Annotated in this window: 40 protein-coding genes and 1 tRNA gene; 20 read left to right on the top strand and 21 right to left on the bottom strand. The window is 42.1% G+C overall.

The features are described 5' to 3' along the window. Positions 1-280: 280 nt before the first annotated feature. Positions 281-556 carry a 30S ribosomal protein S15 gene (rpsO, locus tag QVD32_RS06410; RefSeq protein WP_008861122.1) on the bottom strand — a complete coding sequence of 92 codons (276 nt, stop codon included), beginning with the start codon at positions 554-556 and terminating at the stop codon, positions 281-283. Between the two features lie 324 nt (positions 557-880). Between rpsO and QVD32_RS06405 the strand changes: the two genes are divergently transcribed. The 5 genes from QVD32_RS06405 (at position 881) to QVD32_RS06385 (ending at position 7351) form a co-directional block, all read left to right on the top strand. Then, positions 881-2011 carry an acyltransferase family protein gene (locus tag QVD32_RS06405; protein ID WP_287710165.1) on the top strand — a complete coding sequence of 377 codons (1131 nt, stop codon included), beginning with the start codon at positions 881-883 and terminating at the stop codon, positions 2009-2011. A 569-nt stretch (positions 2012-2580) separates the two neighbouring features. Next, a complete protein-coding gene (locus QVD32_RS06400) occupies positions 2581-2814 on the top strand; it encodes a hypothetical protein (RefSeq protein ID WP_287710164.1) in 234 nt (77 codons plus the stop codon). A 75-nt stretch (positions 2815-2889) separates the two neighbouring features. Then, a complete protein-coding gene (locus QVD32_RS06395) occupies positions 2890-3891 on the top strand; it encodes a glycosyltransferase family 2 protein (RefSeq protein ID WP_287710163.1) in 1002 nt (333 codons plus the stop codon). 101 nt (positions 3892-3992) lie between these two features. Next, complete coding sequence (gene typA, locus QVD32_RS06390; RefSeq protein WP_021891899.1) at positions 3993-5789, top strand: translational GTPase TypA; 1797 nt, start codon at positions 3993-3995, stop codon at positions 5787-5789. Between the two features lie 629 nt (positions 5790-6418). Next, positions 6419-7351 (top strand): leucine-rich repeat domain-containing protein, encoded by a 933-nt coding sequence (locus tag QVD32_RS06385; protein WP_147401612.1) that lies wholly within the window; start codon positions 6419-6421, stop codon positions 7349-7351. A 1-nt stretch (position 7352) separates the two neighbouring features. Here QVD32_RS06385 and cdaA read toward each other — a convergent pair whose 3' ends face one another. The 4 genes from cdaA to QVD32_RS06365 all read right to left on the bottom strand — a co-directional run bounded on the left by cdaA (position 7353) and on the right by QVD32_RS06365 (position 10750). Then, positions 7353-8117, bottom strand: coding sequence for a diadenylate cyclase CdaA (gene cdaA, locus QVD32_RS06380; RefSeq protein ID WP_008861117.1), 765 nt, complete (start codon positions 8115-8117; stop codon positions 7353-7355). A gap of 1 nt (position 8118) precedes the next feature. Then, entirely contained in the window at positions 8119-8982 is an 864-nt protein-coding gene (folP, locus tag QVD32_RS06375; RefSeq protein ID WP_195242198.1) for a dihydropteroate synthase, read from the bottom strand. A gap of 134 nt (positions 8983-9116) precedes the next feature. After that, on the bottom strand, positions 9117-9407 hold the full coding sequence (locus QVD32_RS06370) for a hypothetical protein (RefSeq protein WP_008861115.1): 291 nt from the start codon (positions 9405-9407) through the stop codon (positions 9117-9119). Then, on the bottom strand, positions 9407-10750 hold the full coding sequence (locus QVD32_RS06365) for a sodium-dependent transporter (protein ID WP_021891895.1): 1344 nt from the start codon (positions 10748-10750) through the stop codon (positions 9407-9409). Before QVD32_RS06365 ends, QVD32_RS06370 begins: the two co-directional genes overlap by 1 nt. Positions 10751-11097: 347 nt before the next feature. Between QVD32_RS06365 and QVD32_RS06360 the strand changes: the two genes are divergently transcribed. After that, complete coding sequence (locus tag QVD32_RS06360) at positions 11098-11496, top strand: VanZ family protein (protein ID WP_021891894.1); 399 nt, start codon at positions 11098-11100, stop codon at positions 11494-11496. Between the two features lie 32 nt (positions 11497-11528). Here QVD32_RS06360 and QVD32_RS06355 read toward each other — a convergent pair whose 3' ends face one another. Both QVD32_RS06355 and QVD32_RS06350 read right to left on the bottom strand, forming a co-directional pair. Then, positions 11529-11867, bottom strand: coding sequence for a MerR family transcriptional regulator (locus tag QVD32_RS06355; RefSeq protein WP_008861112.1), 339 nt, complete (start codon positions 11865-11867; stop codon positions 11529-11531). An 11-nt stretch (positions 11868-11878) separates the two neighbouring features. Continuing rightward, positions 11879-12850, bottom strand: coding sequence for a M23 family metallopeptidase (locus QVD32_RS06350; RefSeq protein WP_021891893.1), 972 nt, complete (start codon positions 12848-12850; stop codon positions 11879-11881). 212 nt (positions 12851-13062) lie between these two features. Here QVD32_RS06350 and alaS point away from each other — a divergent pair, with 212 nt between their 5' ends. After that, positions 13063-15681 (top strand): alanine--tRNA ligase, encoded by a 2619-nt coding sequence (alaS, locus tag QVD32_RS06345; RefSeq protein ID WP_021891892.1) that lies wholly within the window; start codon positions 13063-13065, stop codon positions 15679-15681. Positions 15682-15761: 80 nt separating this feature from the next. Here alaS and QVD32_RS06340 read toward each other — a convergent pair whose 3' ends face one another. Continuing rightward, on the bottom strand, positions 15762-16307 hold the full coding sequence (locus QVD32_RS06340) for a DJ-1 family glyoxalase III (RefSeq protein ID WP_008861108.1): 546 nt from the start codon (positions 16305-16307) through the stop codon (positions 15762-15764). Positions 16308-16465: 158 nt separating this feature from the next. After that, positions 16466-17179, bottom strand: a complete 714-nt coding sequence (locus QVD32_RS06335; protein WP_008861107.1) for a YiaD family glycine zipper/OmpA-like lipoprotein — start codon at positions 17177-17179, stop codon at positions 16466-16468. A 341-nt stretch (positions 17180-17520) separates the two neighbouring features. Here QVD32_RS06335 and aroC point away from each other — a divergent pair, with 341 nt between their 5' ends. Genes aroC through mnmL form a run of 3 tightly spaced genes read left to right on the top strand, consistent with a single transcriptional unit; the run spans position 17521 to position 20895 of the window. Beyond that, entirely contained in the window at positions 17521-18594 is a 1074-nt protein-coding gene (aroC, locus tag QVD32_RS06330; protein ID WP_008861106.1) for a chorismate synthase, read from the top strand. 10 nt (positions 18595-18604) lie between these two features. Next, on the top strand, positions 18605-19963 hold the full coding sequence (locus QVD32_RS06325) for a dipeptidase (protein ID WP_021891890.1): 1359 nt from the start codon (positions 18605-18607) through the stop codon (positions 19961-19963). After that, on the top strand, positions 19963-20895 hold the full coding sequence (mnmL, locus tag QVD32_RS06320; protein WP_021891889.1) for a tRNA modification radical SAM protein MnmL/YtqA: 933 nt from the start codon (positions 19963-19965) through the stop codon (positions 20893-20895). The genes QVD32_RS06325 and mnmL overlap by 1 nt, the downstream gene beginning before the upstream one ends. Before the next feature lie 6 nt (positions 20896-20901). Here the strand turns inward: mnmL and queF are convergent, their stop codons facing one another. The 4 genes from queF to QVD32_RS06300 all read right to left on the bottom strand — a co-directional run bounded on the left by queF (position 20902) and on the right by QVD32_RS06300 (position 24192). Further along, positions 20902-21357 (bottom strand): preQ(1) synthase, encoded by a 456-nt coding sequence (gene queF / locus QVD32_RS06315; protein WP_008861103.1) that lies wholly within the window; start codon positions 21355-21357, stop codon positions 20902-20904. 15 nt (positions 21358-21372) lie between these two features. After that, a complete protein-coding gene (locus tag QVD32_RS06310; RefSeq protein ID WP_008861102.1) occupies positions 21373-22056 on the bottom strand; it encodes a queuosine precursor transporter in 684 nt (227 codons plus the stop codon). Between the two features lie 217 nt (positions 22057-22273). After that, complete coding sequence (locus tag QVD32_RS06305; RefSeq protein ID WP_118687466.1) at positions 22274-22900, bottom strand: chloramphenicol acetyltransferase; 627 nt, start codon at positions 22898-22900, stop codon at positions 22274-22276. A gap of 11 nt (positions 22901-22911) precedes the next feature. Beyond that, complete coding sequence (locus tag QVD32_RS06300; protein WP_021891887.1) at positions 22912-24192, bottom strand: hemolysin family protein; 1281 nt, start codon at positions 24190-24192, stop codon at positions 22912-22914. 341 nt (positions 24193-24533) lie between these two features. Between QVD32_RS06300 and QVD32_RS06295 the strand changes: the two genes are divergently transcribed. Both QVD32_RS06295 and QVD32_RS06290 read left to right on the top strand, forming a co-directional pair. Continuing rightward, positions 24534-24839 (top strand): HU family DNA-binding protein, encoded by a 306-nt coding sequence (locus tag QVD32_RS06295; protein WP_270552212.1) that lies wholly within the window; start codon positions 24534-24536, stop codon positions 24837-24839. A gap of 330 nt (positions 24840-25169) precedes the next feature. Then, positions 25170-26744 carry an Rne/Rng family ribonuclease gene (locus tag QVD32_RS06290; RefSeq protein WP_008861097.1) on the top strand — a complete coding sequence of 525 codons (1575 nt, stop codon included), beginning with the start codon at positions 25170-25172 and terminating at the stop codon, positions 26742-26744. Between the two features lie 134 nt (positions 26745-26878). Here the strand turns inward: QVD32_RS06290 and QVD32_RS06285 are convergent, their stop codons facing one another. Both QVD32_RS06285 and QVD32_RS06280 read right to left on the bottom strand, forming a co-directional pair. Next, positions 26879-29347, bottom strand: a complete 2469-nt coding sequence (locus tag QVD32_RS06285) for a bifunctional UDP-N-acetylmuramoyl-tripeptide:D-alanyl-D-alanine ligase/alanine racemase (RefSeq protein ID WP_021891886.1) — start codon at positions 29345-29347, stop codon at positions 26879-26881. Further along, the gene (locus tag QVD32_RS06280) at positions 29344-30333 is read right to left on the bottom strand and encodes a GSCFA domain-containing protein (RefSeq protein WP_021891885.1); all 990 of its coding nucleotides are present in this window, start codon (positions 30331-30333) and stop codon (positions 29344-29346) included. Before QVD32_RS06280 ends, QVD32_RS06285 begins: the two co-directional genes overlap by 4 nt. A 213-nt stretch (positions 30334-30546) precedes the next feature. Here QVD32_RS06280 and QVD32_RS06275 point away from each other — a divergent pair, with 213 nt between their 5' ends. From QVD32_RS06275 to QVD32_RS06260, 4 genes are all read left to right on the top strand, one after another. Further along, positions 30547-30951, top strand: a complete 405-nt coding sequence (locus QVD32_RS06275; RefSeq protein ID WP_021891884.1) for a hypothetical protein — start codon at positions 30547-30549, stop codon at positions 30949-30951. Then, positions 30948-31397, top strand: a complete 450-nt coding sequence (locus QVD32_RS06270) for a hypothetical protein (protein ID WP_021891883.1) — start codon at positions 30948-30950, stop codon at positions 31395-31397. The genes QVD32_RS06275 and QVD32_RS06270 overlap by 4 nt, the downstream gene beginning before the upstream one ends. Beyond that, positions 31394-31906: a hypothetical protein gene (locus tag QVD32_RS06265; protein ID WP_021891882.1), complete on the top strand. Its 513-nt coding sequence runs from the start codon at positions 31394-31396 to the stop codon at positions 31904-31906. Before QVD32_RS06270 ends, QVD32_RS06265 begins: the two co-directional genes overlap by 4 nt. A 78-nt stretch (positions 31907-31984) precedes the next feature. Further along, positions 31985-32695 (top strand): DUF3667 domain-containing protein, encoded by a 711-nt coding sequence (locus QVD32_RS06260; protein ID WP_021891881.1) that lies wholly within the window; start codon positions 31985-31987, stop codon positions 32693-32695. A gap of 76 nt (positions 32696-32771) precedes the next feature. On the opposite strand, the gene QVD32_RS06255 is transcribed toward QVD32_RS06260, so the two are convergent. The 6 genes from QVD32_RS06255 to QVD32_RS06230 all read right to left on the bottom strand — a co-directional run bounded on the left by QVD32_RS06255 (position 32772) and on the right by QVD32_RS06230 (position 38188). Continuing rightward, on the bottom strand, positions 32772-33335 hold the full coding sequence (locus QVD32_RS06255; protein WP_021891880.1) for an FKBP-type peptidyl-prolyl cis-trans isomerase: 564 nt from the start codon (positions 33333-33335) through the stop codon (positions 32772-32774). 48 nt (positions 33336-33383) lie between these two features. Then, a complete protein-coding gene (locus QVD32_RS06250; protein ID WP_021891879.1) occupies positions 33384-34082 on the bottom strand; it encodes a DUF4919 domain-containing protein in 699 nt (232 codons plus the stop codon). A gap of 203 nt (positions 34083-34285) precedes the next feature. After that, positions 34286-34954 carry a phosphate signaling complex protein PhoU gene (gene phoU / locus QVD32_RS06245; protein WP_021891878.1) on the bottom strand — a complete coding sequence of 223 codons (669 nt, stop codon included), beginning with the start codon at positions 34952-34954 and terminating at the stop codon, positions 34286-34288. 525 nt (positions 34955-35479) lie between these two features. After that, a complete protein-coding gene (bamJ, locus tag QVD32_RS06240; RefSeq protein ID WP_008861087.1) occupies positions 35480-36031 on the bottom strand; it encodes a BamJ family beta-barrel-assembly machinery protein in 552 nt (183 codons plus the stop codon). 16 nt (positions 36032-36047) lie between these two features. Continuing rightward, a complete protein-coding gene (locus QVD32_RS06235; RefSeq protein WP_008861086.1) occupies positions 36048-36626 on the bottom strand; it encodes a LemA family protein in 579 nt (192 codons plus the stop codon). Between the two features lie 17 nt (positions 36627-36643). Next, positions 36644-38188: a glycine--tRNA ligase gene (locus QVD32_RS06230; RefSeq protein WP_008861085.1), complete on the bottom strand. Its 1545-nt coding sequence runs from the start codon at positions 38186-38188 to the stop codon at positions 36644-36646. Between the two features lie 248 nt (positions 38189-38436). Here QVD32_RS06230 and QVD32_RS06225 point away from each other — a divergent pair, with 248 nt between their 5' ends. The 4 genes from QVD32_RS06225 to QVD32_RS06210 all read left to right on the top strand — a co-directional run bounded on the left by QVD32_RS06225 (position 38437) and on the right by QVD32_RS06210 (position 43148). Continuing rightward, a complete protein-coding gene (locus QVD32_RS06225) occupies positions 38437-41079 on the top strand; it encodes a DNA gyrase/topoisomerase IV subunit A (protein ID WP_373134745.1) in 2643 nt (880 codons plus the stop codon). A 2-nt stretch (positions 41080-41081) separates the two neighbouring features. After that, the gene (locus tag QVD32_RS06220) at positions 41082-41945 is read left to right on the top strand and encodes a DUF3316 domain-containing protein (protein ID WP_021891008.1); all 864 of its coding nucleotides are present in this window, start codon (positions 41082-41084) and stop codon (positions 41943-41945) included. 13 nt (positions 41946-41958) lie between these two features. After that, complete coding sequence (locus QVD32_RS06215; RefSeq protein ID WP_008861082.1) at positions 41959-42981, top strand: S41 family peptidase; 1023 nt, start codon at positions 41959-41961, stop codon at positions 42979-42981. A gap of 85 nt (positions 42982-43066) precedes the next feature. Then, positions 43067-43148: transfer RNA gene (locus tag QVD32_RS06210), tRNA-Leu, on the top strand. The last annotated feature ends 24 nt before the right edge of the window (positions 43149-43172 follow it).

Here is a 43172-nt window from a genome sequence, read left to right as displayed (position 1 = left end):
CCTACGGGCACTCCCCCTATATTTCCTTATGGAAACACAGGGGGGAGAGGATTGAAAGTGGCGTTTCAGTTTCGGTATAAGGATACATTGTGCACTTTTCCCCTGTGTTGCGTTAGCGGTATGGGAGAGGTAAAAAGATAATCCCCTCTGATTTTCTATTGAGCCGATATCCCCACGAATGATCGACTGAACTGCGAATAGGGTTTACCGTCGATGTGAGGTAACAAAAAAAGCGATTCGGAAAATACGAATCGCTTTTTTGTTGCTGTGTAGCGAAAAATTACTTTCTGATACCCAACTCTTTTTGTGCAATGATGGCACGGTAGCGGTTGATGTCGACTTTGATGAGGTAGTCGAGCAAACGACGACGTTTACCAACCAACATTTTAAGAGCTCGTTCAGTGCTATGATCTTTATGATTTGACTTCAAATGTTCAGTCAAATGAGCAATACGGTAGGAAAATAATGCAATCTGAGCTTCGGGTGAGCCAGTATCAGTATTGGACTTTCCGTATTTCTCAAAGATCTCTTTCTTTTTCTCAGAATCTAAATACATTTCTTTGAGTTTTGTTGTTAATAAATTATTGAGCGCACAAAGGTAAGCATTTGTTTCGGATTTTCAAAAATAGTTTCATTCTCTTTTTCCTTTTTTGTGGTGTTTGTAGGCCATGTTTATAAACAGGTTGTCTCTTATGTGGCAATTCGCTATCTTTGTAGGGGATAAGGCAGGGGCATAGTCGGGTCGGAAATGAGACTTCCGTTTGCTTCTGCACATACTTTCCCCTATATTTGTAAATATCGTTTTTTTTGTATCCGATCGAAGCATGCGGAGGAAACAGAAATATCGGTATTATTGTTTTATAATAATCTTAATTCTTGTATGTTGGGAAATGCGACACAACCAGTCGGCCAGCGTTTGGCATCATTGGATATTCTGCGGGGATTCGACTTGTTTTTACTGGTGTTTTTACAGCCTGTATTGGTCTCGTTGGGAGCATGTGTGGATAGCTCTGTGATGAATGCCGTTTTGTATCAATTCGACCATGAGGTGTGGGAGGGATTTCGTTTTTGGGATTTGGTGATGCCGCTGTTCCTTTTTATGACGGGTGTTTCGATGCCGTTTTCTTTTTCGAAGTATGAGAGGGTGGAAAGCCGGTGGTTCATTTATAAAAAGGTATTGAGACGTTTTGTCATACTTTTCTTGTTGGGCATGGTTGTTCAGGGTAATTTGCTGGGACTCGATTTTAAATACATTCGCTTGTATTCAAACACGTTGCAGGCTATCGCTGCCGGATATTTGATCGCTGCGCTCATTCAATTGAACTTTTCTTTAAAAGGGCAGATGGGTATGACGTTTCTGTTGTTGTTGGCCTATTGGTTCCCTATGACATTTTTTGGAGATTTCACACCGGAAGGGAATTTTGCCGAGAGGGTGGATCGTTTTGTCTTGGGCCGATTTCGTGATGGCGTTTATTGGAATGCAGACGGGACATGGAGCTTCTCATCGGACTATCATTACACTTGGATATTGAGCAGTCTCACTTTTGGGGTTACCGTTATGTTGGGCGTGTTTGCGGGTCGAATGATGAAAGAGGGTGCTTTTCATCGGCAGAAGGTGGCTCGCCGGTTGTTTTTGGTAGGGGTGACCCTTATCGTTGCGGCTTGGGCATGGAGTTTTCAAATGCCGGTTATCAAACGTATATGGACTTGTAGCATGACATTGCTGTCTGGCGGATATTGTTTTTTATTGATGGCTTTGTTTTATTATTGGATAGATTGTAAAGGCCATGATTGGGGATTGAACTGGCTGAAAATATATGGTATGAATTCTATAACGGCTTATCTGTTGGGGGAGGTTGTTAATTTCCGGTGCGTAGTGGCATCGGTCAGTTATGGCTTGGAGCGGTATTTGGGTGATTATTATTCGGTATGGCTGTGTTTCTCCAACTATCTCATAGTCTTTTTTATACTCCGACAGTTGTATAAGCGAAATGTCTTTCTTAGAATATAGACGGTTTCAACTACTCGTTTTGAGCGGAAGTATATGATTTGTCAGGTAAAGATGAAGTCTGCTTTTTTAGCAGATATTCGTCTTTTTATTTTCATTAAATAGTTGCGGGAAAACGATTGTTTTCTCATTTCTAACTTATGGAATACGCTTTGAAATGAAAAATGAATTTGTTCATTTTGTCTTTCTTTTACCTTTCGCTATATTTGCAAAACTTCACGCTGAATACCCCGGTTTCGGGATAGGTCTTGTTTGTTTTCAAACCAGATGGAGGGGTGGAGTTTTTTATTAGGAAAGGCGTTTACAAGCGTTTGTCTTTGGAGTGTCGAATCTCGCAAATTTGAACTTCTATACAAAGATGAAGGCAACCGAACGTCTACGGGATATGTTATATAGTAGGGCGTGCCGATTTATCGCATGCCGTATATGCATATCGGCGTGGGCTTTCAGCGTTGCTTATCTCTATAGAAGGGCGATGCGAGAGCCTGACACCGAGATAGGCAGGAGTGTGATTCTCACGCCTTTTTTGTGTTTGTTTAGCTCGTGTAGGGGAGTCGCACGATGTCGATACGATGATACACATCGGTTCTCTCATAGAAAAAAAGTTGCGCGAACAAGGTCGTACAGTTACTTGGTTTGCCGCCGCCTTACATTGCGATAGAACCAATGTGTATAAAATTTTTCAAAAATCGAGTATCGATTCATCGATGTTATATCGTATCTCTTGTATTTTAGGTTACGATTTTTTTTCGGAATATACCCAGTCTTTCGATAAGGGTGTAGCTAAAAAGTCTACAAATTCGTAGCGATCGCAGCGATATATTATTTAATAATATTTAATCCTGTTTTGTTTTCTTTGCCCATACTAAAAATGCTTTGTTATGGGTGTGTTTTTTTCTATTATTATTCCGGTCTATAATGGGGAACAGTATATAAAAAATTGTTTGGACAGCATTTATCGGCAGGGACTGGGGGACGATGTTTTTGAAGTGATTTGTGTCAATGACTGTTCAACGGATAATACGGCACAGGTTATTTTGGAATATGGGAAATTTCATCAAAATTTACGATTGATTAATCATGAGACAAACCGACGGCAGGGTGGCGCTCGCAATACAGCTGTAAAAGTTGCTAAGGGTGATTATATTTTGTATATTGATGCAGATGATACTTTTGAGTCGAACGCATTGCCTTTACTTAGGAATGTTATAGAAAAAAATAAAGATTTGGATATTTTGAAGTTTGATTATGCCCTTGTAGAACGTAATGGTTCTACAAAGAATATAATTGAGGAATTTGATAGTCAAGATGTAATGTCGGGACACGATTTTATCAAAAGGAATTCAATTCCATGGAGCTCATGGCTTTGTGCATATCGTCGGTTGTTTTTGTTAGAAAATAACATATTATTTCGAGAAAATGTTAGATTCGAAGATGCAGACTATATTATTAATTGTATAAGAATAGCGAATCGAATTCAATATGCTGCAATTGTTGTATATAATTATATTATGTATGATTCTCAGACAACAAAAATTAGATGTGAAAAGAATAAGATTGTAAACTTTTTCGAACAAAGTGATAGAATTAAGGAAATAGCTTATAAAGAACAAGATAAAGATGTTTCCAATTGTATTATGAGACATCACTTTTTTATGTATAAAATGAATATTCTTCGTTATTGGTGGCGTTTGTCATATAAAGATAGAAAAGAATTATTAGTAACTTATCAACCGATGTTACCTTGTAAAGACAAGTTGGTTTCATTTATCGGGAGATATCCCCGGCTGTTTTTTATGGTGAGTACTATTGTAAAGCCGTTGTTGCCGGGTTTGAGATATGTTTATTTAAAAATCAAAGATAGAAAGTCATCGTTGTTATAGCTTGTTCCGTGCGCTCGCAAAGTCTCCTAAGTACTAAATGAAGGAAAGTGATATACCATTTTAAAAAAATGTAGTAACTTTGCGCGGTTAAAATAGGTTATATGCAAAAAATCAGAAACATTGCGATTATCGCTCACGTCGACCACGGTAAAACTACGTTGGTGGATAAAATGTTATTGGCCGGGCATCTCTTTCGTGAGAACCAGAATTCCGGGGAGTTGATATTGGATAATAACGATTTGGAAAGGGAGCGAGGAATTACGATTCTTTCGAAGAATGTTTCTATCCGTTATAAGGATTACAAGATCAATGTTATCGATACTCCGGGGCACGCCGATTTCGGTGGGGAGGTAGAGCGTGTACTCAACATGGCCGATGGCTGTTTGCTGTTAGTCGATGCTTTCGAGGGCCCTATGCCTCAGACTCGTTTCGTTTTGCAGAAGGCTATTGAAATGGGATTGAAACCGGTTGTGGTCATTAATAAAGTGGATAAACCTAATTGCCGCCCGGACGAAGTCCAAGAGATGGTTCTCGACCTTATGTTTAGTCTCGATGCAACCGAAGAACAACTTGATTTCCCCACGATATACGGTTCGGCCAAACAGGGTTGGTTTTCGACAGATTGGAGGAAACCGACCGACAATATAACCGCTTTGCTCGATGCGATTATCGAGTATATACCCGAACCGCAGTATCTCGAAGGTACACCCCAGATGTTGATTACTTCGCTCGATTATTCTCCTTATGTGGGACGTATTGCTGTCGGCCGTGTTCATCGCGGTGAGCTGAAAGAGGGTATGGACGTGGCCTTGTGTAAGAAAGACGGATCGGTCGTTAAACAGCGGATTAAAGAGCTCGATGTTTTCGAGGGTATGGGACGTGCCAAAGTTCAGTCGGTAGGTTCGGGGGATATTTGTGCACTCATTGGTATCGAAAATTTCGAAATTGGCGATACCATAGCCGATGTCGTCAAACCGGAGGCCTTACCGAGAATCGCTATCGATGAGCCTACCATGTCTATGTTGTTTACAATTAATGATTCTCCTTTTTTCGGTAAAGATGGAAAATATGTGACTTCGAGGCACATAGCCGATCGTTTGACAAGAGAGTTGGATAAAAATCTGGCTTTGCGTGTGGAGCGGGGTGATACCGATGATGCGTGGACTGTTTATGGACGTGGAGTGTTACATTTGTCGGTCTTGATAGAAACTATGCGACGTGAAGGATATGAGTTGCAAGTAGGACAGCCCCAGGTAATTATTAAGGAAATTGACGGGCAGAAATGTGAGCCGGTGGAGTTGTTGACAATCAATCTTCCAGAGGAATATGCCAGCAAGATTATCGATATGGTTACACGCCGGAAAGGTGAGATGGTATCAATGACTACGCAGAACGATCGCATACACATCGAGTTCCATATTCCTTCGCGTGGTATTATCGGATTGCGAACCAACGTGCTGACCGCTTCGGCGGGAGAAGCTATTATGGCTCACCGCTTTTTGGAATATCAGCCCTGGAAAGGCGATATAGACCGCCGTACAAACGGCTCGTTAATTGCGATGGAAGCGGGTACGGCCTATGCCTATGCTATCGATAAGTTGCAAGATAGAGGTCGGTTCTTTATTTTCCCTCAGGAAGAAGTTTATGCCGGACAGGTTGTTGGGGAAAATGCTAAGGATAACGATATAGTGGTGAATGTTACCAAGTCGAAGAAACTGACGAATATGCGAGCTTCTGGTGCAGACGATAAGGCTCGTATCGTTCCACCGGTTATATTCAGTTTGGAAGAAGCTCTCGAATATATAAAAGAAGACGAATATGTGGAGGTGACTCCTCATCATTTGCGTTTACGTAAAATTATTTTAGATGAGACGGAGCGTAAACGGGCTAATCGATAAAATAGTTACAATATAAATAGGGTATTGAGGCGTAGAATATTTTCTACGCCTCAACTGTTTTAATAAGTTCAAGAAATGCGATATATAATGGGGCAGTAGAAAAGTGGGGATAGCTATCTTCTGCCACATTAATTTAGCGAATTGAATGGGATTGTATTTACCCCTTCTCCCCTGTGTTGCGTTAGCGATATAGGAGAGGGATTAGGATATACAAGGAAAATCACCATCAATTATCGACTGAATCTATATAATATATATAAAATTGTGTATTACAAATAGGATTCATATCTGTTATAACAGATTTTATTATATTTGCAGATACGAATATAGGATATGGTTCGGCATAGTCAAGTTGGAGATAAGATTTTCGTTTGTCTCTGCACTCACCATTCCCAATATTTGTGACGCTATACAAAAATTACTTAGAAGTATAGCGATCGTGTTGTGTTGAAGCATTTAGTTTTATTTATAAAGAGGGAATAAAGTTTTTTTTGACGGAGTCGAATTTACGTTTGGGGTGCGTATAATGTTGTTGTCATACTGAGTTTGTATTTCTATTGGGTGGGCAAACGATTTCTTATATTTTTAATTGTTGGGGGAATTGTTCTTTTATAGAGTTTATTGCATTTATGAAAAATTTGAACTGTGTTATGTGGTCGTTAAGGGCGTTGATCGGAAGATTAAGGCCCAGTAACAAGAGTATGGTTATTTGTGTGAATGAAGCTGGTACACTACCGTCGTTGATAGCGTCTCATTTGAAATACAGAATCGTAGAGCTTACACTGATAGGGGAATTAAATGGCACAGACCTAAGATACATTCGCGAGATGAGCGGGTGTGATGCAAACGGAAAGGAGACAGGCGGTTGTTTGTCCGTTTTGGATTTGTCGGGGGTAAATATCGTAGATGGGGGAAATACCTATTATGGGAATTATAGTGCCTCGGATAATAAGATAGGAGATTATACTTTTTATAAATGTGCTCGATTGACAAGGGTGATAATGCCCGATAATCTATTGTCTATCGGAGAAGGAGCATTCGGGTGTTGTTATAATTTGTCGTCGGTTGTTATACCGGATAAAGTTCGGGATATAGGTGAATTGGCTTTTTATAGATGTGAGTCTTTGGGGGTGGTGTCGATAGGGTGTGATGTGAACACGATAGGAGTGTACGCATTCAGGAGTTGTATTTCTTTGAAAGAGGCGATATTTGTCGATGGGAATAAACCTTTGCAGGTGGGAGATAATTTGTTTTATAATTGTCCTTTGGAAAAACTTTATGTGGGGAGGGATTTGAAATTTGAAAATTTTTCTTTCGGCAAAATCAAGACTCTTATGACTGTGGTTTTCGGTAAGGAGGTGACGTGTATCGGCGATCATCTTTTTACAGGCTGTCTCCGGTTGAAAGATATTTATATCGAGGCTCCGATACCTCCTGCGGTGGCCGATGGTTTTAATCCGTCCATTCTGTCGGAAGTGATTCTTCATGTCCCGAGCTGTTCTCGCGTGATTTATGCTGAACGATTTCCGTGGAGCGATTTTGTTTCGATTCAGATGTTTTGAGTCAATCAATAGATTCTTGTGCCAGCATACGTTCGAGGTCCTTCCCTGAGATTTTGGTCGTTATTTTTCCATTGTGAGCCAAAGAGATATTTCCCGTTTCTTCCGATACGACGACGGCAAGGGCATCGGTTACTTCGGTTATACCTAATGCCGACCGATGTCTTAGCCCCATCGATTTGGGTATTCTCGTATTGTGCGAGACCGGTAATATGCAAGCTGCCGAGGCTATTCGATCATCGGCGATAATCATGGCTCCGTCGTGTAAAGGACTATTTTTGAAAAATATATTCTCGATGAGCCTTGCATTTACATTTGCGTTGATCGTGTCGCCGGTATTTTTGTAATTATCGAGTGAAACTCCTTGCTCGATGACTATCAGGGCTCCGGTTTTTGTCTTGGACATATTCATACAGGCATGTACGATGGGCATGATATAGGGCTTTTCTCCGGTATCTTTGTGTTTAAGGAAGAAATTGAAAAAGAATCTCCATCGTTTGTGCGACCCGAGTTGTACGAGAAAGCGCTTGATTTCGTCTTGAAACAAAATAACGAGTATAAGGAGACCTACACTCATAAATTTGTCCATGATAGACCCGATGAGACGCATGTCGAGAATTTGCGTTACAACGATCCATACTCCCACGAATGCTAATACGCCGGTGAATATGCTTATTGTTCCCGACTCTTTCATCATTTTGTAAAGAGTGTACAGAAGCAGGGCTACGATGAGTATGTCGATAATATCTTTTATGCCGAATGAGAACATTTTATTTTACGGATTGTATGGTTTTTGAAACTATTTTTACCGCTTCCACAGCTTCTTTTACGTCATGCACTCTCAAAATGTCGGCTCCTCCTAATAAAGCCAGTGTGTTTAAGATTGTAGTTCCGTTTAGACTTTCTTCGGGAGTGTATCCAAAGTGTTTATATATCATTGATTTACGAGATATTCCCACCAATAAGGGATAGCCTATACGGGTAAATTCGTCGAGTCGGTTCATGAGCAAGTAGTTGTCGTCGACCGATTTGCTGAATCCGAATCCCGGATCGATGATGATATCGTTGATACCGAGGCTTTCGAGTCGGGCGATACGTGCTGAGAAATAGTAAAGCATTTCGGGAATGATATGCTTGTATCGGATTTGTTGCATCATGGTTTGGGGCGTCCCTTTCATGTGCATCAAAATATAGGCGACTTTCAACTCGGCTATGGTTTCGAACATTTGAGAATCGAGCTCTCCCCCCGATATGTCGTTGATCATCTGTACTCCGTATTCCCGGACACAGCGAGCGGCTATATCGGCACGAAATGTATCGACCGAAACTCGTGCATCGGGATATAGTTTGCGGATAATATCGAGTCCCTTCGAAAGTCGTTTCATCTCTTCGTCGGGTGAGATGTCATCGGCATTAGGTCGCGAGGAGTAGGCTCCTATGTCTATGATGTCGGCGCCTTCATTCACCATTTTATGCAGTCGCTCGGCGATTTGTTCTTCTTCCGTAGTACGGCTTCCGGGGTAAAAAGAGTCGGGGGTGATATTGAGTATTCCCATGATTAATGGTCTCGATAGGGAAACCAATTCTCCACCAAGATTCAAAGACAACGGTTCTTTTTGTATCCACTGGAACATAGTGCTGTACGTTTTGAAATCATATAACAAGACCTGCCGATACAGGCATTGCATACCGGCCTGCTGTTATGTTAAGCGAAGATAATTCTTTTTGTTGAATAGTAAGGTATGGATTTAAAAAAACTTCTTTGGCACTATTCTTCCCGGGGAACTGGTTTTAAACTTTTAGGAGGACGGGAACTTTTAGATGATTGCCGTTCGGCATTTTTTGCTTTTTCGTTTTGATGGTTCAAAGAACGATTGAATTCTTCCAGTTCGGATTGAAATGATTCGTATTCCATTGTAACTTCAACCTTTTCTCGTGAATGATAGTAGTATTGCGCAATGCGAGCTCCTGTGAGGATTAACAGAATGATAATCAATAACAGAGTCGCTCTGCGTTCGCTTTTCGATAATGAGAAAAAAGAATCGTTTTTAAGTGCCATCAGATAATACCAAATCCTGATAAAAAGATTAAAATGATGATGATTGGAGCTATGTATTTGATACAGAAAAAGATTGCGTTGAATAGTGGCTCGTGCAATTTATTTCGGTTAGTCAATTCCTCCCGGGAGATATTTCGTTTCAGTATCCACCCGATGAAAATACTTATCAACAGTCCGCCTACTGGCAACAAGATGATAGCTGAGAAGTAATCACAGGCATCGAATATGGTTTTCTCAAAAATGCGTATATGGCTCCATGAACCGATAGAAAGAGAGCAGATAGTGCTTAATATGGCAACAATGACCATCATTGTCCGGGTTGCCTTTTTCCTTGACAGATGCATGTGGTTGATAAAAAATGCAACTGCAACTTCGAAAAGAGAAACGGTGGAAGTAAGAGCTGCCACAGTGAGGAGTAAGAAAAACAATGCAGACCATAACGCAGATACCGGCATTTGATTGAATACATTGGGGAGGGTGACAAATACAAGGTCGGGACCGGCGACAGGATCCACACCATAAGAGAAAACAGCCGGGAATATAATTACTCCGGCCAAAATAGCAACGGTTGTGTCGAGTATCGCTACCGTGCTGGCTGTTTTTATCAGATGAGTTTTATTATTGAAGTAGGAGGAATAGGTGATGAGGATACCCATACCTAAACTTAAAGAGAAGAATGCTTGCCCCATTGCCCGTACGATGACTTGGGGTGTGATTTTCGAAAAATCGGGGTGTAGGAAAAATTTCAGTCCTTCGTTGGCTTCGGGTAGTGTTAACGACCGTATACAAAAAACGATGAGAATAATGAACAGTATAGGCATCAATATGTTGGACATTTTTTCGATTCCTTTCTGTACACCCTTAGATATGATGATATAGTTGATAAAGAGAAAAATGTATATCCATAGTAACGGCCGAAAATCGTTCTGGATAAATGCGTTTTGTTCAGCTTTGAATTCTGCTGCCGTTTTTCCGGTCAGATTGTTACAGGCTGCTTGAAAAAGATATTCGAGCGTCCAACCCGATATGACCATATAATATCCTAAAATAAGAATCGAGGCCAATATTCCGATATATCCGATGTAGTACCATCGACTGCCGGGGATTAATTTTTTGAATGCGTCTACCGTGTCGGATTTGGATTTTCTTCCAATAATGAATTCGGCACACATAACCGGCACACCTAATATAAGAACACATAGAATGTAAATCATTAAGAATGCTCCCCCTCCGTTCATTCCGGCTTCATAAGGGAATCTCCAAATATTTCCTAATCCTACCGCCGATCCTACCGTGGTGGCTATTACTCCTAACTTGGTCGCGAATTTTGCCCGTTCTCCCATTTTTAGTTCAAGATATAATTACAAAAGTATAAAATTTTAATTTATTTGTTCATATAGTAGCTTAATAAAAAGGGAATAGAGCCCTTTTTCTATAAAAATGTAATCCTTTTTGTAAAAAATGAATGATAGATTATATAACCAAATACAAATGGATTTGGTTTTGTCGTAAATGAAAATGCGGCCTTTGTGACAGGAGGTACAGGTAGATTGATTCTTGGCAGAAATCGGGTGATTTGTTTTTATTCTTGGCTTACTTTATCTTTGTCAAAGGATTGCAAAAGCAAGTATTTCTGTAAAAAGGAGATAATTGTACCTTTTTGTTTGTTGTAAAGATTACGTGAATAGATATGAGGCCTTTTAGATTTTTGGCGTTTGTCCCTACGATTATAGTATTGGTTGTAATTACATATTTGTCTCTGGCTAAGAATCCGGTACATAGTCAGGAGTTTTATTTATTCGAAGGAGCCGATAAGCTGGTGCACGGTTGTATGTATTTGGGGCTTGTTTGGATAGGCTGTTTCGATATATATCGGGTATCGAAGTTTACCGCTCCCAAGTTGATTTTGCTCGTGTGCGGGGCTATTGTGTGGGGTGGCTTGATGGAGTTGTTGCAGGGTGCTATGTCTATGGGGCGAAGCGCGGACTGGTATGATTTTCTCGCCAATGGTTGCGGGGCTATTCTGGGGCTTATCCTCGGTGTGAATAGTGTACCATATTTGTTTAAGAAGTGTAAGAAACTTTCTTGAAATTGTCAATATCTTCCTTCTTAATAGCCAAGCTATTCCAGTTCTTCCATAATGGCAATTAGTTCGGAACGCAGTGATTTCAGTCGTTCCACTACTTGTTGGGACCGAACGGTACTTTCTCTTTTGTGTTTCAACACTTGTTTCGCTCCTTCTATTTTCAGCTTTCTTTCTTTCAGCAAATAGTGAATGAGCTTTATTTCTTCGATATCTTTTTGGGAATAATAACGAGTCCCTTTGGGGGATCGTTTAGGATTGATTGTTTTAAACTCTGTTTCCCAATATCGGAGTAAGGATTGGTTTACATTGAACATGTCCGATACCTCACCGATCGTGTAATATAGTTTTTGTTTATTTGTTACAGGTTCTTTCATACGATTTGTTTTTAATCCATTACACGCCCTTGATTTTCGGCAAGTTGAGTCATGCGGTCGTAATCTTCGGGTGAAAGGTCGAAGAAATAGTAATTGATAGGATTCTGTGCTTTCCCTTTGTATAGAACTTCGTAATGTAAATGCGGCCCTGTGGATTTCCCCGTATTGCCTACTTCGGCTATTTCTTCTCCTCGTATGACTTCTTGTCCTTTACGGACTAATATTTTACTGAGGTGAGCATATCGGGTTTTATAATCATATCCGTGATCGATGACTACCGTGTTCCCAAATCCTTGTTGCCAGCCGGTTTCAATGACACGGCCGTTCCCGGTTACGTAAACAGGGGTTCCCACATTGGCAGAAAAGTCCATTCCCTGATGGAATTTTGTGGTCTTGTAGATCGGATCTATTCGATAACCATACCCCGATGCTGTTCGTTTCAAATCTTTGTTAGAAACGGGTTGTATGGCCGGAATGTGTTTTATGCGCTCCTCTTGGCCTTGTGCCAGTTTGACGAGTTCGTTCATGGAATTGCATTGTACATATACTTGCCTCGCAAGGTTGTCTACTTTTTGACTGGTGGAAACAACCAGCTCTGCATCGCTCATTTGCAACAGATTCTCGTACCGGCTGGGATTGTATATTCCGTTATTCCTGATTTCATCGTTTACAGGCTCGGCTTGCAGAATGACCCGATACATGTTGTCGTCTCGTTGTTGTAAATCATTCAGAACTTCCAGCGCTGCATCGACTCGTTTGGAAAGCACTTTATATTGTGTCTGCATTTGCTCGTTTTCCATTTTCAGAAGCTCTTCTTTGGGCGAACCGAACCAAAAATAAAATGCGACGATGACCCCTATACTTAGTATGCTACCGACGAACAAATGGCGTAAAACAACGATGATGCGCTGGCGAAGTGAAGGATATACCCGTTCGTATGTCAGTGTTTTAGGATTGTATATGTAGAATATTTTTTTACTCATTGATTATTTGTCGGCTCATTCTTATTGGCAAAAGCTTTTATAGACCGTAAAAAAATATGTTTCTAAGCATTTTTTTATCTGCACATGGGTACAAAAATAATAATTTGGGCTATTTTTGCAAATTGTTTTTGGTAATATTAATATACCGTATTGGCGATTTCTATTTCGATAACGAAAAAGAAAGCCGTGGAACTTAATATAATTAAATTGTTATGCTGACAGCAAAAGAGATTCGTGAATCTTTTAAGGATTTTTTCAGAGAACGAGGCCATCAGATCGTGCCTTCGGCTCCGATGGTGATTAAAGATGACCCTACGTTGATGTTTACCAATGCGGGAATGAACCAGTTTAAAGATATTATCTTGGGAAATGTTCCGGCAAAATATAAGCGGGTCGCGGATTCACAAAAATGTTTGAGAGTGAGCGGTAAGCACAACGATTTGGAAGAGGTGGGACTGGATACCTATCATCACACCATGTTCGAGATGCTCGGTAACTGGTCGTTCGGGGACTATTTTAAGAAAGAAGCGATCGATTGGTCTTGGGAATATTTGGTCGACGTATTGAAAATAGATCCGGCCCGATTATACGCTACCGTATTCGAAGGATATGCGTCCGAAGGTTTGGAGAGAGATAACGAGGCTGCCTCGTATTGGGAAGCGCATTTGCCCAAAGATCATATAATTAACGGAAATCGACATGATAATTTTTGGGAAATGGGAGATACGGGACCTTGTGGACCCTGTTCTGAGATTCACATCGATTTGCGGAGTGATGCCGAGAGAGCCGAAGTCGATGGATTGAAATTGGTTAACCAGAGTCACCCGCAAGTGATAGAGATATGGAACCTTGTGTTTATGCAATATAACCGTAAAGCCGATGGTTCGCTCGAACCTCTTCCTGCTCGGGTAATCGATACCGGTATGGGATTCGAACGGCTTTGTATGGCGTTGCAAGGAAAGACGTCTAATTATGACACCGATGTATTCCAACCGATTATCGGGGAAATCGGGCGTCTTTGCGGTAAGAAATATGGCGACGATCCTAAGGTCGATATTGCTATGCGTGTCATTGCAGACCACATACGTACGATTGCATTTTCTATTACCGACGGGCAGTTGCCATCGAATGCGAAAGCCGGTTATGTAATTCGTCGTATTTTACGTCGGGCTGTACGTTACGGGTATACATTCTTGGGTCAGAAGCAGGCTTTCCTTTATAAATTATTGGACATTCTTATTGAAACGATGGGAGATGCCTATCCTGAATTGAAGGCTCAAAAGGTCCTTATCGGAAAAGTAATTAAAGAGGAGGAAGATGCTTTCTTGCGTACTCTCGAAACCGGTATTAAGTTGCTCGATAAAGTAACTGCCGATACAAAGGCTGCTGGTAAGAGCGAGATTAGCGGGCGGGATGCTTTCGTGTTGTACGACACTTATGGTTTCCCTCTTGATTTGACCGAGTTGATATTGAAAGAAAAAGGGTTAGGAGTGGATATCGACGAGTTCAACGCCCAAATGCAACAACAAAAGGAACGGGCTCGTAATGCGGCTGCCGTAGAAACGGGCGACTGGGTTGTATTGAAAGAGGGTGAGCCCGAATTCGTGGGATACGATATGACCGAGTGCGACGCCGAGATATTGCGCTATCGTAAGGTAAAACAAAAAGCTCGCGAGTTTTATCAGATTGTTTTGGACAGAACCCCTTTCTATGCCGAAATGGGTGGTCAGGTAGGCGATACAGGAAAGTTGATTTCTGGAAATGATATCGTGGAGATATTACAGACCAAGCGGGAAAATAATTTGAGTATTCATATAGCCGAGCGATTACCCGAAGATGTGACCGCTACATTCCATGCCGTTATCGATAAAGAGGCACGTCGGGCGACTGCATGTAATCACACGGCGACTCATCTTTTGCACGAAGCTCTGCGTGAAGTTTTAGGAACTCATGTAGAACAAAAAGGTTCTTATGTCTCTCCGCAGTCGTTGCGTTTTGATTTTTCTCATTTTCAAAAAGTCACAGACGAAGAGTTGAGAAAAGTCGAGATGATAGCCAATCGAAAAGTGCGTGAAGCTATCCCGTTAGATGAACATCGTAATGTTCCTATCGCCGAGGCTAAGGCTATGGGAGCGATGGCTCTATTTGGTGAAAAGTATGGAGAAGAAGTCCGGGTGATTCGTTTTGGATCCTCTGTCGAGTTGTGCGGTGGTACTCATGTATCCAATACCGGAAATATCGGTATGATAAAAATTATAACCGAGAGTTCGATTGCTGCGGGAATCCGTCGTATCGAGGCTATAACAGGAGCTCGGGTAGAGGAAACGATGAACGCCTTGCAAGATTCGTTGAAAGAGATAGGAATCTTGTTTAATAATGCTCCCAATTTGTTACAAGCGATTCATAAAGCCATCGATGAAAATGCCGAATTGAGGAAACAGGCCGAGGAATATGTTAAGGAGAAAATGATTGTCTTGAAAGATCGTATGGTTAAATCGGCCGAGAGTATAGATGGCGTGAAACTTATCCGTTTCATCGGTCCGATGCCGTCCGATATGGTTAAGGGAATCGCCTTTTTACTTCGGGGTGAAGTCTCCAAAGGATTGGCTTTTGTCGCTGCGACCCGGGATAAAGATAAACCTCTATTGACGGTTATGCTGAGCGATGACTTGGTTGCCGATGGGAAGAATGCTTCTGCGATTGTTCGGGATGCTGCTAAGTTGATACAAGGTGGTGGAGGCGGGCAACCCTATTTCGCACAAGCCGGCGGAAAGAATGCCGACAAATTGACCGAAGCGTTGGATAAGATGGTTTCGTCTATTGTGGGATAATTCGATAGTTGAATTTGTAATATGACAAAAATAGCCCCGACAATGCCGGGGCTATTTTTTATCTGTATGGTTTTGAAGATTTACAATAACATGCCGCTCGTGACCTCACGGGCTTTTTCTTCCCCGGCAATTTGGGTGATGATGGCTGTGGCGAACGATATGGCAGCTCCCGGACCTTTTCCTGTGGTAATGTTTCGGTCGACAGTCACGTTGTCGCCTGTTACAGTTGCGCCAGTGAGGAATTGCTCAAATCCGGGATAACAGGTAGCTTTATATCCGTTAAGCAATCCTGCCTGACCCAGAACCGACGGAGCGGCACAAATGGCAGCGATGTTCTTGTTGGCAGCGGCTTGGCGTTGCAATAAAGAAACCAACGGTTTGCATTCTCCCAAGTGTTTTGTTCCCGGCATTCCTCCGGGTAAAATTAACCAGTCTGCATCTTCGGTCGATAGTTCCACCCATGTACAATCGGCTGTAACAGTTATTCCATGAGCTCCTTCAACTTGAAGATTTCGCGATATGGAAACGGTTGTAATATCGATTTCGGCTCGGCGTAACATATCTACGATCGTGAGAGCTTCTATTTCTTCAAATCCTGTTGCAAGAAATAAATAAACGGTTTTCATTATTCGGATCTTTTTTAGTGTCAAATTAATGTTTGGAGAAACTCATTCTGATTTTATATCGTATATACAATCGAATGACATAAATAGTTGTTGGACTCATATTTTATAAATCCACTGACAGAATATACCTGTCAGTGGATTTATGATGGTGTTATTCCTTAAAGGGTTCCGGCTTCGGCTTGTTGAATCATTTGTTGGCTTGCATACAAATAGATTTCTACACGACGATTTTCTTGTCGGCCTGCTGCCGTGGAGTTGTCTGCTATGGGATTGGCTTCGCCCATACCTTGCACAGATTTGATCTGGTTCGTGGAAACCCCGCATGCCAGCAGATAGCTTGCTACACTTTGAGCTCGCTCCTGAGATAAGTTCAGATTTTTCTGGTAACTTTGTTCTGCTGTCGAGTTTTTCCAGCCCTGATTATCTGTATATCCGTAGATAGTGACGTCCATATCACGATTTTGGTTCAGTACGTCGTTAGCGAATTTACTTAAAGACGATTTAGCCGATGAACTGAGGTTTGAACTGCTTGTCGAGAAAAGGATTCCCGAGTCGAATGTCACTTTTACAGCTTGTAATCCATTGTTGTCGGTAACTTGCTCGACTTGTGCACCTTCTACCTGTTTGGCTTGTTCGGCCGCTTTGTCCATTTTCTTTCCGATAAGGGCTCCTGCCGTTGTTCCTACGGCAGCACCCACGGCAGCACCGATAGCAGCTCCTTTGCCTTTTCCGAAAATCGCACCTAATCCGGCGCCGACAGCGGCCCCGCTACCTCCCCCGATAAGGGCTCCTTTTCCGGTATTTGACATGTTACAGCTTGTAAATAGCATGCCGGCAGCCAATATACAAGACATAATTTTAATGCTCTTCATTTTTTTAGTTTTAGAAATTGATTTACAAAAATAAAGAAAAAATCGATATGATATTTGTTTATATTATTTTTTTGAGGAAAGGAGTATATGGCTCCTTTGAAAATAAATAACAGTATTTGAGATTATTATGTTCGATGTTATGGAAAATGTACCATCGTCAAAAATGGAGCCGTTCGCTTTTTAGTTCTCTTACCTATATTTGTAACCATAGGATTAAGGTTCTATATGGAAGATAAATATTTGTATTATAAGTTATAGAATGACCGGTATAATTCATGCGAGTATTGTTTTTGCTTTTAGTTTGTACTATCTTTGTTTAATTAACTAATACAATAATCGAGATGAACACGTTCGGAAATCTCTTTACGCTTACTTCATTCGGAGAGTCTCATGGTAGGGCGATCGGTGGGGTGGTAGACGGTATGCCTGCCGGTATTCCTGTGGATATGGAGTATATACAGCGAGAGTTAAACAGGCGTCGTCCCGGGCAATCGTCGATTGTCACCTCTCGTAAAGAAAACGATCGGGTAGAATTCCTCTCCGGGATTTTCGAAGGGAAGACAACCGGTACGCCTATCGGTTTTCTTGTGTATAATGAGAATCAACACTCATCGGATTATGATAATTTGCGGGAGGTGTTCCGCCCTTCGCATGCCGATTATACATACACCCAGAAATACGGGGTACGGGATCATCGGGGAGGTGGTCGTTCTTCGGCTCGCGAGACGATAGCTCGCTGTGTCGCCGGAGCTCTTGCAAAACTTGTTTTAACTCGGCTGGGCATAGAAGTCTGGGCGTATACTTCGCAGGTGGGGGAATTGTCTTTGTCCGGCGATTATAATCGATATGACTTCGACGAGATAGAGAAAAATCCGGTACGTTGTCCCGATGCGGATATGGCAAAACGAATGGAGGAATATATCGGAAAAGTAAAGTCAGAAGGCGATACAGTGGGAGGTGTTGTTACCTGTGTCGTTCGACATGTTCCGGCAGGGTTGGGCGAGCCTGTGTTCGACAAGCTGCATGCCGCATTGGGTAGTGCGATGTTGAGCATAAACGCTGTAAAAGGCTTTGAATATGGTATGGGTTTTGGAGGGGTGAGATACAGAGGTTCTCAAATGAATGATGTATTCGAAACTCAACAGGGCAAAATCGTAGCGAGAACCAATCATTCGGGTGGGATTCAAGGTGGAATTTCCAATGGAGAAGATATTTATTTCAGAGTCGCGTTCAAGCCGGTCGCTACTTTATTGAAAGATATAGAGACAGTCGATTCGCAAGGAAACCCGACCGTGTTGAGGGCAAAAGGACGTCATGACCCTTGCGTATTGCCCCGTGCCGTACCTGTGGTGGAAGCTATGGCAGCAATGGTTATTCTCGATTATTATTTGTTGGCACAAAGTCATAAATTATAAATTAAAAAATATGGATACAAAAAAGTATATAGACAGTCATAGAGAGCGTTTTTTCAACGAGTTATTTTCGTTGCTTCGTATTCCTTCTATCAGTGCGTTGCCTGAACATAGAAAGGATATGCAGCTTTGTGCCGAACGATGGAGGGATTTGCTTTTGGAAGCCGGAGCCGATAGAGCCGAAGTGATGCCTACCTCGGCCTCGCCTGTGGTTTTCGCCGAAAAGATAGTTGATAGGAGTTTCCCTACGGTACTGGTATATGCTCATTATGATGTGATGCCTGTCGAACCGCTTGAACTGTGGCATACCGAGCCTTTCGAGCCGGTAGTAAAAGACGGGAAACTGTGGGCTCGGGGGGCCGACGATGACAAAGGGCAAGGGTTTATCCAGTTGAAAGCCTTTGAAATTGCGGTCAAAGAGGGTTTGTTACGCTGTAATGTGAAATTTTTGATAGAGGGTGGCGAGGAAATCGGTTCCCCCGGAGTAGAGGCTTTTTGTAAGGAACATCTCGATTTGTTGAAATGCGATGTGATACTGGTCTCAGACACGAGTATGGTCGGTTTGGATACTCCGTCTATCACGACCGGATTGCGAGGATTAGCCTATTGGGAGATAGAGGTCACGGGTCCTAATCGGGATTTGCATTCGGGAATTTTCGGGGGAACGGTAGCTAATCCCATTAACGAACTTTGCAAAATGCTGGCCGGTGTCGTAGATGAAAATGGTCGTATAACTTTACCGCATTTTTATGACAAAGTAGAAACTGTTTCGACGCAAGAACGAGCCATGTTGGGAGCTGTGCCTTATGATGAAGAAAAATATAAAGCGGCGATCGATGTGGAGGCTCTTTCGGGAGAGGTTGGTTATTCACCTTTGGAGCGTACCGCCATTCGTCCTACGTTCGATATTTGCGGTATTTGGGGCGGGTACACGGGCGAAGGTGCAAAAACTGTATTGCCGTCAAAAGCCTATGCCAAAGTTTCTTGTCGGTTGGTTCCCCATCAGAATCATGAGGAAATATCCAAGATGTTTATCGATTACATATACTCTGTCGCTCCTCGCAGCGTAAAGGTGAAAGTGAGCCCGATGCATGGGGGTGAAAGCTATGTATGTCCTATCAATTTGCCGGCTTATCGGGCTGCGGAAAAGGGGTATGAGCTGGCGTTCGGAAAACGTCCATTGGCGGTACGTCGTGGAGGAAGTATCCCTATTATAGCAACTTTTGAAAAAGTTTTGGGTGTGAAATCGGTCTTAATGGGATTCGGATTAGAATCGGATGCTACGCATTCGCCGAATGAAAATTTCCTGATCGAAATGTATGAAAAAGGAATTATCGCAGTAGTCGAATTTTATAATCAATTCGGGCATTGATGGCGACGGGAGAAAAACGGTATCGGGATTTTTCCGATTTTTTGAATCTCCATTTCGATTGTAAAGTCCAAAAAATATCGTTACATGCAGGGTTTACTTGCCCTAATCGGGACGGGAGTATTGGGGTCGGTGGTTGTACTTATTGCAACAATCAGACGTTCAGTCCTGATTATTGCCACACGGGGAAGAGTATCACCTCCCAGTTGGAAGAGGGGATAGCTTTTTTTGCCCGTAAATATCCTGAAATGCACTATTTGGCCTATTTTCAGGCTTATACGAACACGTATGGAGAGCTTGCCGTTTTGAAGCAGAAATATGAGGAGGCGTTGTTTCACCCCGGTGTCGTGGGGATTATTGTCGGTACTCGCCCCGATTGTATGCCCGACGGACTGTTGGAATATTTTGCGGATTTGTCCCGACATACATTCGTATTGGTGGAGTATGGCGTGGAGAGTACTTGCGACGAAACTTTGCGTAGGGTTAACCGGGGACATGATTTTGCCGCTTCGGTCGATGCTATTTGTCGTACGGCTGAAATGGGTATTGCAGTGGGGGCTCACATGATATTGGGATTGCCGGGAGAGAATCGGGAGATGATTTTATCTCATGCCGATAAGATGTCCCGGTTGCCGCTCGACACGATTAAGTTGCATCAGTTGCAGCTTATTCTCCATACCCGTATGGCTGCCGAATATAAAAGCAATCCGAATGATTTTCATTTGTACGATGTCGATGAGTATATCGATCTGGCAATCGATTTTGCCGAGCGATTGTCTCCGCACATCGCTATCGAACGTTTTGTCTCTCAGTCTCCGGCCGAACTGCTTATCGCTCCGAATTGGGGGATAAAGAACTATGAGTTTACGGCTCGTTTGTTGAAGCGAATGAAAGAACGCGATACTTGGCAAGGAAAGTTGTTCACCGAAGTCTGAGCCGGTTTAACGGTGGTTTTGTAATCTCTGTTTCGCCATTTGCTCGTATTCTGTACCCGGTTGTCCGTAATTACAATACGGATATATGCTGATACCGCCGCGGGGCGTGAAGAAACCTGTTACTTCGATGTATTTGGGATTCATGAGCTTAACGAGGTCTTTCATGATGATGTTCACGCAATCTTCATGAAAAGCTCCGTGGTTACGGAAACTGAATAAATAAAGTTTCAGACTCTTGCTTTCTACCATATGTTCTCCGGGAATATAGTCGATTTGTATGGTAGCGAAATCGGGTTGTCCGGTAATCGGGCACAGACTGGTAAACTCCGGGCAGTTGAATCGTACCCAGTAATCGTTTTCCGGGTGTTTGTTTATAAATGTTTCCAAGACCTCGGGTGCATAATCCTGTTTATACACGGTCTTATGTCCCAGCAGGGTCAGTTGTGATGTCTCTGATTTCATAATAAGTCGTGTTGATTATTGTAGTTCTTTTATCTTGAATATGTTGTATGAAACTTTCTGGTCGTAGACATCGCTGCCGTCTATCTTTTTTACGAATCGTACGACTCTTATCGTTACCGGCAATATGACGATTTCATAGGCCGTTTTAAGGCAGGCTTGTGTTACAATGAGAATCAATAGTTCGTTTACAGGGACTACTCCACCGAATGCGATAGGAAAAAACAAGAGCGAATCGGCACTTTCGCCCACTACGGTCGATGTAATGGCTCGTAATGAAAAGTGTTTACCCTTGCTCGATATTTTCATTTTACTCATGACATAGGCGTTCAAAAAGGAGCCTACGAGGAAAGCTATGAAACTTGCTAATAAGATGCGGGGTGTTGATGAAAATACGGTTTCGAACGATTTCTGTCCGTCCCAAAATAGAGCCGATGGTAATATAATCGCTATCTGTATAAAGATGATAGCCATTAAGTTCATCAGGAATCCGAGCCAAATAATGAGTCGGGCTTTTCGATACCCCCAAACCTCTGCGATACAATCGTTGATAATGTAAGAGATGGGGAAAACGATGAGACCTGCGGTCGCAGTAATACCTCCTAACGAAATCATCTTTACTTCGAGTAAATTCGAGCAGATGAGGCAGACACAAAAGACGACGCCCATGATTAAAAAGGGCAGGGAAAAAGAACGATTCATAATTCTTGTTTTTTACGTGGTGTTCAAGCACACGGAGGATATTTATCCTCTCCTGTTTTATACTAAATCTTTTAGGGGTGCAAAGATAATACAAACGAAGGTAAAAACAAATTCATCGGGGATATACCTCGTTTCGTTTGTCTCTGCCATCGGTACAAATAGTATATCTATATCATAACAAGACAGGATTGGAAGACTTATGGGGAGCAGAGATTCTTTATGGTTCGGATAATTTATTTAAGAATTGGGCAATATGTTTCCCGTCCATGAGTCCGTGATGGGCACAGATCGATATGGGAAGAAGCATTTTCCCATTTGTGTCGATGAGTTTTCCTGTCGATATGCGAGGGACCGAATCTCCGTTCTTGAAAGAAACAGCGTGTTTCATTTCGGAGAAGGATAACCACGGAATAGAAGAGTATCTGATAACGTCTTCTCTTCCTGTATTTTTCGAAAAGGATAACCCTGTACTGTTTTTTACTCTTGTTATCTCTTGAATTGCTTGTTGAATGAATTCGTTGCGATCGGGGATATATTCGAAAAAAGCAAAACCGAATGTTCCGTCTTCTCTTCCTATTGTCGGAGATACGTGTATGGTATCGTATTTAACGACAGAATTCCCTTCCTCGATTCTTAATTTGAATTCGTCTGTTTCATTGGCTTTTGTCAATATATGATGGAGCGAGTAAAGGAAAAAAGATTGAGAATTACGTTTGGCTTCGAGATATATAGTAGTAAAATCTATGTTTGTAGTTATTCCGAAAAAGGGATCGTCAAAAGCAGAAAAGAACCGGAAGTGTTCCTTCCGGTTCCAAGATTCGATATTTAGTTTGGTCTTTGTCATTGAGATCGATGTTACAAGGTTATGTTATCCGTTTCATTTTTTTGAACCAGAACTTTATCGATGCGGGCTCCGTCCATGTCGACGATTTCGAAAGTGAAGCATAGCCATTCTATCTTTTCTCCTTCGGTCGGAATGTGCTGTAATAATTCGAGGATAAGCCCGCTCAGAGTATTGTAATTGTATTCTTGATAACGATCCGTCATGTCGTAGTGGTCCAGAAAATCATAGAAAGAGCATTGTCCGTCGATGAGACAAGAGCCATCTTCCCGGATAATAATATCTGCCGAAGGCCCCGATGATACAGAACCGACCAAAGCTCCCAAAATATCGCTTATCGTCACAATTCCTTCAATACTCCCAAATTCGTCGGTTACTAATCCATAGCGTTGATTTTCATTGCGGAGCCTTTCCATCGCAGTATATACACTCATATTTTCCGGCAGGAAATAGGGAGTTGAGGCGACGGCTCTGATATCGAAATTTTTATCATCGATCTTTCCGAATAAATCTTTTAAAGAAACTATTCCGATAATGTTATCGAGGCTGTCTTCGCATAGCGGATATACGGCATGAAGATCACTGGTAATCTTTGATTTCAGGGTCGTGTTGTCATCTTGTACATCGAGACAAATTAAATCGCTCCGGTGGGTCATGATAGAGGATATATTGCGATCTCCCAAGTTAAAAACTCGTTCTACAATGTCTTGTTCCACCTCCTGTACACACCCTCCCTCTGTACCTTCTCGAACGATAGCTTTTATTTCGTCTTCGGTGATTCCTTCTTTTTGAGATGAAAGCCCTAAGAAACGGCATACCCCGGCTGTACTTTTGGTGAGTATCCACACGAAAGGCGATGCGATATACGATAACCACGACATAGGTCTCGATACTATCTTTGCAACTCGCTCCGAGGCTATCATACCGATACGTTTGGGAACCAATTCGCCGATAATAAGGGTTAAATATGTAACTATAATAACAATGATGGCTTGTGCCAAACCTACTGCATAAGGAGCTAATAAGGAACTTTTAGCTAATAGTTTTGCAAGGCTTTGGGCTAAGGCTTCGCCAGAGTAAAGACCCGTTAAAATTCCGATGAGGGTAATACCTATCTGTACGGTTGAAAGAAATCGGTCGGGGTCTTGTGATAGTTTTAAGGCTGATAATGCCGCTTTGCTACCTTTTTTCGCACTATTTTCTAATTTGACTTTTCGTGCTGAAACCAGTGCAATTTCAGACATAGAAAGTACTCCGTTACATAAAATAAGAAGTACTATAATTATAATTTCCATGTGAGAATAGAGATTTACAAGGGCGAATATACGAAAATAAATCGGAATGTTACAAATTTGTTTATATAAGAGTCTTTTTTTAATTTTATTTAGGTGGTTTATTTTCAGATTCGTTAAGATGTAACGATCGAGTAAATGGTTTTACTTGCTGTCTTAAACCGGTGAGTGGAACATTCCTATAAGAATAAAATAATATAAGTTGCTGAAAAGTAAAAAATAAGTACGATATTTGCACTCGCAAAACAGTATGGATTGAGGCTTTTAATTTGAGAAAAAAAAGTGTTTTTGCTTTTTTAGATGGGTAAAAAGCTATATATTTGCAGTCCAAAAAATTAAAAACAATATTATTCGTAAATATTATAATTTATAGCAAAATGACTAAGGCTGACATTGTAAACGAAATTTCTAAAAACACAGGAATAGAAAAAGCTGTTGTTCTTGAAACCGTTGAAAAATTTATGGAGAGTGTAAAGGGCTCTTTGGCAAAAGGTGAAAATGTGTACCTGAGAGGTTTTGGTAGTTTCATCGTAAAGAAAAGAGCACAGAAAACGGCTCGCAATATTTCCAAAAATACTACGATAATAATTCCGGCCCACAACATTCCGGCATTTAAGCCTGCAAAAACTTTCATGGGTGAAGTAAAATAAGAAAATCAATAAATATAAGTATTAATCTTTAAAAGCATACCGTTATGCCGAGTGGAAAAAAAAGAAAAGGCCATAAGATGGCTACTCACAAACGCAAAAAAAGATTGAGAAAAAACAGACATAAGAAGAAATAATGTCTGTCGGCTCAATGAATGACAGAACACGAAGAACAAATTTAATGCGATTTAGTCATTAGATTTGTTCTTTCTGCTTTATCGAAACCATTTTGTATAACAAATGGTTAGTATTAAAAACTCTTTTGGCAGGATGCCTGTTCTTTTTAAGAAGGCCGACATGCTGCGTGAATATCAGTAATCTAAATAACAATTTATGTCCAGCGAACTTGTAGTAGACGTACAACCCAAAGAGATTTCTATTGCATTGCTCGAGAATAATCGATTGGTGGAGCTTCAGAAAGAGGCTCGGAACATATCGTTTTCTGTGGGCGATATCTATTTGGGACGGGTCAAAAAGCTGATGCCGGGACTTAATGCTGCATTTGTTGATGTAGGTTACGAAAAGGATGCTTTCTTGCACTATCTCGATTTAGGTACACAATATAATTCGAGTGCAAAGTTTCTTAAACAGTCGCTTGCCGATCGCAAACGAGTGTTGTCTCTTTCTAAATTTGATTTATTGCCCGATATTGAAAAAGACGGTACGATTAACGATGCTTTGAAGGTGGGTCAAGAAGTGTTGGTTCAAATTGCTAAGGAACCTATTTCGTCTAAGGGACCTCGCCTTACGGCAGAGATTTCTTTTGCCGGTCGTTTTTTAGTGTTAATCCCTTTTTCAGATAAAGTATCTGTATCGCAAAAGATTAAATCGAACGAGGAAAAATTGCGCCTTAGGCAGCTCATACAAAGTATTAAACCCCGCAATTTCGGTGTGATTGTCAGAACTGTTGCCGAAGGGAAACGGGTCGCAGAGTTGAATAACGAACTTAAAACGTTGGTAAGGTGTTGGGAAGATATGTTAGTGAAGTTGCAAAAGGCTCAGCTTCCGTCGCTCGTTTATGAGGAAACGGGTAGAACCGTAGGGATACTGCGTGATATATTTAGCCCTTCTTTCGAAAATATTTATGTAAACGATAAGGAGACATATAACCAAATATACAACTATGTGAGTCTTATTTCTCCCGATCGAAAAGATATAGTTAAACTTTACGATGGGGAGTTGCCTATTTTTGATAATTTCGCTATTACCAAGCAAATAAAATCTTCATTAGGAAAAACCGTTTCTTTTAAAAGTGGAGCGTATGTCATTATCGAACATACAGAGGCTCTGCATGTTATCGATGTAAATAGCGGAAATCGTTCGAAGGCTTCTTCCGATCAGGAGAGCAATGCCCTTGATGTAAATATGAATGCCGCCGAAGAAATAGCACGGCAACTGAGGTTGCGCGATATGGGCGGTATTATCGTGATCGATTTCATCGATATGGACGAAGCCGAGAACCGTCAGAAACTATATGACCGCATGCGTGAGCTGATGGCTAATGATAGGGCAAGGCACAATATTTTGCCGTTGAGTAAATTCGGATTGATGCAGATTACCCGCCAGCGGGTGCGGCCGGCACTCGATATTATTACCAGTGAAGATTGCCCGACTTGTCATGGTAAAGGTACTATTCCTCCTTCCTTACTTTTTACCGATCTGTTGGAGTCGAAGATTCATTATCTGGTGTATAAGTTGAAAATAAAGAAATTCACATTACACGTACATCCTTTTGTAGCTGCATATGTCAATCAAGGTGTATTTTCTTTGAAGATGAAGTGGCGTTGTAAATACACTTTTCAGCTGAAAGTAATTCCTAATCAGTCTCTCGCTTATCTCGAATATAAATTTTATGATGCCGAGAGAAATGAAATTGACCTGAAAGAAGAAATTGAAATTAAAAAATGAGAGAGTATTATCTCAGTTTATAGAGGCCCCGAAGGGCCTCTATTTTTTTGAATCGGCAAAAGAAAAATTGTTTTTTTGAACGATTGGAATTTTGTAAAAAAGGAATGTATAATAATTTCCTAAGACGCCTGTATTTATTCTCTGTAATAGATTCGCTTCACCCGGGTAGAAACCGAAGTGAGAATTTCATAAGGGATTGTATCGAGTTTTTCTGCGATTTCGGTGACGGGCAGTTGTTCTCCGAATATTTCAACTCGGTCACCCGGTTTACAATCTATATCGGTTACATCGATCATGCATACGTCCATACAAATATTGCCTACGATGGCAGCTCGTTTTCCGTTTACAACGACACACCCTTTTCCATTTCCCAGATGGCGGTCGAGTCCGTCGGCATATCCTATGGGAATTGCCGCTATGCGGGAATCGCGAGATAATACACCTTTTCTTCCGTACCCTATGGTTTCTCCGGCAGACAGTGTCTTGATTTGAAGGATAGTTGTTTTCAATGTGCTGACTGTTTCCAGCCCGCAAGGTGTGTCGATAGGGGAGACTCCGTATAATCCTATACCCAGCCTTACCATATCCATTTGGTATTCGGGGAAGCGTAATATTCCCGCCGTGTTTAGTATGTGTCGCAGTATTTTATGCTTGGAGTGTTGTTGTAGGTAGTCGGCACAACGGGAGAATGTTTCGATTTGACGATGAGAATAATCGTCGAATCTTTTTTCGTCGCTTCCTGCGAAATGAGAAAAGACCGAACGGGCGATGACGACGGTTTGGTCGTTGAGAATTTCCACGACTTGTTCCATATTCTTTTCTTCGAATCCGAGCCGATGCATGCCTGAATCTATTTTTATGTGTACGGGATAGCCCGCTAAACCTAATTTTTCCCCTTCTGCGATAATCGCTCTCAGCAGTTCGAAACTATATATTTCGGGTTCGAGATAATAGCTGAACAGTGTTCTGAAACTGCTCATTTCGGGATTCATCACCAAGATGGGCATGGTTATTCCCGCTTTTCGCAATTCGGCTCCTTCGTCGGCAACGGCTACTGCAAGGAAATCGGCTCCTCTGTCCTGTAAGGTCTTTGCTAATTCATAAGAACCGGCTCCGTAGCCGAAAGCCTTTACCATACAGATGATTTTTGTTTCGGGACGTAATTTCGATTTGAATAGGTTGTAATTGTGGACGATGGCGTCGAGATTTATTTCCAGTATGGTTTCATGCTGTTTCAGTTCTAAGGTTTCGGATATGAGCTCGAAATGGAATTCTCGCGCACCTTTGATTAGAATCAGTTCATTATGAAAGTCGGCCGGGTCAAGTTGTGCAAGGAAACTTTCGGTTGTCGGATAAAATTCTTTTTCGAGATTGAAAAGGTAAGCGTTATCCGAGATTACCGGGCCTATCCCGATGAGGCGTTCTATTCCTTTGTGCAATATGATATCGGCGACTTTCCGGTATAGGCTGGCCGGGGGTAGCCCCGTCTGGTAAATGTCCGACAGTATAAGCGTGCGGCGCATACCTTTGGCTGCTGCCCTTCGATTTTGAAAGTCGAGGGCTATGGTGAGTGAATTGATATCCGAGTTATAGCTGTCGTTTATAATTAGGCAATTGTTTATCCCTTCTTTGACTTCCATACGCATGGCTACCGGAGTCAAACGCTTCATGCGGTCGGTTATCGCTTCGGGCGGTCGGTTGTAGTAAAGCATGACTGCCAGACAATGAATCGCATTTTCGATGGAAGCATCTTCTACGAATGGGATAGTAATATAACTGTGGTATTGCAAGTAAGTATATTCTATTTTTGTAGAATCGTTGCCTTTGATTATTTTGGAGATGTACAGCGGTTTGTCCCGGTCTTTTCTGGACCAAGCAATTTCTCGACACCCGAAGCAGAGTTTCTCCACGCATTCGCAGATAAGTTCGTTGTCTCCATCGTAAATAATGCAATCACAGGCTTTCAACAAAGTGAGTTTTTCGATGCATTTCTGCTGTATGGTTTGGAATCCCTCTTGGTGGGCTTCTCCGATATTGGTTATCAAACCGAGCGTCGGTTTGATGATTTCTTCCAAATGAATCATTTCATCGGGTTGAGAAATTCCGGCTTCAAAAATAGCCATCTCGGTTTTCGACCCGATTTGCCATACCGATAACGGGACTCCTATTTGAGAGTTGTAACTGCGGGGAGAGCGCACCGTATTGTAGTCTGGTTGGAGAAGTTGATAAAGCCACTCTTTGACTGTGGTCTTTCCGTTGCTTCCCGTAACACCGATTACCGGTATATCGAATTTTTTTCGATGTGCCGCAGCTAATTGTTGCAAGGCATCTAATGTGTTTTTTACGATGATGAAATTTGCTTCGGGCATAAGCTCTTCATCGGCTACCCGATGTTCTACCACGAAATTTCGTACTCCTTTTCGGTAGAGATCTTTGATGTAACGGTGGCCGTCGTTTCGTTCGGTAACCAATGCGAAAAACAAAGTCTCCTCGGGAAACGTGAGAGAACGGCTGTCGGTTAATAGAGCCGTGATAGTATAGTCTTTGTAGGCTCTTTTTTGTGCCTTGACGATAGTTGCTATTTCGGTAATCGTGTAATTCATATTTGACTGATTCTTGTGTTTAATTCTGTAATTTCGTTCGATACGTTTATGTAAGGATACATTTGTTGAAATCTCATGACCTTGTCGAGCGTATGTTGTAAAAAAATAGTGTACTCGTCTTTATCGGGCATCAGGGGGCGATGCTCCAAAGCTCTTTGTATCTTGTACCATTGAGAGGCTATTTCTTTGCTTTCGGGAGAAAGGTATGCTTCCTCCAATATTTCGGTTATATAAGCGATCGCCGATTTCGAGGGGTGCGTCATGTCGGTATCGTAGAAACGATAATCCCTCAGATCGTCCATCATGATTTCATAAGAAGGAAAGTAATCGCAAATCCCGAACTCTTGTTGCAATCGGTTTATTGCCAGTAGCAGTGTCGATTTGCTTATTTGGTTGCCGTGTGCTCCATCGCTAAGGTGGCGTATGGGACTCACGGTGAACAATATACGACATTGAGGTAGATTGTCTTCGATATGTTTTATGATGTCTCTCCATCGGGAAACTATTTCATCGACCGATAACAGCACTCGGTCGAATATCGAGGCCGGTTGTTTGTGGCAGTTGGCGACAACTTTACCCGTCTCTTTTAATCGGAATACATAAGCGGTTCCCCATGTGATGATTATTCGGTCGATATTCGGCACTTGGCGGTGAATCTTTTCGATTCGGCGGTTCATGAGCGATAATGTGGCCTTTTTGTCGCACCCCGAGAATCGGGAATGGTGATCGTAACTGTGCCATAGATTATTGAAAGCGAAAAGTTCGTTTTCAATAATCGCTTTCCCCTCGACGATTCGTTCCCAGCTTTGGGCAATGGAAAGGGGATTGTATAATGTGCCGAATGGATTTATATCAACATTGAATTTACGCTGTTGCAGCCATAAGCCTATGTTTTCGGCAAAGCACGATCCCAGCAACAAAATTTGTTGCCGATGGTCGATATATCCGGGATTACCGGGAAAATCTATGGCCGTTCTGAAATTCATTTTATTATTTGGTTTATCACCTCAAAAATACATATTTTCTACTCCATCTCGTCTCTAAATTAACATCTGAAAAAATAAAAAAATATAATATTGTGGTAAAATAACCATAAATATTTGTATTTATACCAATTTGGATATATATTTGTGTTACCCGTTTCGTAGTGGCTTTTGAGAAAGTCATGTTTTTGTATCTCTTCTTGTAATAAGAATTATATGGAACTATATTACAAGGAAGAAAGAGACCGAGATTTGTTTAGGGCATACAACGAAGCCCTTAAATCATTGGGAAAAATGGCCGTGAATGTTCCCCGGGAGCAGATTGTCAGGCGTGTGGTTTATTCCATAGCTCCTCGTTTCTATATCAGTTATGAGGAAGCGAGGCGGAATGTGAAACGAATTTTCAAAGGCTATTCACCTCGATGTGTGTCATCGACAAGAACAGAGATGTACAACGATTTGGCCAATATGTTGGCGAGCTATTTGAGGCGACGTCCCCAAGTCCCGTTTAACGATGCGCTTTGTACGATATTGGCTGAAAAACGAGCTCCTCGTTTTTATTTGTCCGAGCGGTCGGCTCTGTTGACAATTTACCGTATGCAAAAAGGAGGTGTATCGTGAAAAGGTTTCCTTATATTTTGTGTATTGTTTTTCCGGTTTTTGTTTGGGCTTGTCATACGTCTCGTCAGACAATCGGTGAGGCTCGGGAAAATCGCGTGCATTCTATTGATCGCGATTTACATGTCGTCATTGATTCGCTGTGTCGGAATGAATGGTCGGGGCTTACCGAATGGGAATGGACACATGTAGATGTATTCGATTCCATGCAGGACAAAACTGTCAATCCTTCCATTTCGATTACTCGTTTGAAACAATCGAAAAAAGTTGTCGCTCGGAACGAGACTGCCGTTTCTGATTCGTTAAACGAGACAGCTGCCTTACAATCTCGTTCGGAGAAGGAACAGAACCATCGTAGTTCAAAGGAAATGGACACTCATAGAGTGTCGGGGTGTGTCTTAATGATTTTTATTGTCATATTGTTTTTTTATATCATAAGAAGGAAATGAAAAAGATAAGAAATGTAGAAAATCCGTTTGAGTTTGAGACAGTCGTATTTTCATTCTCAGAAGAACAGATATTGCGTGAGTTGATTGCCGAAAGTTCCTATGTGGCAAAAAGTTTAGTGGGACAGTCTGATTTGAAGTCGGGGTGGAGTCGTTCTATAATTTTTTCCGAAGATGATAAACCATTTCTTTCCCGTTGGCTTGCCGATGCCCGAGACGAAATGATGCGGTCTTTGTCTGCCTATTTATCCGATGAGTCTGTTTCCACCGAAACAGCACTTGTTTTTGCCGTTCTTTTGTCTCGGCAACGCCCGTTGGCGCTCGATGAATCAATTTGTCATCAGCTCGAACGGGCGATAGTACATCATGTTTTGAATCAATGGTTTGCTACGAAACAACCCGAAGAGAGCGCTCGCCGTCAGTTGCAATACAAGGGGGCGATGTCGGCCGTGAAGAGCGATATCCGGTTGGCCTGTAACCGCCGGCCACACCGCCCGACGAACTATTTTTGAAAATTCGGGCTGTTGTTTGTTGGCGAGAAGTGCGTGACGATGTATCTTTGTCTCCCGATTTTTAATGACGAGAAGGAGATGATTTGCAAAAACTGCGGAACCGAATTTGAAGGTAACTTTTGTAACCATTGCGGTCAAAAATCCACGGTGGAGCGATTGACTTGGAGGAGTGTGTGGGACAATATTCTGCATGGTATTTTTCATGTCGACAATACCTTTGTTAAGACAACGCGCACGTTGGTCGTCCACCCCGATCGGCTGATAAGTGATTACTTCGCCGGACGTCGCAAAGGCTATATGGCTCCTATCCCGTTACTGGCGGTATGGTGTGTAATCCTTCTTTTCTTCGGACATATCGAGGGTGGGGCCGGGACTATTTCGACTATCGAGGGATCGGCTACTCACAATTGGATTGTCGAGCACTATACTTTACTCACTATCGTCACGGTTCCGTTCATGGTGTTGGCTGTCAAGATTGCCTTCCGCAAGGCCGGTGCTGCGCGGTACAATTGGGTAGAGTATCTGCTGGGTTGTTGTTACCTGTCGGTGTTGTATATTTTGCTTTCGTTGGTGTTAACGCCTATCGGGTGGGTGTTGGACGCCTCGTATTATACGGTGTATGGGTGGACTTCGATGGTTCTTTGCTTGCTCCCCACTTATTGGGCGGCGTATTCGTTTTTCCCCGATAAGTTTTGGAAAACGTTGGGGCGCACACTGTGGGCTTCGGTCCTTTATCTCCTGTTTTCTGTGATAATCGCTGTCGGGGTTATGTTGATAATCGGATATTAGCTTATTAGTAGGAAACGATGAGGGCGGGTCGCAGCCATGCACCCGCCCTCGCTCTTATGTGTCTGTTTGTTTTTATTTAATGACAACCGTCGCAGCAATCTCCACAGCCGTCACCGCAACTGCCATGATCGTGACCGCAACCACAACCGCAACTATGGCGGGGGTGAAGTTCCTCTTCCGTGGCATCGCGTACGAGCTTGACCGTACCTACGTAATGCAGATTTTCACCGGCTAACGGGTGATTGAAATCCATCAAAACTTTGTCGTCTGTAACTTTTAGTACGGAGCCGTTTATACGGTAGCCCTCCGATGTCATCATCGGCACGGTATTTCCTTCGAATACGGTTTGGTCGTCAAATTTTCCGTCTACCATGAAAATCTCCTTGTCTAACTCCATGACGTGTTCTTCGTTGCGTTCTCCGAAGGCCTCTTCACAAGAAAGTACAAAATCGAATTTGTCGCCTTGTTTTAATCCTTCGAGCCGTTTTAACATGGAAGGAAGAATATTTTGGTCCACTCCGAACACGAATTGGTCGGGCATTTCGTCGGTAGCGCGCATCATTAATGTTTCTTCCGGTTCGCCTGCGCCTGCGTACAGGTCGTAGGTCAGAACTACAAATTTACCGGGTTTTATTTCCATAATGGTTTTATATGATTAAATGATTAGTATAATTCGAATAGGGTTAGATTAACGCTCGTAGAATTTACGGTTGTATTCTTTGAGCAGTTTTTTTACATTGAAATAGAACCCTTCGATTTTAAGAGGGTTCTTCTCTATCGATATGTAATCGAAATAAGGCTCGACGAATGTAAATTCCGTAGCGGTAAATCCTTGTCGATTTACGATATTATATTCGTCGGCAGGATAAATGACAAACCAAGCTGTTTCGGGCGCTTTTCCGTCGCCGGTCGAAAGTATGGCTTGTATGATACCTTTCAGTCGGTATTCCCATAGGTTGGCTTCTTCTGTCTCTCCTTTTTGTCGAAGTCCGTAGATCAAGAAATTTATTTGTCGTAAATCGAAAGGTATATCGGATAAGGCGATTCGCGCGTATTGGATAAGCGAATCACATTCCGATTCGGTATGAACGGTCTGAGCATAAAGTTTTTCTATCCTTTCGGGAATCTCGACTGTGCGATAGGGATTGTAATCTTCTTGGCTGGCATATCCCAAGTATAAATGTCTGAAATCCTGCAACGTCATTGTCGTGTCGTTGCCGAGGTATTTTTTCATTAGGTCGGGATAATAATAGGGCGAGCGGCTATCTCGGACGGCATTTTCTATTTTCTCCATATCGGGAATTTCTACTGTGGCTGTCTCAGCAGAATAGATATGCATGGAGGAGATACCGAAGAAAAGTATGATAGCTATGATAAAATGTTTCATCTTTTTAATTATGTTCTCGAAGTTTCTTGTGGCTTCTGGTAAAAGAAACGGCTGTCATTACCTTGTCGGCTAACAAAAAAATTACGTCTCTGTTTTTACCTAAACAAAGATATTATTTTCTTCTGACAGTAACCCGCTTTTTTACTGTAAAAGATGATAAAAACATTTTATTTTGTCAGACCTTTCTCCTTCCCGTAATGTGATTAAGAACGTTTTCCGGCGTGCTTCAATATTTTTGCGTCCAAGTAAAATACGATTTCTTCGGCTATATTGTTGCAGTGGTCGCCAATGCGTTCGAGTCGTCGGATAATGCTGATGAGATTAAGGCACTCTATGGCTCTTTCGGGGAACTGTTGTAAATATTCGGCGATGATGGGGACTGCGGCGTGATTCAGTTCGTCCACCCGGTTGTCTTTGTTGAAGACGGCTATCGCTTCGGACGATTTTTCTTCGATAAGAGCATTTTCGGCTTGCAACATCATGGCTTTGACAATGTCGAGCATTTCTTTAATACCCGTTTTTTCGAATAGTTCCGATTCAATGTTTACTTCGGGATAGTCGATAACGAATCGGGCTATTCCATCGCAAAAGTCTGCTATGCGTTCGAGGTTATTGCTTGTCTTCATCATGGCCAATGTAAAGCGCAAATCCAAAGCTACGGGGTTGTATAATCCGATGATGTCTTCGCAATCGCTGTCTATTTTCAGCTCGAATGCGTTCACTCTTTTTTCCCGGTAGGTTACCTCGTGCGCCAGCTCTTTGTCCATAGACAAAAGGGCTTCTCCTGCACGGTTCAGCTGAGAATTAACCAAGTCCCACATTTCGAGGACTTCTTTTTTCAGATCGTCGAGTTCTTTTTCGATGTATATCATTTTCGTAGATTTTTAAAAGTATGAAGATTCCTATTTATTGAAACAAAGAAACGTCATTCATGTTTCCTTTGTGTTACATTTGCTTTACAAAAATAGTGCAATTCGAGAAAAGAAATTCTGGCGATGTGCAGCTTATTTTCATATTTACATACAAATATAGCGAAAGGTGAGTGCAAAGGCAAGCGAAATTTACATTTCCGGCTTGGCTCTACTGAACTGTTCCTATGTCCTACAAATATACGAATAAGCGAGAGCGGAGCAAAACAAAGCTCGCTTTAATTTTATTCAGCCGAGCGAAAGTATCTTCGAGCTTCAACTCAAATATAGTGAAAGGTGAGTGCAAAGGCAAGCGGAATTTACATTTCCGACTTGACTCTGCCGAACCGTATCCTATATTCTACAAAGATAGTGAAAAGAGAGCAGAGGGAAAGTGGCCTCGATTTTTTATCTTGAACCATATTGTAAAATGAGACGGCTGTTAGAAAAACAGCCGTCTCATTTATAATAATAGGAAAGAGAATGCTTTTATTCGGTCACCGGTTTATCTAACCCGGGAATATCGACTAATTTCATGTCGAATACCAAAGTCGTGTAGGGAAGGATCAGAGACGACATATATTGAGCTCCGTATCCTAATGTTTGAGGAATAATCACACGGCAACTGTCTCCCACCTTCATTTGTTCGAGAGCTATGATCCAACCTTTGATGTTTTGTTTTACCTGTGTACGATAAATACTGTCGGTTCTCAGATAAGAAGAATCGAAAGGAGTTCCGTCATACAACATACCCTTGTATATCACATCTACCGTACTGGTTTGGTAAGGCGATTGGGCATCTCGGTTGAGGCTCGTATCGTTGTAGTATTTCATCAATACATAAATACTGTGGTCCCAGCTTGGGACTACTTTGGTGTAAATGGGATTTCCTTTTTCATCTTTGGCTCCAAGTTGTTCGATGAACCATGATTCGTTGGTCTCTCGCCATTGCTCGTACTGCGTCCAATAGTCTTCTGTCTCCTTGCAGGCGACAATGCCTATCAAAAGGCAGATAAGTAAAAAAATAGGTAACTTTTTCATTGTATATTGCTATTCATTAAAATTCCACGGTGGGAGCTTGCGCAGCACTCGCTTCGGCTTTGAATTGAGGTTTTGCGTCGAATCCGAAAATCTTTGCCGTAATCAAAGCAGGGAATTTACGGATTTTTTTGTTATAGGCATTCACTGCGTCCGTGTAGCGAGAGCGTTCTGTCGCAATGCGGTTTTCAGTTCCTTCGAGCTGAGCTTGTAATTCCAAGAAATTTTGATTGGCCTTCAAATCGGGATAGTTCTCGGTGATTGCCAACAATTTTCCCAAAGCACTCGACAATTCCCCCTGTGCTTCTTGGTATTTTTGTAAATTCTCTTCTGTCAAGTTCGCCGGATCTACGGTAATTTGGGTCGCTTTCGATCGGGCTGCGATTACAGCTTCGAGCGTTTCGCTTTCGTGCGCTGCATATCCTTTAACCGTATTGACCAAATTGGGAACCAAATCGGCGCGACGTTGATATTGATTCTCTACTTTTGCCCATTGGGCGTTTATGTTCTCATCGGCTTCGACCATGCTGTTGTAACTGCATGAAGAAAGTAGTGCCGCTATGATCGTTGCTAAAATGGCTCGAACGAAGTATTTCATATTTGGATAGGAATAATTTATTCTACAATTTTCTTTAATAATGTTTTCAGGCTAACCTGTTCTCCAATTATGTTTTGGAGCTGGTCTATGGCCACCCGTTGCTGTTCCATCGAATCTCGGAAACGTATGGTGACCGTATTGTCTTCGAGAGTCTGATGGTCTACCGTTACACAGAACGGTGTGCCGATGGCATCTTGGCGGCGATAACGTTTCCCGATAGAATCCTTTTCGTCGTATTGACATTTGAAATCGAAACGCAAATTGTCGATAATTTCACGTGCCTTTTCGGGTAGGCCGTCTTTGCGAACCAAAGGCATTACTGCAACTTTTACAGGGGCGAGCGCTGCCGGTAATCGCAACACTACGCGACTATCTCCTCCTTCCAGTGTCTCTTCACAATAAGCGGCAGCCATAATACTCAGGAACATGCGATCTACACCGATAGAGGTTTCTATAACGTACGGTGTATAGGATTCTCCTAACTCCGGATCGAAGTATTGTATTTTTTTTCCGGAGAATTTTTCGTGATTGCCTAAGTCGAAATTTGTTCTTGAATGGATACCTTCCACTTCCTTGAACCCGAAAGGCATTTCAAATTCTATATCGGTAGCGGCATTGGCATAGTGCGCTAATTTTTCATGATCGTGGAATCTGTATTTTTGGTCTCCCAATCCCAAAGCCTTATGCCATTTCAGACGGGTTTCTTTCCATTTGGCGAACCATTTTAATTCCTCTCCCGGACGTACGAAAAATTGCATTTCCATTTGTTCGAATTCCCGCATGCGGAAAATAAACTGACGAGCTACGATTTCGTTACGGAACGCTTTCCCGATTTGGGCGATTCCGAACGGAATACGCATGCGACCGGTCTTTTGAACATTCAGGAAGTTCACGAAGATTCCTTGTGCTGTTTCGGGACGTAAATAGACTTTCATCGAACCATCTGCGGTAGAGCCCATTTCGGTCGAGAACATCAGATTGAATTGACGTACATCGGTCCAGTTTTTGGTCCCGCTAATGGGGCAAACTATTTCGTAATCGAGTATGATTTGACGCAATTCGTTCAAATCTACATCGTTCATTGCTTGGGCATAACGAGCGTGCAGCTCATCTCGTTTGGCTTTGTGTTCCAAAACTCTTGGATTGGTCTCTCTGAAAAGTTTTTCATCGAAAGAATCTCCGAATCGTTTTGCGGCTTTCTCGACCTCCTTCTCGATTTTTTCGTCCATTTTGGCGATACAATCTTCGATAAGCACGTCTGCTCGGTAACGTTTTTTAGAATCTTTGTTGTCGATTAACGGATCGTTGAATGCATCTACGTGCCCGGATGCTTTCCAAATAGTCGGATGCATAAAGATGGCGGAGTCGATACCCACGATGTTTTCGTGCAGTAGGACCATACTGTCCCACCAATATTTTTTTATGTTGTTTTTCAATTCGACACCCATTTGTCCATAGTCATATACGGCAGCCAATCCATCGTATATTTCACTTGAAGGGAATACAAATCCATATTCTTTGCAATGGGATACCAATTTCTTAAAAACGTCTTCCTGTGCCATTTCTTTTGTATGTTATGTTGCTATCTTGTTTTTACCTTTATTATTTTCGAGCCGATTACTTTCTTAAATCAGACGATTTTAGAGCACAAAGTAAATGATTTTTTTCGATTAAATTTGTATTTTTGCAGGGGAATGTAGTTACACGAGTATTTAAAAATTAAAAAGAGTCACACTTTTGTGTGTGCTTTTCCCGTTTATAAATCCAAATACACTCTATGAGCGACGAAATAACGACACCGCAAGAAGATATGCCCCAAGATCGTTCCGCTGAATCCGAAGTTTCAGCGGAGTCTCATTCGGCTTACAAAGTACCCGTATCGGATAAGCCGGATATTAAATTCCAACTTTCGGGAATGTTTCAGAACTGGTTTCTCGATTATGCTTCTTACGTGATACTTGAACGGGCGGTTCCTCATTTGGCCGATGGTCTGAAACCGGTACAAAGGCGTATTCTCCATGCGATGAAATTGCTCGATGACGGGCGTTTCAACAAGGTCGCCAATGTTGTGGGACATACTATGCAGTTCCACCCTCATGGCGATGCTTCCATAGGTGATGCATTGGTGCAGTTAGGCCAAAAGGATTTGTTGATAGAATGTCAGGGAAATTGGGGAAATATACTTACGGGCGATTCTGCCGCTGCTCCTCGTTATATAGAAGCTCGCTTATCCAAGTTTGCCTTAGATGTCGTATTTAATCCGAAGACTACCGAATGGAAGTTGTCTTATGACGGTCGTAAAAAAGAGCCGGTGACTCTTCCTGTCAAATTCCCTTTGTTGTTGGCACAGGGCGTCGAGGGTATCGCTGTGGGGTTGGCTTCGAAGATATTACCTCATAATTTTAATGAGATATTACAAGCGGCTGTGGATTATCTGCGGGGCGAGGAGTTTCATTTGTACCCCGATTTTCAGACAGGTGGATTTATAGATGTCTCTAAATATAACGATGGGGAACGAGGCGGCAGCGTGAAAGTACGTGCTAAAATCGAGAAGATCGATAATCGTACGCTTTCTATCGTAGAAATTCCTTATAGCAAGACAACATCGACACTGATAGAATCTATTCTTAAAGCCCAGGACAAGGGAAAGATAAAAATACGAAAGGTCGATGATAATACAGCCCAGCATGCCGAGATATTGGTTCATCTCATACCGGGCACTTCTTCTGATAAGGCTATTGATGCTTTGTATGCCTTTACCGATTGTGAAGTGAGCATTTCACCCAACTGTTGTGTCATCAATGAGGATAAACCTCACTTCATGACCGTGAGCGATTTGTTGCGTATCAGTGTCGAAAACACGAAAGAATTGCTGCATAAGGAACTACTTATACAGAAGGGTGAAGCGCAAGAGATTTTGCATTTTGCATCATTAGAAAAAATATTTATAGAGAAACGCATTTATAAGGATAAGGAATTTGAGGAAAGCCGTTCTATGGACGAGGCTATCGCGCATGTAGACAAGCGTTTGGAACCGTTCAAGCCTTCTTTTATCCGGGAGGTGACTTCCGACGATATATTGAAGTTGATGGAAATAAAGATGGCTCGTATCCTTAAATTTAATTCAGAGAAGGCCGATGAGTTGATCGCTGCTAAAAAAGAGCAAATCGCTCAAATCGATTATGATATAGACCATTTGGTCGATTATACAATCAAGTGGTACGACTCTTTGAAAGAAAAATACGGCAGTCGTTATCCCCGATTGACAGAAGTTCGTAGTTTCGATACCATCGAGGCTACCAAAGTGGTCGAGGCGAATGAAAAACTCTATATCAATAAAGAAGAGGGGTTCATCGGTACATCGTTGAAGAAAGACGAGTTCGTTTGTAACTGCTCCGATATAGACGATATTATTCTTTTCTATCGAGATGGAAAATATAAGGTAGTGAAGGTGAGTGAGAAAATGTTCGTAGGGAAAAATCTTTTACATATTGCCGTATTTAAGAAGAATGATAAACGTACGATATACAATGCGGTTTATCGGGACGGAAAGGCGGGATTGCATTATATGAAACGTTTTGCTGTGACCGGTGTGACTCGGGATAAGGAATATGATCTTACGCAGGGCAAACCGGGGTCGAGGGTCGTTTGGTTTACAGCGAATCCCAATGGAGAAGCCGAGGTTTTGCGGGTGACTTTTGTCCCGAAGCCTCGCATGAAAACTCTGTTTGTCGACCGCGATTTCAGTGAAATAGCCATTAAGGGCCGTCAATCTATGGGAAATATTCTTACTAAAAATGAGATTCATCGTATTTCTTTGAAGGAACGGGGCGGATCTACATTGGGTGGACGCAAGGTTTGGTTTGATCGAGATGTTCTCCGCTTGAATTATGATGGACGAGGAGAATATTTGGGCGAATTTCATGGAGACGATCAAGTGCTTGTCGTTTTGGAGAATGGCGAGTTTTGCACGACGACATCGGATGCCACGAATCATTATGACCCCAATATTTTACGGATAGAGAAATTTGATCCCGATAAAGTTTGGACAGTAGCTTTGTATGATGCGGCGCAAGGTTATCCCTATTTGAAACGATTTGTTTTTGAAGCGGGTAGCCGTAAACAAAGTTTCTTGGGAGATAATCCAGATTCCCGTTTGTTGTTGATTACCGATACGGCTTATCCCCGTATTGAAGTCGCATTCGGAGAGGGGGACTCTTTCCGAGAACCTATGGTTGTGGATGCAGCCGAATTTATCGCAGTGAAAGGCTTTAAAGCGAAGGGGAAACGGCTTACGAATTATTCTGTCGCGACCATTAACGAATTGGAACCGTTGAGGCAAGAAGACGATTCTGTCGTTGAAGATGACAGTAGTGTCGAAACGGATACTCTTATGGATAGTAATGTCGATAAACCGGAAGATAGTGCTTCGGGACAAATGACTTTGTTTTAATTATGACGAAATGTAAGGCGATTTTACGTGCCATTTTAATGGGTATTACTTTTTCGATATTTTCTCCTTTATGCGTATCGGCACAGGAAAAAGATTCGGAGAAGCCGTTACGCCCGGTCACGTCTGTATTTACGGTCGAACTCGGAAGGCAAAGTGCTTTGGATACCTATTTGACACCTATCCGTTATTGGGGATTAGATGTGGCTTTGGGGTACGAACGCCTTCGGGCGGTTAGTTTTGCCCCGGAAAAGTGGTTTACCCGCCACAATGTTTCCGGTTCATTCGCCTCGATGACTAATCAATCGGGGAGCGGCTCTATGTTATCGTTTTATTTGGACTATTCGTTTGCGATGTTAAGGAGATGGCAGTTGCTCGATAGACTGTATGTGTCTGGGGGTGGAGAGGCTTCACTTACGTTGGGGGGATTGTATAATTTGCGTAATTCCAATAATCCGGCAACGGCGAAAGCTGCCATCGACTTGGGTGCTACCGCTATGGCTTCGTATCATTTTTATATATCACGATTGCCGGTAACTCTTCGCTATCAGGTTTCATTACCGGTAATCGGTACTTTTTTCTCTCCTGAATTCGGACAGTCCTATTATGAGATGTTCGGTATAGGGAATTGTAGCGGGATCGTCCATTTCGGAGCATGGCATAACCGGGTCGATGTGCGGAATTATATTTCGGTCGATCTTCATGTGGGAAAGCGGGCATTACGTCTGGGGTATCGTCAAGTAATGCGTACGACGCATATCAATAGTATAGATACGCAAGTATTGACTCATACATTTGTGTTGGGAATTTCCGGCGAGATATTTCGTGCGGCTCCTTCGGATCGTCGGATAGTTTCGGTTTATTATTAATGGGAGATAGGATATGATGCATAGGTTTTCAAAAATAGGACTGTTGGTTTCGATTTTATCGGTTTTCATGTTTCCGTCTTGCCATAAAGTGGAAGTGTTCGAAGATGATCCTTATGGTAATTTCGATGCTTTGTGGACTATTCTCGATGAACGATACTGTTTTTTTGAGTATAAGAATATAGATTGGACGCAAATACGAACCAAATATCGGAAGAAGCTGACATCGAGAATGACATCGGAGGAGTTGTTCAGTGTCTGTAACGATATGCTCATGGAGTTGAAAGACGGCCATGTGAATCTTATCGCCGCACATGATACCTCGCGGTATTGGGATTGGTTGTATGGTTCTCCCACGAATTACGACGAACGTATAATAGATGAGTATTATCTTAATTTCGACTATCGGTATACCAGTGGTATAAAATATAAGATATTGCCTCAAAATGTAGGATATATGTACTACGGCAGTTTTTCTAGTACCATAGGCGATGGTAACCTCGACCAGATATTGGCCTATTTATCGACTTCTACGGGATTGATTATCGATGTGCGCAGCAATGGCGGCGGGTCTTTGTCGAATGTCGAGACTTTGGTGTCTCGGTTTATTAACCGAAAGACGGTCGTCGGTTATATTTCCCATAAAACGGGATTCGGGCATCAGGACTTCTCTGAGCTTTATCCAATAGAATATTCTCCGTCGAGCCGGATTCGTTATCAAAAGCCGGTCGTTGTATTGGCCAATCGAGGTACATTTAGTGCGGGGAATAATTTTGTATCGGTGATGAAAGCTCTGCCAAATGTTATTGTCATAGGCGATTGTACGGGGGGCGGTAGTGGATTGCCTTTTTCGTCGGAACTTCCTAACGGTTGGAGCATTCGGTTTTCGGCTTCCCCGATATATGATATAGAACGGCAACATACAGAGTTCGGTGTTGAGCCGACCGAGGGTTTTAAGATGGATATGGATTCCGAACAGGCATCGAAAGGTCACGATACCATACTCGATCGGGCAATCTCTTACATAACAGGCTCTTGATGAAAGATTTGTTTTTCACCCGATAAACTTTGTGTCTTAATAATTGTATAGTTTGTAAACTTCTCGTATATTTGCACCGTCGTTTGCGGACGTGGCGTAATTGGTAGCCGCGCTAGACTTAGGATCTAGTGTCTTGCGACGTGTGGGTTCGAGTCCCGTCGTCCGCACAAAGCCTGTAAGAATTCTTACAG

It is taken from the genome of Barnesiella sp., assembly GCF_022723415.1.
GTDB classification, from domain to species: Bacteria; Bacteroidota; Bacteroidia; order Bacteroidales; family Barnesiellaceae; genus Barnesiella; species Barnesiella intestinihominis.
Note: the sequence above shows the minus strand (reverse complement) of the source record. Positions and strands in the feature narration are given on the sequence as shown.

Coding starts and splice junctions, on each gene's coding strand:
- QVD32_RS06225 (WP_373134745.1), top strand. CDS start 38,437: ATGCCCCAAGATCGTTCCGCTGAATCCGAAGTTTCAGCGGAGTCTCAT.
- QVD32_RS06385 (WP_147401612.1), top strand. CDS start 6,419: ATGAAAAATTTGAACTGTGTTATGTGGTCGTTAAGGGCGTTGATCGGA.
- QVD32_RS06235 (WP_008861086.1), bottom strand. CDS start 36,626: ATGAAATACTTCGTTCGAGCCATTTTAGCAACGATCATAGCGGCACTA.
- QVD32_RS06215 (WP_008861082.1), top strand. CDS start 41,959: ATGATGCATAGGTTTTCAAAAATAGGACTGTTGGTTTCGATTTTATCG.
- QVD32_RS06280 (WP_021891885.1), bottom strand. CDS start 30,333: ATGAATTTCAGAACGGCCATAGATTTTCCCGGTAATCCCGGATATATC.
- QVD32_RS06340 (WP_008861108.1), bottom strand. CDS start 16,307: ATGAAAACCGTTTATTTATTTCTTGCAACAGGATTTGAAGAAATAGAA.
- QVD32_RS06395 (WP_287710163.1), top strand. CDS start 2,890: ATGGGTGTGTTTTTTTCTATTATTATTCCGGTCTATAATGGGGAACAG.
- cdaA (WP_008861117.1), bottom strand. CDS start 8,117: ATGTTCTCATTCGGCATAAAAGATATTATCGACATACTCATCGTAGCC.
- rpsO (WP_008861122.1), bottom strand. CDS start 556: ATGTATTTAGATTCTGAGAAAAAGAAAGAGATCTTTGAGAAATACGGA.
- QVD32_RS06260 (WP_021891881.1), top strand. CDS start 31,985: ATGATTTGCAAAAACTGCGGAACCGAATTTGAAGGTAACTTTTGTAAC.
- queF (WP_008861103.1), bottom strand. CDS start 21,357: ATGAAATCAGAGACATCACAACTGACCCTGCTGGGACATAAGACCGTG.
- QVD32_RS06220 (WP_021891008.1), top strand. CDS start 41,082: ATGACGAAATGTAAGGCGATTTTACGTGCCATTTTAATGGGTATTACT.
- QVD32_RS06365 (WP_021891895.1), bottom strand. CDS start 10,750: ATGGGAGAACGGGCAAAATTCGCGACCAAGTTAGGAGTAATAGCCACC.
- QVD32_RS06335 (WP_008861107.1), bottom strand. CDS start 17,179: ATGAAGAGCATTAAAATTATGTCTTGTATATTGGCTGCCGGCATGCTA.
- QVD32_RS06300 (WP_021891887.1), bottom strand. CDS start 24,192: ATGGAAATTATAATTATAGTACTTCTTATTTTATGTAACGGAGTACTT.
- QVD32_RS06290 (WP_008861097.1), top strand. CDS start 25,170: ATGTCCAGCGAACTTGTAGTAGACGTACAACCCAAAGAGATTTCTATT.
- QVD32_RS06360 (WP_021891894.1), top strand. CDS start 11,098: ATGAGGCCTTTTAGATTTTTGGCGTTTGTCCCTACGATTATAGTATTG.
- mnmL (WP_021891889.1), top strand. CDS start 19,963: ATGGCGACGGGAGAAAAACGGTATCGGGATTTTTCCGATTTTTTGAAT.
- aroC (WP_008861106.1), top strand. CDS start 17,521: ATGAACACGTTCGGAAATCTCTTTACGCTTACTTCATTCGGAGAGTCT.
- QVD32_RS06275 (WP_021891884.1), top strand. CDS start 30,547: ATGGAACTATATTACAAGGAAGAAAGAGACCGAGATTTGTTTAGGGCA.
- QVD32_RS06350 (WP_021891893.1), bottom strand. CDS start 12,850: ATGAGTAAAAAAATATTCTACATATACAATCCTAAAACACTGACATAC.
- QVD32_RS06355 (WP_008861112.1), bottom strand. CDS start 11,867: ATGAAAGAACCTGTAACAAATAAACAAAAACTATATTACACGATCGGT.
- QVD32_RS06255 (WP_021891880.1), bottom strand. CDS start 33,335: ATGGAAATAAAACCCGGTAAATTTGTAGTTCTGACCTACGACCTGTAC.
- QVD32_RS06285 (WP_021891886.1), bottom strand. CDS start 29,347: ATGAATTACACGATTACCGAAATAGCAACTATCGTCAAGGCACAAAAA.
- bamJ (WP_008861087.1), bottom strand. CDS start 36,031: ATGAAAAAGTTACCTATTTTTTTACTTATCTGCCTTTTGATAGGCATT.
- typA (WP_021891899.1), top strand. CDS start 3,993: ATGCAAAAAATCAGAAACATTGCGATTATCGCTCACGTCGACCACGGT.
- alaS (WP_021891892.1), top strand. CDS start 13,063: ATGCTGACAGCAAAAGAGATTCGTGAATCTTTTAAGGATTTTTTCAGA.
- QVD32_RS06325 (WP_021891890.1), top strand. CDS start 18,605: ATGGATACAAAAAAGTATATAGACAGTCATAGAGAGCGTTTTTTCAAC.
- QVD32_RS06310 (WP_008861102.1), bottom strand. CDS start 22,056: ATGAATCGTTCTTTTTCCCTGCCCTTTTTAATCATGGGCGTCGTCTTT.
- folP (WP_195242198.1), bottom strand. CDS start 8,982: ATGTTCCAGTGGATACAAAAAGAACCGTTGTCTTTGAATCTTGGTGGA.
- QVD32_RS06265 (WP_021891882.1), top strand. CDS start 31,394: ATGAAAAAGATAAGAAATGTAGAAAATCCGTTTGAGTTTGAGACAGTC.
- QVD32_RS06370 (WP_008861115.1), bottom strand. CDS start 9,407: ATGGCACTTAAAAACGATTCTTTTTTCTCATTATCGAAAAGCGAACGC.
- QVD32_RS06400 (WP_287710164.1), top strand. CDS start 2,581: ATGATACACATCGGTTCTCTCATAGAAAAAAAGTTGCGCGAACAAGGT.
- QVD32_RS06305 (WP_118687466.1), bottom strand. CDS start 22,900: ATGACAAAGACCAAACTAAATATCGAATCTTGGAACCGGAAGGAACAC.
- QVD32_RS06250 (WP_021891879.1), bottom strand. CDS start 34,082: ATGAAACATTTTATCATAGCTATCATACTTTTCTTCGGTATCTCCTCC.
- QVD32_RS06405 (WP_287710165.1), top strand. CDS start 881: ATGTTGGGAAATGCGACACAACCAGTCGGCCAGCGTTTGGCATCATTG.
- QVD32_RS06230 (WP_008861085.1), bottom strand. CDS start 38,188: ATGGCACAGGAAGACGTTTTTAAGAAATTGGTATCCCATTGCAAAGAA.
- phoU (WP_021891878.1), bottom strand. CDS start 34,954: ATGATATACATCGAAAAAGAACTCGACGATCTGAAAAAAGAAGTCCTC.